The organism is Thalassospira sp., from assembly GCF_040218635.1.
Lineage (GTDB): Bacteria > Pseudomonadota > Alphaproteobacteria > Rhodospirillales > Thalassospiraceae > Thalassospira.
Genome location: NZ_JAVJRB010000009.1, coordinates 1 through 55,882 on the forward strand (window position 1 = coordinate 1; position 55,882 = coordinate 55,882).

Below are 55,882 nucleotides of genomic sequence, written 5' to 3' on the forward strand. Positions count from 1 at the left end.
CCTGTCCTACGGATCACCCGGATTTGTACGGGCTACTTTGTCGCAAAACCTTGAAAGATGCATATCTTCCTGCGGTCTTGCTTCGCGTATCCGCACAAATCCGGGTGACCATTCAAACCAAATTAATAGGTCCTGACCCTAGGATATGTTAGCGCTAACATCGTGACGAACGATCTTGCAAATCCGTGACATCCCAAGATTTTTTGCCATGAACGGTTTCATCCTGCTTCTCGCAGGATATATTCACCCCATTGTGAAAAGTCGCATTCCGCCCGGATCATAAGGACGGCGGGATGCAAAAGGGGATTGATAGATGGAATACCGTCGATTGGGACGAACTGACATCGATGTCAGTGTTATTTGTCTGGGCACCATGACCTGGGGCCAGCAGAACACCCAGGAAGAAGCTTTCGAACAGCTTGATTACGCCACCGCCAATGAAGTCAATTTCATTGATACCGCCGAAATGTATCCGGTTCCGGCAATGCAGGAAACCTTTACGGCAACCGAAACCATCATCGGCAACTGGCTGGAAAAACGCGGGCGTCGCGATGATCTCGTGATCGCGACCAAAATCGTTGGTCCGGCAGATCGTTTTGATTATGTCCGCGGTGGCCCGCGTTTGACCCGTGGCCAAATTCACGAGGCGATTGATGGATCGCTTACACGTCTGAAAACCGACTATGTCGATCTGTATCAGCTCCATTGGCCGGACCGTAATTCCAACTTCTTTGGCAAGCTTGGCTATGTCCATGATGCCGACGAAGAAACCACCCCGATCGAAGAAAGCCTCGAAGCACTTGATGAACTGGTCAAGGCTGGCAAGGTCCGTCATATCGGTCTGTCGAACGAAAACCCGTGGGGACTGATGAAGTTTCTTGAACTGGCCGAGAAAAAAGGCTGGCCGCGTGTGGTATCGGTCCAAAACCCCTATAGCCTGCTGACCCGTCAGTATGAAGTCGGCATGGCGGAATGTTCCATCCGTGAAGATGCCGGTCTTTTGGCCTATTCCCCGCTGGGTGGTGGCGCACTGTCGGGCAAATATCTTGGCGGTGCCCGCCCGGATGGCACCCGCGTTGCCAAATGGCCGCAATATTTCGCCCGTTACCTGACCGAAAATGGCATCAAATCGACCGAAGCTTATGTCAAGCTGGCAAAGGATAACGGTCTTGATCCATCCCAGATGGCGCTGGCCTATGTCAATTCGCGCCCGTTCCTGACGTCAAACATCATTGGCGCGACCAGCATGGAACAGCTTAAACTGAATGTCGGTTCGGCCAAAATCACCTTGTCTGATGATGTGCTTTCGGAAATCGAAAACATCCATCAGACTTGGCCATATCCTTGCCCATAATCGGGCATAGGATTGCAGAACTTTGAAACAAAGATCGACCTGTCGGAGCAGCCGCACGCGGACTGTTTTCCCCGATAGGTCCGGATCCTGAAGGAGGCGGCGCATGGTAAAGCAGATTTTTGGTAAGGAAACCGATCTTGGTGCCTTTTCCGTGCGCCGCGTTCTGCCCCATCGCGATGTGCGATCGGTCGGGCCGTTTGTCTTTTTCGATCACATGGGGCCTGCCAAGTTCCAACCGGGCGAGGGCATCGATGTTGCCCCGCACCCCCATATCTGTCTTGCGACCGTGACCTATCTGTTTAAGGGCGCGGTCTTGCATCGCGACAGTCTGGGCAGCAATCTTGAAATCACGCCGGGTGATCTCAACTGGATGAATGCCGGGCACGGCATCACCCATTCCGAACGTGAAACCCCAGCAGTTCATAATTCGGTTCATGAATTGGATGGCTTGCAGCTGTGGGTCGCGCTTCCTGAAGAAGAAGAAGAATCCGAACCGGCCTTTTATCATGTCTCGCAAAAAGACCTGCCGGTGATTGACGATGCCGGGCTTCATATGCGCCTGATTGCGGGCGAGGCCTTCGGCAAAACCGCCCCGGTGCCGGTCAAGTCCAAGCTTTATTACCTTGATGTTCACATGGATGCGGGCGCACAGCTTTTGCTTCCCGGTGAAAATCAGGAAGGGGCTGTTTACGTTGTTTCGGGCAGCTTGGCGATTGATGGCGAAACCTACGATCCGCAAAGCTTTGTCTATATCGCCCCCGAAGAAATCCCCGATATCGTTGCCAAAACCGATTGTCGGGTGATGTTGCTGGGTGGCATGCCGCTGGGCCATCGGCATTTATGGTGGAACTTCGTCGCCAGTTCAAAAGACCGCATTGAAAAAGCCAAAGCCGACTGGGCATCGGGCAATTTCCCGCAGATTGACGGCGAAGACGATGTCTTGCCATTGCCGGGCCGCTCGACTTCATAATACGCCACCACCAGAATTGAATTGGATACCTCTACAATGCGTTTGTTTGTCGGCGTGGAAATCCCCGGCGATGTCGCAGCCGAACTTTACCCGCTTGCGCGCGGGATCAAGGGGCTTGATGCACAAACCCCGGACAATATGCACATCACCCTTAAATTCATCGGCAATGTCGATCCGGGACTGGCCGCCGAAATCGATCAGGCCTTGGCGGCAATTGCGTTTGAACCCTTTGATCTTCAGGTCCAGGGCCTGAACGTTTTTGCATCAAGCCGCAAAATCCGCATTTTCTGGGCCGGGGTCAAAGACCAACCTGTCATGCGCCAATTGGCATCACGGGTTGAAAATGCCCTTCTGGCCCTTGAAGAATGCCCGGATATGGATATGCGCAAATTCACCCCGCACATCACACTCGGCCGGAACCGGAATGCCGCACGCGCGACCATCGAACAGGCGGTTGCCGATCATGTCAGTCTGTCATCACGGGTATTCACCATTGACCGGTTCTGTCTGTATCAAAGCCACGCGACAACCGATGGACCGGAATTTCGTGTGATTGCCGCCTATGATGGTAAGGATAGCGAACGTCAGGCACTTGATCTGGCAGACGAACTTGTCACAGGGGACTTTGAATGAAACTTGGCTTTATTGGCACCGGGTCGATCAGCGATGCGGTGATCCGTGGTTTGCTGACATCCGATTACCCCGTTGATCAGGTGATTGTATCGCGCCGGGGCGAACGGTTTTCAACAAAGCTGGCAGCGGATTTTGATAAAGTCCGGATCGAAGATGACAATCAGGCGATCCTTGATCAGGCCGATATGATCTTCCTTGCCGTCTTGCCCCAAATCACCAAGGACGTGTTATCAGGCCTCACCGTGCCCACGGGCAAAAAGATCGTCAGTCTGATCGCGACCATCCCGATTGACGATATGAAGGCATGGCTTAAAACCGATGCGCAATTTGATCGCGCCATTCCATTGCCCCCGGTCGAACATCATAGCTGTGTGACCGCCGTTTACCCCGGATCCCCCGATGTCATGGCCCTGTTTGACAAACTGGGCGGCGCGGTCGCAGCCGACACCATCGATGCCTTTGATGGTTACGGGACCGGAAGTGCCCTGATGGCGACCTATTTCACATTGCTTGAAAGTGCTGCGCAGTGGATGGTGGCACACGGATCGGATTATGGCGATGCACGGCGCTATCTTGCCGCCTTGTTTTCCGGCCTTGCCGAAAACACCAATAAATCGCCCGATCAAAGTTTTTCGGAACTTTATGACGGGCACATCACGGCCGGTGGTCTGAACGAACAGGTCGCGCAGACCTTCCTGCGCGAAAAGGGTGGGGCAGCGATCCATACCGCCCTTGATGAAGTCTTCGCCCGGATCAAAAGGGCAAGTTTGAAGTGATAGCAAGCTTGAGTTAGAGAAAAGTAGTAGGTGAGTCAGTAATTTGCTCGATAACATCTCCGATACATTCGGTGACATTTTGGAATCCTTCACTTACTTTCTCATGAGCTACCTCGGTTCCAGCTCGCTTTACAAGGCTACTCATCCAGTTGAAAAGTCCTCGAAGGCGACTGCGTTCTATATATGGGCCTTCCAGTTCAACAATCGCTGCCTTCAGTACGCAAATAAGCTGCTCTTTTAAAATTGGCGATAACAGTTCTTCATCATGATTGAGGCTGTTACTGTACTGAAGAACCTCAACAAAATCGGACATTCTTTGAATTGTAACTGCGATGCTTTTACGAAGCTTCTCATCTTTAACTAAGACCCAAGACAGTTGGCCTTCTTTAAATTTTTCATCAATTTGTTCAATAGCTTCTTCGCGCAATTCATCTGCATATTCATCCAGTATTGCGTCTTTAATCTCTTCATAGTCAGGTGAAACCCCAGCTTTGATCTCCTCAACCATTTCTTCAATAATCTTCGGCTTGCTGTTTTCAAGAAATTCCGCTCGATAGTCTTTTATTATGCGCTCGCGCTCGTATTCACTCGCAGCCTTCTGGATCCTGTAAGCCAATCCGCGGAAGTCATCTAATGACATTGCAGCACCTTCACCGGTTGAAATTTTAATAAAACAGTAAATCGAAGATTGTTTTATTTGTGAAGCTATAATCGGTGAAATCAACGTGAAGCGGTTCTTAATTTGAGATGGCAAATTCGTCCTTTCAAGAAATCAAAACGGGCGGCCAATATGTGCCGCCCGTTTTGCTGTCTTATATAGATGTGCAGATATGATTGGCTCAGGCCGCTGCCTCTGTCTGATACCCAACCGTCAAACGCCGTTGGTCAATATCAACATCTTCCACCAGATCGACCATCGCAACGCCGAAATCGGCATAGGAAATCCGCGCCATGCCATCATGGTCCGGGATCAGCGTGTCGGTCCCGCGGACATACTGGCGGGTTTTCTCACCGGCAATCAGCATCGCGGGTGGGCGGAGGCAGCTCCATTGCACATCATCATAATGATCCAACAATGCATCTTGCTTGGCACAGGCTTCGGCAATCGGGCGGACCGCATCGGGCAGGAAATCCGGCGCGGTTAAAACACTATGCCCGCTGCCATCGGCAAGCTTTAAGGTCGCTGCCCCGCCGGTAATATAAAGCCGGGTGTTGGTTACCCGTGCCGCATCCAGAAGGTTTTTGCTCATCTCAACAAGCAATTCTTCCGATCCTCTTGCCGGGCGAAGGGCGCTGATCGCGACGTCATGGGCGGCCATCACATGGCCGACCTGATCCAGATTAACCAAAACGTCGACACTTTCGCACGTCACCGCATCGGGCAAATCGGCCAGCCTGTCGGCATCGCGCGCAATTGCTGTGACCTGATGGCCGCGCGCAACCGCCTCGATCACGGTTTCGCGGCCAACATCGCCAGTCGCGCCAAACACAACGATCTTAAGGGGCTGTTTTGGGGGCGTATTCTTGATCATGGAACGATCCTTTCAATTCGGTTTGATGGCGTTATGAGGCGGGGCGGGGGTTTCGCTGTTGATGTCGGTATCGGTGTAGGTGTCGTGTGTTGGTGCTTTTGGCCGCGATGCCCGTTGCCCGACCCAGATGCTGATCAACACAACACCAACCCCGGTGATTTGAAGGGCGGATAAGTGTTGATCCAAGAACACCCAGCCGAGCAAAACCGCACTGGTCGGGCTGAGAAAACCAAAGCCCGTCACCGTTGTCGGGCCCAGCCGCGCAATCCCGCGAAACCACAGATAATAAGTCAGCGCCGCCCCGATCAGGCCCAGCCAGACAAGGCCTGCAAGATTGGTGGCGGTTGGCATCGGAAAGCCCGGCTCAAGGATCAGGGCAACCGGGATCAAAAGGATCCCGCCCGCGGTTAATTGCCAGGCGGTAAAAGTCAGCGGTGATACGGGTGGCTGCCATTTGCGGGTTAAAACCACACCAAATGCCATCGAAAGCGCACCAATCAGGGCGGCAATAATACCAATCGGATCAAGAACCGCACCGGGATCAAGCACAAGCATCCCGACCCCGATCAGACCGGAAATCGCCGCACCTACGCCCAGCATATTCAAGCTGTTGCCCAACGCAAAGCGCGCAAGTAACAAAACAAAAAGCGGCTGTACAGCACTCAAGGTTGCCGCAACTCCGCCCGGCAGGCGATAGGCGGCCAGAAACATCATTGACCAGAAAACCGCAAAATTAAGCGCGCCAAGAATGAAAACCCGGCCGCGCCATCCGGCTTGCGGTAATTGACGAACAATCAGCAACAGGATCAATCCGGCCGGCAGGGCGCGCAACAGCGACACTGTCAACGGATAGCCATGCGGTAAAAGTTCTGTCGCAACGATATAGCTGCTACCCCAGATGATTGGGGCAAGAGCGGTAAGCATTAAATCGGTCGTTCTGTTCATGGGGCTTCTCCATTTATCTTGACGTCAAGATATATTCTGAAATCTTGACGTCAAGATAAATTTTTGGCATCCCTTCATTCATGGACCAGGTAGATCGTATTTTAGCGCAATGGCATCAGGAACGCCCCGACCTTGATGTCGCGCCCATGGGCATGTTCGGCCGCTTTGGCCGATTGCGCTCCATTCTCTCGGCAGAACTCGACAAAGTCTTTGCCGCCCATGGCCTCAATGGGGCCAGCTTTGATGTATTGGCAACCCTGCGCCGCTCCGGCCCGCCCTATGCGCTCAGCCCGTCAAGCCTGATCGAATGGACCATGGTGACTTCGGGCACAATGACCAACCGGCTTGATAAACTTGAACAGGCAGGCCTGATTTCGCGTGAAAAGAACCCGGAAGACGGCCGCGGCTTTGTCATTGCCCTGACGGATAAGGGACACGCCCTGATTGACGCCGCCGTCACCGACCACGTCGCCAACCAACACCGCCTGACCGACGCACTAAACGCAGACGAGCAGGCCCAGCTTGATGCTTTGCTGCGCAAATGGTTGGCGGGAATGGAGGCAGACGGCAGTTAGGCCGGTTTAATCATACACTTTGCCGGGGGATAATAGCTCAAACCCGGAAATTTCAAACTCATACAAGCCAGACCTGTCCGGCTTTTCTGCACGGGCAATCAACTGGCCATCTGAATTGCGAAAAACGGCGTGTGCCGTATGCAACGTGCGATAGCAATGAGAGCCGTCTGGATAGATGTATTTGATCATCACTGCCTCATATTCAAAGGTGCTTTGATGACCTGACGCTACTGACAGCATGGTGTCAGTAAAGTGCCAAAACGCCTGCGGTGTCGGATTGGTAATTTAAATGTACATACAATAAAATTGACAGTCGATTTTATTGTATGTACATTTACTTGTCGGAACGAGGGGCGACAATGTATGAATGGGACAACAACAAGAACAAGTTAAACGCCGAAAAACATGGCGTCTGGTTTGACGAGATGGATGGCTTTGATTGGGATAGTGCTGTTGTAAACTCGGACAATCGCCACGATGAAAAACGGTGGACCGCCATTGGATATATTGGGGATCGGCTTTATGTGGTGGTTTTCGCCCTGCGCGGCGAAAAGGTCCGGGTTATCAGCCTTCGCAAAGCAAACGAACGAGAGCAAATGAGGTACTCAAATGTCTGATCGCGAAACCGAAACTGACCGCGACGAAGCCCCGGAACTTGACGAAGAATGGTTTAAGAATGCCGGCAAGGCGTCTGAAGTTCTGCCTGATTTGGTGGCGCGGGCGAGGGGGCAGCGCGGGCCGCAAAAGGCTGCCACGAAAGAGCGTGTGACGATCCGCCTTGATGTTGACGTTCTTGAAATCTACCGGGCCGGGGGCAGGGGCTGGCAAACCAGGCTGAACGACGATCTGAGGGCGCTAAAGGAAAAGGAAATGGCGCCCTAAACAAAACTTGCCCATGCACCGGAGTTTAGGAGTGCAGTCAGTGGCTAAGAAGAGGGGAGGCTCTGCTAAAAGGGGACAGGTCCCTTTTCAGATCCAGCTTGATACTTTGCAGCGCAAAGACCAAAAAGGGGACAGCCCCTTTTTCCGAAGACATTCGGCTACATCCTTTGCAATGATAACCGCGAATGTTGTGCCGGTTGTTATGGCCTTTGGTTGAGTGGGTTACCTGAAAGAATAAGAAACTAATCTAAAAGGGAGGGTTCACATTAAGAGGAAAGTCGATCAGAAAACATCTGAGGTATAATTCGGGGGAGCTTACGTGTTCAAATATTTGAAATATACTGGGGTTGGAGTTGTGTTAATTGCTCTTGTAGGGTGCATGACGGCATCTGAGTATGAGGGCATCCTTAACTCTTGGGTTGGACAGTCAGAGCAGAGCTTAATTGCTTCTTGGGGGCCACCTAATAGCTTCTATGAGTCAGGTAATTCAAAGTACATTACATATTCAAGCCAGGGCAGCATGACATTGCCGGGGACTCAGCCAACGTACCAATCAACTGTTATCGGAAACCAAATATACACAAGCTCTTACGGGGGCAGTTCACCAACAACAATTGCTTTGTCGTGTCAGCAAACGTTTACCGTTGTGAATGGTCTCATCACCAACTGGCGGTACAACGGTAACAATTGTTACTAGTTTGGTTTGACAAAAACAGTGTGACAGGGGGCTGCGTCTTTAGATGCTCAAATCCTTACGGCCCGCTTCAGGTAATTATTGTTTTCGATGCTGGCTTTTATCGCGTCGCCTTTTGGCCTTCATAGATAACACGTGCTAAAAGTGCTAAAAGAGGACTGCTAAAAGGGGACGGACCCCTTTTTCCAGATCCAGCTTGATACTTTGCTGCGCAAATGGCTGGTAGTGGTTGCGTCTGGCGGGAATGACGAAAATAGATCAGCAGAATAGCCCGCGCAGGAAATACTGCGTGGTGGTTGATCGATTAATTTCGGGATTTTTTGCTCAGTGGCAGAGAGGAGGGGATTCGAACCCCTGAGGGGCTTACACCCCAACACGCTTTCCAGGCGTGCGCCTTAAACCACTCGGCCACCTCTCCACATGCGATCTATCTATATATCGCGAAAGCGGGCGGACATTAGCCGACAGGCCCGCACTTGACAAGGGCCAATCACCCTCTTTTTGCACTTTCGTGAAATTGCCGCAAAATCCGTCGGAAAACGGGTGGAAGGTGCACGGTATCACCCGCTGTAACCGTTGGGAATGCGGGCTTTGGCGTGATCTTTACTTCTTATTGATCTCTGCGCCGTAAGGTTTCACGTAAGAGTTTAGGGGTTATACGGTATTACGCGGCGGTGTTTCACAGCACTTTACGCAAATGAGACAGACCGTTAGGGTGCTTTCAGGATTTGCTAATAAACCACCCTTACAGGTAGTGCGGAGACGATGATGTGGGTTTTAAGGGCGTTGGGATGGATCTTGTTGTTTGCCAGCATTGCGGTGCTGGTGGACGATTCCATTACGGCGCTTCAGGCAGGTAATTTTCGTCTGGCCGCCGCCGGAGAACTTTGGTATCGCCTTGATGCCGGAAGCCTGAACCTGTTGCAATCTGCCGTTCAACGCTACATTTCGGTCTGGGCATGGGACACGTTGTTTGTGCCCATCCTGTTGGCACCAGCCGTCGTGGTTTTGTTTGTGCCCTCTGTTATCTTGTTGTTGCTGACCCGCAAACGCAAACGTCAGCGCATTTTCTGATCCTTCGGTTTTCCCCCATCCATGGCTCCATCTGATTGGGCATTAAATACAACATGCTTTAGCCCAATGTCGGCTTGTCTGGCCCATGATCACGCGGCACACTCGCGCCTATAGATGACGCCTATTGATCAAGATCCCAAGCAGGAAACCGGCATGAAATCATGGATTTGCCCGTCATTTGGCGAAACACCCACCTTGACCGAATGGCCCGATCCTGTGGCAGGTCCGGGCGAGGTCGTGATTGATGTTGCGGCCTGCGGGGTTAATTTCGCCGATACCCTGATCCTTCAGGGGAAATATCAAAAACGGCCCAAAACGGCCTTTGCCCCGGGCTTTGAAGTCAGCGGCACTGTGCAGTCGGTGGGCGACGGGGTTGATAATATTGCGGTTGGTGATCGGGTGATGGCGATGCCCGATTGGGGCGGATATGCCACCCGGGTTGTCGCCAATGCGTCACTTGTCATCCCGCTTCCGGGTGCAGTTGATTTTGACTCTGCGGCGGCGTTTCAGATTGCCTATGGCACAAGCTGGTTTGGCTTGAAATATCGCGCCAATGTAATGCCGGGCGATGTGGTTTTAATCCATGGGGCGGCGGGCGGTGTTGGCTTAACCGCGGTGGAATGTGCCAAACTTTTGGGCGCAACCGTGATCGCCACGGCGGGCGGGGCGGAAAAATGTCAGATCGCCCGTGATCACGGTGCCGATCACGTTATCGATTACAAATCGGAAAACATCCGCGATGGCGTGCGCGAGATTACCGCAACGCTTGGAAAGCCTGCGGGGGTGGATGTGGTGTATGATCCGGTCGGCGGGGATATCTTTGATCAAAGCCTGCGCTGTGTTGCACCAGGGGCACGGATGTTGTTGATCGGATTTGCCAGTGGCACGGTGCCGCAAATCCCGGCCAACATCTTGCTGGTCAAGAATGTCACGGCAATCGGGTTCTATTTCGGGGCCTATCTTGAACAAAACCCGACCATCGCACAGCAAGGCATGGCCGAGGTTCTTGGCCTGCTGCGGGAGGGTAAAATTCGCCCGATGATATCGGCAAAATACCCGTTGGCAGATGCCATGGATGCGCTCGGCGCGATCCGGGATCGGAGTGCGACGGGGAAACTTATAATTGATTGTCGTGATATATCGTGAACTGGCGGATTTTATTAATTAATTGCTTGGTATAGACTGCTGACGTCCCAACCAAAAATCTGCTGGAATCCGCGCGAATGTCCGATGACAAAAATCAGCCTGATACTGTGCAATCGTCAAACAAGACGCGCGATCAGTATGAAACATATCCCTATCCGGCGCGAAATCCCGAGGATGAGGATAAAAGACTGGTCAGCGGATCCCCCGGCAACTGGGAAGAAGTCGTTCATTATGTCTTTGGCGGGCGCGACCCATCGGCCAAAGGCAAAATCAAAATTCTTATCGCTGGCGGCGGGACCGGCGATGCGCTGGTGATGCTGGCCCAGCAGGCCCGGGACCGCAAAGCCAGGGCCGAAATCGTCTATATCGATCTGTCCGAAAACGCCCGCGCTATTGCCGAAGCCCGGATCAAGCGCCGCAATCTTGAAAAGAACGTCACATTTGTCACCGGATCATTTGTCGATCTGGCCAAGGAATATGGCCCGTTTGACTATATTGATTGCTGTGGGGTGCTTCACCATTTGCCCGACCCGAACGAAGGTCTGCGGACACTGGCCGACTCCCTGAAGCCCAGTGGCGGTATGGGGCTTATGGTGTATGGCGAGCTTGGCCGCCAGGGTGTCTATCATATGCAGGAAATGATGGACCGGCTTAATGCCGAGGCCGGTGGCGCAAGGCGCCTGAATTTCGGCAAGGCGCTGTTTAATTCGCTGCCCGGAACCAACTGGCTGAAACGCAACCCGTTTGTTGGCGATCATATCCACGGCGGCGATGCCGGGTTTTATGATTTGTTGCTGCATCAGCAAGACCGCGCATACCGCGTTGATGAAGTCTTTGATTTTGTGCATCAGGCGGGCTTGCGCCTGCAAAGCTTTATCGAACCGATGCGCTATGATCCGACAACCTATTGTTCGCGCCATGATGTTCTGGAAAAGGCCGTCCATGTGCCGTTCCGCGAACGGGCTGCCCTTGCCGAACTGATGGCGGGCAACATCACCAAGCACACATTTTATGTCGTGAAGGCCAAGAACAAGACCAAGCCACCAGTCCCGGCCGAAGACGCAATTCCGTTCTTCACCCGGGTGGATGGCGCGGCCTTGGCCCGATCCGTTGCCAAAACCGGCAATATCAAAATCACCTTTACCGGCCTGTCGGTGACCCGGACCATGCCATCGGCATCACCTGCGATCCTGTCACGGATCGATGGCAAACGATCCATCCGCCAGATTTACGAACTGTTTCAACCAATGCCGGAAAAGTTCGAGTTCAATGCGCAATTTGCCGTGATGTATTCGGTTTTGAATGCCGCGAACCTGATGTATCTGCGGTTCCCCGACAAAAAGTAATCTGGCGCGACTGGCCTGCTTTGCCGATCCGCGCTGTTGTGGAATGGGTTTGGGGAAGTTGGGCAGGTTCGGGCAGATTCATAAGATGCCCGATAAAAGAAATGCCGGTCACCAGGGGAGTGACCAGCATTTATATACGCATCTTCCAACGGGGGGATGTTGGATCTGCGTTCAGGGAGGATTGAACGTTCCCGAGCCTTACTTAAGGCGGAGGCCTTTCCAGGCGTCCATCAGGGCTTCAATCAAAACCTGTAGCGGGAAGGTGATTGCGCCCTGCAGCGGGGAGACATTGTTCTGCATGAATTTTACTCGGTTATGCGCAAATGCGCGGTTTTAGGCGTTGTTTCGTTTCGGTCTCAGGCTTTCCAGAATGGCTTGGCCGCTTCGCGTTTGGCGTCGTAAACGTTCCAGCCAATATCGCGCAGCATGCGGCTGTCCATCTGGGCCAGTTTCTGGCGCAGGCCGTGGCGTTTGAGCCATGCACGTGGCAAATCCATCAGATTGATGGTGTTGTCATTGCGTGCAGGGGTAACAAATACGCCGGCTTCTTTGGTGATCGCGACCATGATTTTATTCCTTTAATCGTAGGCCTGCTCTCAAAAGTCAGCGGCCCGGCATCCTTGATGCATGTGTGTCTAATTTTGCTAAACCCTGAGTTACGCTTAAAAACACTTGCACTCAAACCATCTTTTGTCATCATTACATGAGTTTTTATCATGCAAAGCAAATCCGATGAAACGCCGTCCATTGCCCTTAAACGCGCTTCGTGCCTTTGAAGTTGCCGGTCGACTTGAAAGTTTCACCAAAGCGTCACATGAGCTTAACGTGACCCAAGGCGCGGTAAGTCGACAGGTGCAGCACCTTGAAGACGTTCTGGGGCGAAAGCTTTTTGAACGGCGGCACAGAAGCCTTGTTCTGACCCGTGCCGGGCGCAACCTTCTGGTGTCGCTGACCCCGGCTTTTGATGCGATTGAAAATGCGGTGGCCAAGGTCGAAGACCGCGCAGATGACACGCAATTGTCCGTATCGGCACCATTGACCTTTTCCATGCGCTGGATCGTGCCGCGTCTGGGCCGGTTTCAGATGGAATATCCCGATCTTCAGGTGCAGCTTGGCACATATAATGATGATTCGGCTGCGGTTGATTTCAACGAAATCGACATTGCCATTCGCTTTGCTGACACCCAGGAAGAACAACTGGTCCATGAATTCCTGACCGGCGAACGGCTTTTGCCGGTCTGTCATCCGGATCTGGCGAAAAAGCTTAAAACCCCCGAAGATTTGGCCGGTGTGACGCTTTTGCATTGTTCGGCCCAACGTGAAGACTGGCGCATCTGGCTTGACGGTACCGGGATCAAGGGCGTCGATGGGAAGCGCGGACCGGTCTTTGCCACCCTTGATATGGCGATGGAGGCTGCGGCAAGCGGATTTGGCGTGGTGATTTCCGATCCGGCGATGATTGGCGAATATGTCGTCAGCAACCGTTTGACCGTGCCGTTCGATTTGCCCGTCGACAGCCCCTATGCCTATTCGCTGTGCTATCCAAAAGGCCGGTTGGAACGCCGCAAAGTGCGCGCTTTTCGCAACTGGCTGATGGGGGAAATCAAAATTGAAACCGAACGTCGTAAACTAACCGGGCCTGCACCTACGTAAAAAGATCAAATCACAAGATGATGCCTTGAAATTGAACCATTTAACTCGCCATTATGGTCGCGTTGCTTAACGTGCTGCTTAACGTTACGTCTGGAATGACGCACGATGATGGTGATGATGCAAACAATGTCCGGGTTGGATATGGCATATCCGCGACCAAACGGACATGCCGACGCATATCAGGGGAAAGACAATTAGTCAGATGATCGCGAACGCAGTTTCGAAACTGCCGTCCGGGCAGGGTTCAATGATCGCAAAGCCTTTTGGTAAGCGAGACGTGAAACGGTTTTGGGCAACCAGATGTTTGGCCTCGGCCATGCTGATCATGGCAGGGGTCGGGATGATTGCCCCGATGCCAACGGCCCATGCGCAAGGGGCCGATAAACCAACCATCACCCCGGCCCCGACCGTGTCGGTGGACGAGCTGGAACTGGACCCGATCACGACCAAATCGCACGGCATTTCGCTGTATGGCGACCTGAAATATGGCCCGAATTTCCATCATTTTGACTATGTGAATCCCGATGCGCCCAAGGGTGGGACATTGGTGCAATCGTCTATCGTTGCGTTTGATACGCTTAATCCCTTCACCCTTAAGGGAACAGCAGCGGCAGGCCTTGGCCTGATCTATGACAGCCTGATGGTGCCCAGTGCCGATGAACCCTATGCGATGTATGGTTTGATCGCGCACAGCATCGAAGTTCCCAATGACCGGTCCTTTGCCATCTTCCATCTGGATCCACGCGCACGTTTTCAGGACGGATCAGAAATCACTGCCGATGATGTGGTGTTTTCCTATGAAGTGCTTGTCGAAAAAGGAAGCCCGGTCTACCGGCAATATTTCTCCCAGATCGAAGGGGCCGAGGCGCTTGATGATCTCACCGTGAAATTCACCTTCAAGCCCGGCAATAACCGCGAAACCCCCATGACCGCCGCAGGCATTTCGGTCATGCCGCGCAAGTTCTGGGAAGGAAAAGACTTCTCGAAAACCACCTTTGAAATTCCGGTCGGCAGCGGCGCCTATAAAGTCGCCAGCATCGAAGCAGGCCGCCGGATTTCCTATGAACGGGTCAAGGATTACTGGGCGGCCGATTTTCCGGTTAATCGTGGTCAGAACAATTTCAATATGATCCGCTATGACACCTATCTTGATCCCGAAGTACAACGTCAGGCATTTCTGGGTGGCGAATATATGATCCGCTCGGAACATTCATCGCGGGACTGGAATACTGCCTACAATACGCCTGCGGTTGAACGCGGTGACATTCAAAAGGAATTCATGCCCGATAATCTGCCAACCGGCATGCAGGCCTATGTCTTGAATGCGCGTAATCCACTGTTTGCGGATCGTCGGGTGCGCCGTGCGCTGCAATATGGTCTGGATTTCCAATGGCTGAACCGTGCGATGTTCTATGGCGCCTATAAACGCACCGACAGTTTCTTTGCCAATTCGGAATTGGCTTCATCTGGCATCCCGACGGGCGATGAATTGGCGTTGCTTGAACCATACCGTGATCAATTGCCGCCGGAACTGTTTACCCAACCTTATAAATTGCCGAACTTTGACGCGCCCAACGGGCGGCGCGAAGCCTTGCGTGAATCCATGACGCTTCTGAACGAAGCAGGATGGGAAGTGCGCGACAAGGTTCTGGTCAATAAGGAAACCGGCCAACCCTTCCGGTTTGAACTGATCATTCGCCAGCCCGGTCTGGAAAAAATCGCCCTTGTGGTCAAATCGCGGCTCAAACAGTTGGGTGTCGAAATGGATATCCGCCTGATTGATACCGGCCAATGGGTTAACCGTATTCAGGCCTTTGATTTCGAAGTCACCACCCATTGGTGGACCCAGGCCCTGACACCGGGGAATGAACAACGCATTTTCTGGAGTTCAGAAGCCGCCGATCAGCCAGGCAGCCGTAACTTTGCCGGGATCAAGGATCCGGTGGTTGATGCCATGATCGAAAATGTCGCGAGTGCGGATAGCTGGGGCGAACTGGTAAGTGCCACCCGTGCGATGGACCGTGTGTTGTTGTGGGGCGATTATGTCATCCCGCAATGGTATCTGGGCGGGGATCGCATGGTGTGGTGGAATATTTTTGGCCGACCGGACACTGTTCCGCTTAAGGGGATGTCGATCATGCGTTGGTGGATTGATCCGGACAAATCGGCAAAACTGAAGATGGGGGGGAACTAGGCCATGCTGAATTATATTCTTCGGCGCTTGCTTCTGATCCCGGTCACCCTGTTTGGCATCATGGTGTTGAATTTCGTGATCATCCAGTTTGCCCCGGGTGGTCCGGTTGAACAGGTCATTGCGCAATTGCAGGGAACGGATGTTTCATCAACTGCCCGAATCACCAATCAGGGCCCTGACAGTGGCGGCGGTGGCGGTTCTGGTGGGGCATCGGGCAATAACTTCTCATCGACTTCAACCTATCGCGGCGCACAGGGCCTTGATCCTGAAATCATCAGCCAGCTCGAAAAGCAGTTCGGGTTTGATAAACCTGCCCATGAACGGTTCTGGATGATGATGAAAAACTATCTGACCTTTGATTTCGGGCAGAGTTATTTTCAAGACCGCGATGTCGTCGAAATTGTCCTTGATAAGATGCCGGTTTCGATCTCGCTCGGGCTTTGGTCAACTTTGATCATTTATATCATCTCGGTCCCGCTTGGGGTCGCCAAGGCGGTGCGCGACGGATCGAACTTCGATATCTGGACCTCGGCGGCCATCATTGTCGGCTATGCCATTCCGGGCTTTTTGTTTGCTGTGATGCTGATTGTCGTCTTTGCCGGGGGGACCTATTTTGACTTGTTCCCGCTACGCGGTTTAACCTCGTCAAACTATGATGAATTATCGCTTCTGGGTAAAATCGGCGATTACTTCTGGCACCTGACCTTGCCGATTATTGCCCTGACCATCGGTGGTTTTACCACCCTGACGATGTTGACGAAAAACTCGTTCCTGGATGAAATCAACAAACAGTATGTTGTCACCGCACGGGCCAAGGGTCTGACCGAAAAGCGCGTTTTATACGGACATGTGTTTCGCAATGCCATGTTGCTGGTGATTGCCGGTTTCCCGAGTGCCTTGGTCGGTTTGCTGTTTACCGGATCGGTTCTGATCGAAGTGATTTTCTCACTCGACGGGCTTGGCCTGCTTGGCTTTAACGCGGTGATGACGCGCGATTATCCGGTGATGTTTGCCACCCTTTATTTCTTTACGCTGTTCGGACTGGTCTTAAATCTGATCAGTGACCTGAGTTATCATTTCGTTGATCCCCGAATCAACTTTGACGCGCGGGAGAGTTGATCATGGCAATAATGACCCTTTCCCCGCTCAACAAACGGCGGTTTGCCAACTTTAAGGCCAACAAACGCGGTTCATGGTCACTTGTGATCTTTACCGTTCTGTTTGTCATTTGCCTGTTTGCCGAACTGGTCGCCAATGACAAACCGATTTTTGTTAAATATGCCGACAATTGGTACATGCCGATCTTCTCTGATCATCCGGAAACCACCTATGGCGGGGATTTCGACGTCGAGACGGATTTCTATGATCCCTATATTCAGGGCAAGATCGACGAAAACGGATTTGCCATCTGGCCGATCATTCCGTTCTCCTATGAAACGATTGATTTCGAAATGCGCGCGCCCCAGCCATCGCCCCCCTCGATGGGCCATTTGCTGGGCACGGATGAATTGGGCCGCGATGTGATGGCGCGCCTGATCTATGGTTTCCGCATATCGATCCTGTTTGGCTTGGCTCTAACCGCGCTGAGTTCCGTGATCGGGATTGCTGCCGGTGCGGTGCAGGGCTATTTCGGGGGCTGGGTCGATCTAAGCTTCCAGCGCGTGATTGAAATCTGGGGCGGGTTGCCACAGCTTTTCATTCTGATCATTCTCGCCAGCCTGTTTGCGCCGGGCTTCTGGACGCTTTTATTCATTCTGGTGCTGTTTAGCTGGATGAGTTTGACCGGGCTGGTGCGTGCCGAATTCCTGCGCGCACGTAATTTCGAATATGTCCGGGCGGCCCGCGCCCTTGGCATGACCGATTACCGCATCATGTATCGCCATGTTTTGCCCAATGCGATGGTTGCGACCATCACCTTCCTGCCATTCGTTCTGAACGGATCAATCGTTGCTTTGACCTCGCTTGATTTTCTCTCCTTGGGCATGCCACCGGGATCACCATCCTTGGGTGAATTGCTTTCTCAGGGGAAAAACAACCTGCAGGCACCCTGGCTTGGCCTGACCGCGTTCTTTGCGATTGCCGTCATGCTCAGCCTTCTGATCTTTATTGGCGAGGCGGTGCGCGATGCGTTTGATCCGCGTAAGACATTTTAGGAAACGGTCATGACACAACACACTGAAAAACAGCCGCTTCTGAATGTCAGCAACCTTGCTGTGTCCTTTGCCGGTGTGCCCGCGGTCAAGGGGGTATCCTTTGCCATGGCGCGCGGGGAAACCATGGCGCTGGTCGGTGAAAGTGGATCGGGTAAATCGGTAACCGCTCTTTCGCTTTTGCAATTGCTACCCTATCCGCGGGCAACCCATCCGACCGGCTCCATCATTTTTGATGGTCAGGAAATGGTCGGGGCGGATGAACGCACATTGCGCAAAATTCGCGGCAACCGCATTTCCATGATTTTTCAGGAACCGATGACATCGCTTAATCCGCTGCATAATATTGAAAAGCAGATTGGCGAAGTATTGTTGCTGCACAAAGGGTTGCGGGCGGGTAAGGCCCGCGAACGCATTCTGGAATTGCTTGATCTGGTCGGCATTCCCGATCCGGCATCGCGGCTTAAAGCCTTGCCGCATGAACTATCCGGTGGGCAGCGTCAGCGCGTGATGATTGCCATGGCGCTTGCCAACGAACCGGAATTGCTGATTGCCGATGAACCGACCACGGCCCTTGATGTCACCATTCAGGCGCAGATTCTTGAATTGCTGCAAGATTTGCAAAACAAGCTTGGCATGGCGCTTTTGCTGATTACCCATGATCTGCAGATTGTGCAGAAAATGGCCAAAAGTGTGTGCGTGATGAAGGATGGTGAGATTGTCGAACGCGGGGTCGGGCATGGCCTGTTTGAAAATCCCAAACACGCCTATACCAAAAAACTGCTTTCGGCTGTGCCAACCGGCAATGCGCCGGACTTGCCCGAAAACGCTGCCGAGCTTCTTGAAACCAGCAACATTCAGGTGCGTTTCCCGATTGGCCGCAAAGGTCTTCTTGGTCGCCCGGAACGCTACATTGATGCGGTTGATCGTATTTCGCTATCCTTGAAACAGGGCGAAACCCTTGGCATTGTCGGGGAAAGCGGATCGGGCAAGACAACCCTTGCCATGGCGATCCTGCGCCTGTTGAAATCAGACGGCGACATCACATTTGATGGGCAGGATATCCGTAAATATGCCGGGGCCGATTTGCGCAAATTGCGCCGGGACATGCAGGTGGTGTTTCAGGACCCGTTTGGATCGCTCAGCCCGCGCATGTCGATTGCCCAGATCGTCGGCGAAGGACTTGAAATTCACGAACCGGATTTAACGGTGGAACAACGCGAAGCCCGCATTGCCGAGGCGCTTCACGAAGTCGATTTGCCGCAAAATGCCATGGACCGCTATCCCCATGAATTTTCCGGTGGCCAGCGTCAGCGTATTTCAATTGCCCGCGCATTGGTCCTAAAGCCACGTTTCATCGTACTGGATGAACCAACATCAGCACTTGATATGTCGGTTCAGGCCCAGATTGTCGAATTGCTCCGGGATTTACAGGCCCGTCATAAGATGGCCTATCTGTTTATCAGTCACGATTTGCGTGTTGTTCGTGCGGTATCGCACCGGGTGATGGTGATGCAGGGCGGGAAACTGGTCGAAAGCGGTGCGGCTGCGGATATCTTTGATAACCCGCAGCAACCCTATACCAAGGCCCTTTTGGCTGCGGCCCTTGATCTGAAGGCGGCAGGGACAGATTTTGTCAGCAACTAATGGGGGAACTTGGCTGGAACTTCTGCTACAACAAGATAAGAAGTATTGGAATAACAAGGTAGTAAGGTGAGTATGCTGTCGCGCGTCGCCAAAATATCAACCGATAACCGATCAGTGTCCATGCGGATGTTCGTTGCCATGGCACTTGCATTCTTTATGGTCGCGACACTGCCTGTTTCTGCTAATGCCAATACCAAATCCGAAGAAACGGAAAAGCCTAAAAAGGCCGATGCAACCGCTGTCCCGGAAATTCCCGACACGGTGATTGTGCCTGATTCGGTATCCTTGACGGTCGTTCTGCCCAAATCGGGAACCATCCGCCAAATCGTGGTCAATATCTGGCTGGAAGCCGAAAACAAGCAGTCGGTTGCTACGATCGAGCAAGTCTTGCCAAAAATTATCAATGCCTTTCTGGTTGATCTGCAACGGCTGATGTATCGCGATACCCAGCAGCGGTTTGAAAACCGCGAACCGGGCAAACGGTCCTTCCGCTATGATGGCCCGCCCTTATTGCCGCCGCCCCCTGCCAAAACCGAAGAAGAACTGGCCGCCGAGGCCGAGGCAGCAGAAAAAGCCGAAGAAAGCGGCGAGGTGCTTGTCAAGGAACCGCCCTTCACACCATTTGCCCCGGTTTCCAATCGCTATTTCGCAGCCCTTCAGAACAAGCTTTTAAACACGGCCGAAACCTTCTTGCCACCCGATACCATCCGCTCGGTACAGGTGCGTAAATTCTATGATCGCTGGCCGGGCGACGCCGAAAACCGCTGATCTGAAAAATCCCTTTCCCGTGAACTGAGATGCATGCATAGCGCCTTGCACAAGACGCACTTGTGCAATTGCGGGCGTGTGATATCCCGGTCAGATCAACGTACCGGAGAAGCCCCATGTCGTTCGAAATCTGGCTGAGTTTTAGTTTCCTCGTCTTCCTGTTGGTGCTTACCCCGGGCCCCAGCGTTTTGATCGGCATGTCGCATGCGCTGCGCTATGGTGCGCGTCCGACATTGATGACCGCCTTGGGCGATGTCACCGCAAACATGATCCAGATGGTGATCGCCGCGGTCGGTCTGGGCGCTCTTTTGGCAACCTCGGCCGAAGCCTTTGCAGTGGTCAAATGGTGCGGCGTTGCCTTTCTGCTGGTCATCGGTTTGATGTCGTTTTTCCGAAAATCAAAGGCGATCAAGGATAAAACCGGAATCGAAACGAAAAAATCGACCGGCTATGAAATCGCCAGCCGCCGCAAACTGTTCCGCGAAGGTTTCCTGGTTGCGGCCGGTAACCCGAAAGCAATCGCCTTCTTTGGGGCGCTGTTCCCGCAATTCGTCGATCCGACTGCACCGCTGGCACCCCAGTTGCTGATACTTGGTGCGACCTTTGTGGTGCTTGATTACACATTCGTAATGATTTACGCGATGGGGGCCGCCCGGATCATGCCCTGGCTGGTCAGGCGCGGCGGCGATAACATGATTGCACGGGTATCTGGCGGGGTTTTGATCGTCGCTGCGGGGCTTTTATCGCTGATTGAGATGCCCGAAAGCGTTGCGGGCACCCGCTACTAGCCCAAAGCCTGTTTTTCGCGCAGAGCACCGATTTAGACGGTCAAAGGAGATATCCCTTTGGCCGTTTTCGTTTAATCACTTGAAAATAAACAAAAATACCCGGGTTGGTAGGGCGGTTAATTGGGGTCGCTTACATACCAACTGGTCTGTATATAGCGATATTTTGCCATATAAGATCTTTGAAATTTAAGAAAGGAAAGCTTTGCTGCCCTAAATCGCTCCTTTTCACAGCTTTTCTGAAAAAAGGGCGTTTCATTCGGGCGGATGAGTAGAAAACCCCGGGCTGCATCCGGCGCATTTCAGCTCGAACTACGCGGTCTTCAGACCGGCGGCAACGATAATATCGCCAAATTCACGCAAGAACACCGACCCTTTGACGGTCCTTTGAATCAGGACCGAACGACGGTCGTCTTCATCCACCTTGCGTTTGACCATGCCAAGCGAACTCAGGCGATCCAGCGCACGGGTAATTGCCGGTTTGGAGATGTTAAGCGCCTCTGACAGGCCGCGCACCGTATGCGGGGCCGGGGTCAGGTAAACGTTTAGCAACAAGGCCATTTGCCGGGCCGAAAGATCGGGAGAATCCCGACGCACACTTTCAACAATCGCGATACGCCAAAGGTCGAGCGCCTGAGACGGTTTGATCTCGATCGACATGCTTGTGCCCAACAATTAATTTGTTACGAATACGTAATCTGTCTACCTGACCCCTGCGCATATGTCAAAGGTCTTATTGGATAATATTCACGTTACGGTTTCGTTCACTTACCGAAACGATCCTCGATCAGCTTGAAGGCCGCCCGGATTCCCTGTGCTTCCCCGCCGGTCGGACGACCGGGGCGATCGGTCGGGTTCCAGGCCATCAAATCAATATGGGCCCAGCTTTTTGCACCTTCTGCGAAACGATCCAGGAACAAGGCGGCAATAATCGCACCGCCATACGGGCTACCGGAAATGTTGTTCATGTCCGCAGCCTTGCTCTCAAGCATCGGGCGATACTCATCCCAAAGCGGCAAACGCCACATCGGGTCATTGAGCGCCAATCCATTTTCCATCAGGCCATTGGCAAGATCATCATCATTGGAAAACAGGGCTGGCAATCCAAGGCCAAGCGCAACGCGTGCCGCCCCGGTCAGGGTGGCAAAATCCAGAATCATTTCCGGGTCTTCCGATGCGGCCTCGGTCAGGGCATCAGACAGAACAAGCCGTCCTTCGGCATCGGTATTGCCAACTTCAACCGTGATCCCCTTGCGGGTCTGAAGAATATCGCTCGGGCGATAGGCCCGACCCGATACCATGTTTTCCACAGCCGGGATCAGAACGCGCAACCGCACCGGAAGGTTGGCGGCCATAATCATCCGCGCAAGGCCAAGAACCTGAGCTGATCCACCCATATCCTTTTTCATCAAAAGCATGTTGCTTGACGGTTTAAGGTCATAGCCGCCGGTATCAAAACAAACACCCTTGCCGACCAGCGTGATTTTCGGGGCGTCGTCCTTGCCCCAAACCATATCAATCAGGCGCGGCTCACGATCGCTTCCGTGACCCACCGTGTAAATCGCCGGGAAGTTCTGTTTCAAAAGATCATCGCCAATGATCGAGGATACTTTGGCGCCAAATTCGGTGCCAAGCTTGCGCGCGGCGTCTTCAAGTTCGGCCGGCCCCATATCATTGGCCGGAATATTGACCAGATCACGGGCAAGCCCGATTCCCTTCGCAACATTCTCTGCCCGCCGGACCGCATCAATATCCTGCAGGGCAAACTTGGCCCGCGTGGCTTTTTTGCCATCATCCTTGCGATAGCGATCAAACCGATAGCCGCCAAGATACAAACCAAGGGCGACCTTTTCATAAAGGACTGCATCATCGGCAATGTCCCCGACAAAACCATATGTCCCTTCCGGAAGGCTCGCCGGTAAACCGGCAAAATCCCAAAGTGCTTTGGCGTCATCGACATAACCGATCAAAACCGATCCAAGCGCACCATCCGTTCCCGGAAGGATAAGCTGCGTTCCGCGCTTTGCCTCATACCCGTTTGCCGCAATCCATGCCTTGGTCGGGCCGGACTGATCGGCAAGCCAGCTTTCAAACCCGCTTTCGGCAATCGGGGTGATGGTGATCGGGTTGGTGGCATGATCGCGTTTGATAATGTGGTCGAACAATTTCGCATTCCCTGCTGGTGACGTGGGGATTTTAACGGTGGGCGGCTGCCTGTCAGGCCAGAATGCGCTGGTGCGATCATGGCCGGGCAGATGATCTTGTCGCTGATCTTACGGCGGCCCATTGCCAAGAGCAATTGCCGAAAAGAAAACCCCGATCAAGACAAGATTTCAAAGCCCGAACGATAAAGCAATTTTGATGTTGCCGCCCTTGAACCTATAGTGGGCATGAACGCAACTGCTTATCAAAGGTCCCCCCATGGAAACGCGCCCCGTTCTTTATATCGGCAATAAAAACTATTCGTCCTGGTCGCTCCGCGCCTGGCTGGGGTTGAAAGTCACCGGTGTTGATTTCGATGAAAAGCTCATTGCGTTGCGCAGTGACGCGTTTGCGGCCAAGGCCCCGGTCTTTTCCCCGACGGCCAAGGTCCCGGCCTTTTTCGATGGCAAGAAAACCATCTGGGAAGCCTTGGCAATCCTTGAATATATCGCCGATAGCCAACCCGATACCCTGCTGTGGCCGCTTGATATCGATGTGCGCGCAATTGCGCGCGCCGTCTCGCTTGAAATGCATGGCGGCTTTGGACCCTTGCGCAATCATATGCCGATGAATTGCCGCAAATCTTTGCCCGGACTTGGCCGTGGCCCGGGGGTCGATAAAGACATCGCCCGCATTGGCGAGATTTTTAAAACCTGCCGCACTCAATACGGGCAGGGGGGTGACTTCCTGTTTGGGCATTTTTCGATTGCCGATGCGATGTATGCCCCCGTCGTCACCCGGTTCAAAACATATGGCGTCACCCTTGATCCGGTCGGCAATGCCTATATGGAAACCATCCTTGATCTTCCCGATATGAAGGCATGGTATGCTGACGCCGCAGCTGAAGAATGGGTGATTGAAGATTCCGAGGTGAAATAACCCATGCCCGGCCTTACCCCCGGCCCGGCCGGAAATCTTCCTGAAATTGACCCGCCCGGTGGCGATCCGGACCTTGATGCCCTTTTAACCAAGGTCCGGTCCTGCACGATTTGTGAAAAGAGCCTGCCGCTGGGTCCGCGCCCTGTTGTCCGCATGGCGAAATCTGCCCGTATTCTGGTCATCGGACAAGCACCGGGAACGCGGGTCCATGAAACCGGCCTTCCGTGGAATGACGCATCGGGGGATCGGCTGCGCGACTGGCTTGATCTGTCGGTGGATGATTTTTACGATCCGGCCAAACTGGCAATCATGCCGATGGGCTTTTGTTATCCCGGCCGGATGGAAGGTGGCGGTGATTTACCACCCCGCCCGGAATGCGCTGACGCATGGCATGATGCCTTGCTTGGTCATTTGCCCGATATCGGGCTGACCCTTTTGATCGGGCAATACGCGCAACACCGCTATCTTGGTGCGCGCCGGGCCAAAACCATGACCCAAACCGTCCATCAATTTGCCGATTTCCTGCCCGATAACCTGTTGCCCATGCCCCATCCAAGCTGGCGCAGCACCGGCTGGCTGAAAAAGAACCCGTGGTTTGAAACCGACCTTTTGCCGGTCCTGCGCGACCGGGTGCATCGCCTGTTGGGTTAGGGGGCGTTTTGTGGTCCAATATGGACGACCCCTAAGCTAAAAAAACAGGAGGCAAACATGAGCAAACTTGAAAAAACCGCAATCCTAAACGCGCTTAAAAACCTTCCCAATTGGGAACTTGCCGAAGATGGTAAATCGATCGGGCAGGTCTATATGTTTGGCGATTTCAATTCCGCATTCGGGTTTATGACCCGCATCGCCATGAAGGCGGAAAAAATGGATCACCATCCCGAATGGTTCAATGTTTACAACAAGGTCGGCGTGACGCTTACCACCCATGATGCCGGTGGCGTGACGCAAAAGGATATCGACCTTGCAACCTATTGCGAAACGGTCGTTGCCAATTAAGCGGTCCTGAGCCTCATAAAAACGCCCTGCCAATGTGGGATTGGCAGGGCGTCATTCGTGGCAGCGGTTATTATGCTGGTCGAAAGGTGGGACTATTTCGGTTCCAGCCGAACCGCGCCATCGATCCGGATGGTCTCGCCATTGATCATTTCATTTTCACAGATATGCATCGCCAACCGGCCATATTCCGCCGGATCACCCAGACGTTTGGGGAACGGGATGTTTGCTGCCAAGGCTTCCTGCATGTCATCGGGAAGGGCGGTGACCATCGGGGTGCCAAACATGCCCGGCGCAATGGATGCAACCCGAATGCCGTGGCGGGCCAGTTCGCGTGCAGCCGGAAGCGTCATCGACGCCACCCCGCCCTTGGATGCGGCATAGGCCGCCTGTCCGATCTGCCCTTCAAAGGCAGCAATCGATGCGGTGTTGATAATTACCCCGCGTTCGCCACTGGCATTCGGGTCATTCTTGCTCATGGCGGTGGCGGCGACCCGCATCATGTTGAATGTGCCGATCAGATTGACATTGATCACGCGGGCAAAGGCCTCAAGATCGGCCGGGCCTTCGCGCCCGACAATGCGTTCGCCCTGCAAGATACCGGCACAATTGACCAGGATTGTCGGACTGCCGACGGTTTTAACAACCTCGGCAATCGCGCCTTCAACACTGGCAGCATTTGAAACATCAACACCAAACCCGACACCGCCGAGTTTTTCCGCCGTTGCTTTCGCCCCGTCTTCATTCAGATCAAAGGCCGCAATTTTCGCACCCGCATGGGCCAAAACTTCTGCCGTGGCGGCTCCAAGACCGGATGCGGCCCCGGTAACAATGGCAATCGAACCCTTGATCTGCATGGCGTGAAGCCTCCCTTTTCGGCGAAAACGTGATTAATTGGTATTTATATACCAAATTATATCTTTATCGGGCAACCCCAATCCTTCCCGCATCGAACCACGACATTTTCAGGGGACCGCAGGGGAGCTATCGCGCAAAATCAGGAAGACTTTTTATCATCCGCAACCATGGCGGCTTGCGGGTCTTGTGCCGGGATATCGGCAATGGCGGATGCAAGCTTCCGCTCGCGCAGCGCGACATAGATCGCAGCGCCAATGATCATCGCCCCGCCCGGCAATATCCAGATGTCGGGCACTTCGCCAAATGCGATCAGGGCCAAAATGGCAATGATCGGCAGGCGCAAATAGGAAAACCCGACAAAGAAACTGTAATCGGCCAGTTGCAGAGCTTTGATGTTACAGATCTGCATGACATTCATCATAAGTGCGGCAACCGCCATCAGACCAAGCGCGCCCAAGCTTGGCGTTTGCCAGACAAACAGGGCCGGGATCAACGATACCGGGGTGGTAATGATCATCAGGTAAAACAAAAGCGACGTGGTGTTTTCAGAACGGACAAGTTGCTTCGTGATCATACCGGCACAGGCCATGCACATGGCGGCGGCAATCGGCAACAGGCTGGCGGGCTGCATCGCCGCTGTTCCGGGCTGAATGATCAGACCAACACCAATAAACCCGATCAGAACTGCAAGCCATCGGTGAATACGCACTGTTTCGCGCAAAATAACGGCGGCCAGAATGGTGCCAAATAACGGCACGGTGAAGTTAAGCGTCGTTGCCTCGGCCAGCGGCAAATACAGCACTGCCATAAACCACAAACACATCTCTGCCGCCGATAAAACACCGCGCAGGCCAAGCAATGGCAGGCGGGTGGTTCTAAGCGTCCCGATCCCGCGCCCTACCACAAACGGTGCGATAAGGATCAAGCCAAAGGCAAACCGTAAAAACACCGCCTGATAGGGATGAATTTCGGCTGTGGCATATCGAATGGTGAGCGTAAAACACGCGGCCAGAATGGCTGCGGACAGGGCATAAAAGCTGGCTTTTACCGTATTGGGTTGGCGATCAAACCATGCCTTCATGGTTTTGACGGCGGTTCAATATCGGTGGTCGCCGCCGACGGACCGCGTTTGATGCGGTTGGCTTCCTTGGCAAGTTTGGCTTCTCGCCGCGCAATGAAAAGGGCGGATCCAATAATCAATCCCGCCCCGGGCAGAAGCCAGATTTCGGGCACTTCGCCAAACATCACCAAGGCAATGATCAAAACGAATGGCAGGCGTAAATAGTTGAACCCGATGACAAAACCATAATCGTAAACCCGGAATGCATTGGTGTTACAAAGCTGGGTGATATTGGCCATGAACGCCCCCGCCGCCATTAAAAGCAACGCATCGACACTCGGCGTTTCCCAGACAAAAAGGGCCGGGATCAGCGTCAGCGGCGTGGTCAACGCCATCATATACAAAATGATGGTTGTCGGATTTTCGGTGCGCGACAGTGACTTGATGGTAAGCCCCGCACTGGCCATGCACACGGCTGCTGCAATCGGAAGCAAGCTTGCCATTTGCATGGTTTCCGCCCCCGGACGGATAATGATTAACACCCCGCCAAACCCGACAAGCAATGCGGCAACCCGATATTGGCGCACCTTTTCACCGAGAAAAATGGCCGCCAGAACGGTCCCGAACAACGGGACGGTAAAGTTCAGCGTGGTGGCTTCGGCAAGCGGCAAATAGGCAAGGGCTGAAAACCAGAAACTCATCGCCCCCATCGACAGAACCGCGCGCAATAAAAACATCGGCAGGCGTTTGGTTTTAAGCGGTGCAATCCCGCTGCGAAACGCCAGTGGCGCAATCAGGATAAGCCCGAATAAATTACGGAAAAACACCGCCTGCAACGGATCAATATGCTCGGTCGCCAAGCGCACGAACACCGAAAAGATCGCCGCACTGATCGACGCCATCAGGCCGAAAACAGTTGCCTGCAAATAAGGCGGCAGCGCATTGAACTTCTCACGCATCGGGTTTCCTTTCCGGTGCGTGGGTCGCAGTTGTGTCGGTTGTATCGGTTCTATCGGCGGTGTCGGGCGTATCGGGGGTTTTGGTTAAAACCGGGCGGTCAATCTTTGTGACCGGGATGGCCTGTGCATCGGCGGGGGCAGATGTCGGCAGGCGGGGCTCAATCCGGGCCTGCTTGGCCAGAACCGCCTCGCGCCGTGCGATGTAAAGTGCCGATCCAATGATCAATGCCGCCCCGGCCCATGTCCAGATATCGACCACTTCGCCAAACATCACAAAGGCCATTGCCGCCACAAACGGCAGGCGCAGAAAATCGAAAATCATCACATAGGACTGATCCGCCGCACGGTATGCCCGCACCAAAAGTTGCTGTCCGGCGGTGGCGAAGGCACCAAGCAAAAGCAAGACGGCAAATTGCCACAGGGTCGGCATTTGCCAATACATAAGGGCCGGGATCAAGGAAAGTGGTGCCATGATAAGCCCCATCCATGTGACAATGGCATTGGCACTTTCGGTCCGCGACAGCATTTTAACCGTCGTCATGGCCGCCGCCATAAACAGGGTCGCCACCAGCGCAAGAACCATCCCGGTTTCAAGCGACTGCCCAAACGGGCGGATAATGATCATCGCCCCGACAAAACCGATGGCAATCGCACTCCAGCGACGCGCCCGTACGGTTTCGCGCACAATAAGGGCGGCCAGTACCGTGGTCAGGATCGGCAGGGTAAAGTTGATCGCAATCACCTGTGCCGCCGGGCTGATGGAAAGGGCGGTAAACAGGCACAGCATCGCGCCAAGACCAAGGGCTGCACGCATGAAATGAAGCTTGAACCGATCAGTTTTTAATCCGGTACGCCCATGGGTCAATATCCATGGCAGCATCGGGATCAAACCGAACAGGTTTCTAAAAAAGGCGACTTCAAACGGATGAACGTCATGGGTGATATAGCGGATCAGCACCGCCATGGCGGCCATGCAAAAGGCCGACCCAATCATCAGAAGCGTACCACGCAGGGCATTATGTTCAGTCGGGGGCGAAGGCTGCATCAGGGGCAGAACCCTAAAAGGGGTAAAACGCGAGAATAATCGGCTGGCAATCAGCTGGCAGGGATAATCTTGATATTGAAACTATATATCTTTCAATACCGTATGACAAATTGACGCGACTGTCTTGTCGCAATCAGTGACCCCCGGGTCTCCGAATCGGCAAGGCTTCCCGGGCGATGGAGTGGTCTGGGGCATGCGATTTTGTGGTTTTACAGCGGCGGAAAGCCAAAAAACACACAGCAACCGGGATAACCGTCAGATGAATTTCGCCGTCTGAAAGAACGCTTTCGGGTGAAATGTTCTCTGACGGCGGTTTTTCGTGTAAGATCAAGGCTATCGACGGGAATCCATCAGGGGGAAATTAAATGGATGCTATTGATCGTAAATTGATCGACATCCTGCAGGAAGACGCATCGCTATCCTACTCGGTTTTGGGAACCAAAGTCGGATTGTCGGTTTCTGCGGTAAATGATCGTGTCCGAAAATTACGGGATCAGGGAATTATCCAGTCTTATCGCATCGCGGTTGATCCAAAGGCGATTGGACGGGCACTAACCGCCATGGTGTGGTTGCGCACCGATCCGGCCAAGGGCAACAAAAAGATGGTCAAATCACTGATCAAGGCGGACGAGGTTCTTGAATGCCATCACATGACCGGCCGGTTTGATTTTCTGATCAAATTGCGTTTGCGTGATACCGCCCATCTCGAAAGCTTCGTTTCCGACACGATCAAGGAAATGCCCGGCGTTGTCGAAGTTTTACCGGAAATTGCCTTGTCAACAGCAAAGGAAACCTCCTTTGTTCCGGCGCAACTGGAAACGGACTAGGTCTTTCTCAGAACGCCGGGGAAAAATTTCCGGCTTTTTTTACCCAAAGGGATTTCGCAGTCATCATTTCATAATTATCTGCTGACATAGTTACGGGGTGGTGTGTGTTTCCCGCACCATCTGCACCCAACCACCATCCAGAAGGAAGAGCCGAACTATGATTGAATCGATGAATCTGGTCATCCTGATTGCATCGATTCTGGTTGTGGTCGCGGTTTTCACAAGCCTCGTCAGTTTCCGTGTCGGGGCGCCTTTGCTGTTGGTGTTTCTGTTTGTCGGCCTGGCTGCCGGTGAAGATGGCATTGGCGGCATCATGTTTGATAACGCACCGCTGGCCTATTTTATCGGCTCCATCGCGCTTGCCCTAATCCTGTTTGACAGTGGTTTTGAAACCCAGCTTCGAACGTTAAAAATTGCCGCCGGACCATCGCTTGTCCTTGCGACCTTCGGGGTTCTGATCACCACGGGGGTGATCGGGGCTGTGACCTGGCTTGTGTTGGATGTGCCCTGGCTGATCGCGCTTTTGTTTGGCGCGATTGTCAGTTCGACCGATGCGGCGGCGGTATTTTTCCTGTTGCGGGTCGGCGGGATCAATCTGCGTGATCGCACGCGCAGCACGCTGGAAGTCGAATCGGGTTCGAACGACCCGATGGCGGTGTTCCTGACCATTTCACTGGTTGAATTGATCGTGCTGGGTGGCGGGGAAAATATCGCGTTCGAGTTGCTCCAACGCTTTGTCCTGCAAATCGGTCTGGGGGCGATTTTCGGTCTGGCCGGGGGCTATGCGCTGGTCTGGATGATCAATCGGGTCAAACTGGAACCGGGTTTGGTGCCGATCATTACCATGGCGCTGGCACTTTCTCTGTTTGGTGCGACCAGTATTCTGGGTGGCAGCGGATTTTTGGCGGTCTATGTCGCAGGCCTTTATGCCGGCAACAGCAAAATGCAGATGAGCGTCGGTGTCCGACGTTTTCAGCATGTCACAACATGGCTGGCGCAGATCGCGATGTTTGTCACCCTTGGCCTGTTGGCAACCCCGTCCGAATTTGGCGCGGTGCTGATCCCCGGTGTGATTCTGGCACTGGTTCTGGTGTTTATCGCCCGTCCGGTTGCGGTCTGGCTGTGCCTGATGTTCTTTAATTTCTCGCGTAATGATACCGCCTTTATTTCATGGGTCGGCTTGCGCGGGGCGGTCTCGATCCTGCTGGCCATCGTGCCAATGGTCGAAGGCGTGCCCGAAGGCCAGTTACTGTTTAACACTGCCTTTATCGTCGTGATCACGTCTCTTTTGCTACAGGGCTGGACCATCAGGCGCGTGGCAAACTGGCTCGGTATCATCGTGCCGCCGCGTCATGGGCCGGTGGACCGTATTGATCTTGAATTGCCCGGCAATGCCAATCAGGAAATCGTTGTTTACCGCGTGCACGAAGCCAGTGCCGTTGCCACCGGTCATCGCATTCCGCGTTGGGCGCGGCCCAGCCTGATCCTGCGTGAAGGCAAATCGCTCCGCCCGCACAGTGCCGGTCCTATTCAGGGGGCTGATCAGGTCTATATCATCACCCCGCCGCGCCATGTCGAACTGCTTGATCAGTTATTTGCCGGACCGGCCGAAGGCGCCAATGACGTCGATCTGTTCGGGGATTTCAGCTTCCCGCCAGATACGCGGGTTGTGGATATCGCGCGGCTGTACGGCTTTTCGGTTCATGACGGGGACGAAGATTTAACCGTTGCCGATATCCTTGAACGTGACCTTCCCGGCGATGTCGAACTTGGCGATCGCATGGCCTATGGCACGGTAGAACTGATTGTCCGGCGCACCGATGATGAACATGGCGTGATCGAAGTCGGGCTTGCGGTTGAACAACAAAAAGCCAAACCCAAACGCCGTCTTCCGATCTTCCAGTCCCGCTCCGAATTGCTCGAAATCTGGCGTGACTGGCAAAAGCGCAAACGTGACGAGAAAAATGCCGCCTTGCGCATCGAACGTTCCGCACCGGCTGAACAGCTGACCGATGAAACGGCCAATGATTCGGGTTCCGATATCGAAGCAGAACCGTCTGACGAAAGCCTGCCGGATGTGGAAAACGCCCCGGAAAAAACAAGGTAATCCGCAGTCCGTGCACAAGGACGCGACCAAGGACGGGTTTCATACATTAAATTGACGTCCCTTGGATTAGCCCAGCTAATGCCGGGATCAAAAATGCTGGTTTGGTAACGCTCCCGATTTGCCTTAGATTGCCGCTTCGGTTTTCGGTGGAGTGCCATGGGCATGTTGGGTTTATATGCAGCAGTTGTCGTAATCTGGGGATCGACCTGGATTGCCATTCAGTATCAGCTTTCGGTCGCCCCCGAAGTCGCTGTTGCCTACCGTTTCGCCCTTGCCACGGTCATTTTGCTGGCATGGTGCTTGGCGCGGCGGTTGCCGATGCGGTTCTCCCTGCGCGATCATTTGTTTATGGCAGTCCTTGGGATCTGCCTGTTCTCGCTGAACTATGTTCTGATTTATGTCGCCAGCACCCATCTGACATCCGGCCTGTTGGCGGTGGTGTTTTCAACCATCGTCATCATGAACATGATTAATGGCGCGATCTTTTTCCATCGTCGGCCCGAAACACGGACTTTGATCGGTGCGACAATCGGTTTGTCGGGCATTGCCATGGTCTTTGCCAATGATCTTGCCGCCTTTGATCTGACCACCGGGGGCAGCATCGGGCTTCTGGTATCCCTGGCGGGCAGTTACATCGCATCCCTTGGCAATATGGCATCGGCCCGCAATCAGGGGCGGGGCATTCCGGTCATGCAGGCCAATGCTTATGGCATGCTTTATGGATCGGTTTTGCTGTTTGCCTATATCGGTCTGGCCGGTATTCCCCTGACCTTTGATACAAGCCCGTCTTTCCTGATGGCGTTGGTCTATCTGTCGCTGTTTGGCTCGGTACTGGCGTTTGGCTTTTACCTGACCTTGCTTGGTAAAATCGGTCCGGACCGTGCGGCCTATAGTTCGGTGATGTTTCCGGTTGTCGCCTTGTTGCTCTCGACATGGTTTGAAGATTTCCATTGGACCAGCAACATCATCTGGGGTGTGGGCCTGACATTGATCGGCAATGTGGTTATTCTGACCAAGCGCGTGCCAAAACCTGCTGCCAAGGTATTGGAACAGGTTGCCACGACACCGCCAGCTATCAAACCCTAGCTCCAGTTAACGTCATAAGGGAGATCGCAGATGAACAGCGTTGCCTATTTCGAACGCTTGGCCCGCTATAACCGTTGGGCGAACGGGCATGTCTATGATGCCTGTGCGACACTTTCCCAACGCGATCTTGATGCGCCGCGCACGGCCTTTTTCCCGTCCATCAGTGCAACCTTGAACCATCTTCTGGTCGCAGACAGCATTTGGATGTCGCGTTTGCTCGGCGCACCGATCTCGATGCCGCTTGATACGGTTCTGTTTGCGAAATTTGATGACTTGCGCGCCGCCCGGATGACGCAGGATCAGGCCATCATTGATTTCACATCTACCTTAACCCCGGATGTCATCGCATCGGATTTGACCTATCAGTCGGTCACGGCGGGGGCCTATACCATGCCGCGTGATCTGGTGCTGGGGCATATGTTCAACCATCAAACCCATCATCGCGGGCAACTGTCCAACATGATCCTCGAAGCCGGGGCCAAACCGCTTGAAATCGATCTGATCTATTACGGGCGCGATCATCTGTGATGGTTGATCTTCTGGTGCATTATACGCCGTTTTTGATTGCGGCCTTTTTGCTCAATATCTCGCCGGGACCCGATATGGCCTATATTGTCGGGCAAACCGCCGTTCATGGCCGCAAAATCGGGTTGTTTTCAACCATTGGTGTGGTGTCGGGCGCGTTTGTCCATGTGGTGGCGGCCGCCCTTGGTCTGTCGGCAATTTTGGCAACTTCGGCACTGGCCTTTGCCATTGTCAAATGGGTCGGGGTTGGCTATCTGGTCTGGCTGGGCATTGGTGCAATCCGCGCCAGCTTTGCCAAAAAGCACACAGGTTCCGACACCAGAGATCTACCGCATAACGCCGCACTTTCACCCAGAAACGCCACGGCCTTTCAGGCATGGCGACAAGGGGTGATGATTGATGTCCTTAATCCCAAGGTCGCGATCTTTTTCATGGCCTTTCTGCCGCAATTCGTTGATCCCGCACAAGGGCACGGGGCGGTGCAATTCCTGATTTTGGGATCAATGGTCAATCTGATCGGGTTGGTGGTGGAAAGCACCATTGTCCTTCTGGTCGCCGCCGCCGCCGTGCGGATCAAAGGCCACAACAAGCTTGGCGTATGGCTGCAACGTGCCTTGGGGGCGATGTTTGTTGCCCTTGGTGCCCGTCTGGCGATAAGCCAGCAATAGGCACCCTATTTCGCGGCTTTTGATTTCCGTGCCAGATGTGCAACAAGTGCTTGGGATAGCGGTGCGGCACTTAATCCGTGCGCGACAACACTGATACAGACAATCATGACAACCGCGGCATAGATCGCTTCATGCCCGGTCGGATCGATCATGGTGGCCATGATCAGAAGATAAATGATCGATGCGATCCCGCGCGGCCCGAACCAGCCGATATAAAGCTTTTCGGCCAGGGAATAAGGACTACCAATCATGCAGATCCAGACGCAAACCGGGCGCAAAACCACAAGGCTGGCAATCGAGAAAACAAGCATCTCGGTTGTCCAAAGGCCGTAGGCTGCGGGCACGACAAGCAAGCCAAACATAAAGAAGGTCAGCATGGTTAAAAGCTCGGCCTCGGCTTCGCCAAAACTTTCAATCGCATCCCGGACCTTCGTACTTGAAATGTTAAGGGCCATGCCCCCGGCAAAGGCCGCGACAAAACCATTACCGCCCAGCTTTTCAGACAGGAAGAAAATCAAAAGGGCGGCAAAAATGCCCAAAAGCCGTTCGAACCGGTCCAGAATGGTCTTGCGCGTCACCGCATGATTGACCAGCAAGCCAATGCCCAACCCGGCGGCAATACCCACCCCGGCCCCGACGGAAATTTCAAGAAGGGCTTCGGTGACCCAGTTATTGGGCCCTTCACCGACCAGTTCGGCTTCAAGCAAGATGGCGGTGGTAAAGACCGGCAGGACCAACCCGTCATTCAGGCCGCTTTCAATATTAATGCCCTGACGTACCGGGGCAGGGACCTGTTTGTTTTCAAGAACCGGTCGGCCAAGGGCGGCATCGGTCGGGCTGACAATCAGGGCCAATATAAGCGCGGGCAGCATCCCGATTGTTGCATCAAGCCCCATGATAAAGGCCCATGTCACCCCGATGGTCAGCGGCAAACCAACCAAAAGAAGCCGATTGGCAAGGCGCCGCGCCGGGCCTTCTTTGCGATAATCCAGAACCGCCGCATCTAAAAACAGAATGATCGCCAGGGTCATTTCGGCAAAGCCGGCGGCGAATTCAAGCCGCCCTGAAAGGGGCGCCATCGGCGCTTCATGCCAGATGCCAAGTGGCACGGCAATTACCGCACCTGCCATAACCATGATCATGGGGGATGAAATGCTGCGCCGTTGCAACCGCTGGGACTGCAACCCGTAAACAAGCCCGGACCCCAGAAACAGAATGATCACCCACTCGAACATGGCACTGCCTGACTTAGCTGTCTAACGTATTGGTCCATCTGGTAATCTTGCCTGACTTTGCGCAAAACACCAAAACCTGTTTGTTAGGCTGGCATGATCCGGTGGCATGTTCAGGCGGTCGCACGTTGAAGGACATCAAGCCCTTCCTGATGGCACCGCTGATCACCACTGGCAATCACCAGATCGCCGCTGTTGATCGTAAGGTCCTGGCCATCCCAATCGGTAATCACACCCCCGGCCCCTTCAATCACCGGCACGGCGGCACAGAAATCATAGGGCTGTAAGTTCGATTCGATCAAAACATCGCCAAACCCCAGCGCGATCAGGCCATAGCCATAAGAATCAATGCCGTAAACCGGCTGACGTGCGGCCTGAAACGCTGCCTCATATCCGGCGATTGCCTTTTGTCTGACGAAAAGATCCGGCCCGGTTGTAAAAATGGTGGCATCTTTCAGGTGCGGGCACTCACGTGCTGAAATCGGTTTGTCGTTTAACGTCGTTGCCTGCCCGCTGACCCCGATCCAGCGTTCATCCAAAATTGCCTGATCAATCACGCCCAAAACCGGCTTGCCGTTCTGACACAGCGCAATCAGGGTGTTAAAGCTGGGCTTGCCGGTAATGAACGATTTGGTGCCATCAATCGGGTCCAGCACCCAGACATATTCCGCCTCAAGGTTTTCCGGCCCGTATTCTTCACCCAGAATGCCATGACCGGGCAGTTCGGCATGGATCAGATCGCGCATGGTGCGTTCAATCGCCCGGTCGGCATCGGTCACAAGGCTTGAATCCCCCTTAACGTCAATTTCCACCGGCTTGCGGTAATAGCTTTGCAAAACAGGGCGGGCCGCATCGGCAAGCTTGTGGGCCATGGCAAGAAACGGGTGGCTGTTGCGCATTGGGTAAGGGCTCCGGTTTAGGGCAGGGGGAATGTCAGCTCGCCGATATCAGGCCATCGCGGCTTTGATGGTGACCAGAACATCCTGATGGCACCGTGCATCCCCGCTGGCGATCACGTCCCCGGCACTTTCAATGCTTAAGGCTGTGCCCGACCAGTCGGTCATCACACCTCCGGCCCCTTCAACCACCGGGACAAGTGCGCAGAAATCATAGGCCTGAAGCCCGATTTCAACCACCGTATCAGCAAGTCCAAGCGCGGTCAGGCCGTATGCATAGGCATCCACCCCATACATCGGCACCCGGCAGTTTTTCGAAATCGCCTGATAGGCCTTGGCCGAATCGCCGCGGAACAGTTCCGGCGCGGTGGTAAAGAAGGTCGCACTTTTAAGGTCTTCGCACTCACGTGCGCTGATCTCATTGCCGTTCATCGTGCTGGCCTGCCCCATCATGCCGACCCAGCGTTCATCGGTAATCGCCTGATCGATAATGCCAATGATCGGTTTGCCGTTATGGCAAAGCGCAATCAGGGTGGCAAAGCTTGGCTTGCCGGAAATGAACGATTTGGTGCCATCAATCGGATCAAGCACCCAGACAAATTCGGCATCGGTATTTTCGCGGCCGTATTCTTCGCCCAGAATCCCGTGATCGGGCAATTCGGTATTCAGGATTTCGCGCATGGTGCGTTCAACTTCCCGGTCCGCAATCGTCACCGGGCTGTCATCTGCTTTCACGTCAACCGCGACCGGGGTGCGGTAATATTTACGGACCACCGGGCGGGCGGCATCGGCCAGTTTGTGGGCGATTTCCAAAAAGTGGTCGAGATTTTCCATGAAAGCGCATCCCTGCAAGAATCTGATGGTGGGGCGCGGTGCATACCGCTTTGACAATTACTTTTGGCCGCAAAAACGACCATCAAAAGCAAACAGGGGACAGTTACCTGTCCCCTGTTAAAAATCAATGTCTGATCAGAAAAATCTGCTCAGTTATCTTTGGCTTACTGTGCGACAGCTTCGCCTTCAGCCGGTGCGGCTTCTGCGCCTTCAGCCGGAGCAGCTACGTCGCCTTCAACCGGTGCAGCCGCATCTTCAGCAGGTGCTGCTGCTTCAATTGCTGCCGGATCCGGCAATGGAACCGGGTTATCGGATTTGCTGTTAAGCCATGCAATGACAGCTGCACGATCCGAGGCCTTTTTCAGGCCGCCGAAGCTCATTTTCGTGCCATCGATATAGTCACGCGGTTTGTAAAGGAACTCGTTGAGTTCCTCAAAGCCCCACGCACTGCCATGGTTGGCCATGCCATCAGAATAGGCGAAGTCGCTCTTATGGGCGAAATTCGCCCCGACGATGCCATACAGGTTCGGGCCGGTTTTATTCGGACCACCTTTTTCCACATCGTGGCAGGATGCGCATTTTTTAAAGACTTTCTCGCCATCGCCAAGGTCGGCAGATGCCAACATGGCCAGAATCGGTTCTGGACCGGCCGGCTCGCTTGGTGCCGCAGCATCAGCATTTGCACCCGCCATCAGTTCCTCGGAGAAAGGATAAACCGGTGCTTCAAGTTCATCAGGATGAACCAGTGCGCTGCCGATCTTGCCGACAACCACTACCAGAAGCACGGCGCAAATCACTCCGGCTACGATCTTGTTGATTTCCATCGTGTTCATGACGGGACCCCGTTACAGCCTAATCACTCTCAGGTTTCTCATTTTTAGGGCCTGAACCCTAAATTTTCACTCAGTTTACCCATAGGCCCCCCTGGCAATCCTCGTAAATGAGAAACACACTTGTAACCGCAGGCAAAACTGTTCGGTCGGAAACTATACGTTTCAGCGATTTGCATCAACCTTTCTTAAACACCAAGGCGAAAGCGGATGCTCTTGAACTTTAGTCTAGGTATATAAATCCTGCCCTTTGTCGTGTTCTAGGGTTCAAACTCATTCACATAATCGCCCCGGTCTCCCGGATTTGTGCGGATACGCGAAGCAAAACCGCAGGAAGATATACATCTTTCAAGGTTTTGCGCCAAAGTAGCCCGTGCAAATCCGGGTGATCCGAAGGACAACTGATATAAGAGAAAACTCTGCGTCAAATTCCTTGACCGGGGATCACCCCGCTCTGCGGACTTTTCCTAGTGTTTTCTCTTATATCAGTTGCCGGGGCGGTCATGTGAATGAGTTTGGACCCTAAAACCGATTCCGCCTTTCGCCATTCGCCAAAAACCGGCTAATGTCGCGCAAAATCATGCCTGTTGTTTTGCCATTGGCCGTTTGGGTCATGCTTTGCGCAAGATCAAATACAGGTAATTTGAGCCTGACCGGAGTTTTAAAATGTCGACGCCGCGCAATCCTGTTGTTGTAATTCCCGCTCGTATGGCCTCAACCCGCCTGCCGAACAAGCCATTGGCCGATATTTGCGGCGTGCCAATGATCGTTCAGGTCTGGCGTCGTGCGCTTGAAGCAAAAATCGGCCCGGTTCTGGTGGCCTGCGCCGAACAGGAAATCGCCGATGTCGTGACCGCGGCGGGGGGCATTGCGGTTCTGACCGATCCTGATTTGCCCAGCGGATCGGATCGGGTGCATCAGGCCCTGCAAACCTTTGACCCCGAAGGCAAATACGATGCGGTGGTCAATGTGCAGGGGGATTTGCCGACCATTGATGCCGCCGACATCCGTGCGGTGTTTGAACCGCTCAGCGACCCGTTGGTCGATATCGCAACACTGGCGGCCGAAATCACGCGCGCCGAAGAACGCGACAATCCCAATGTGGTCAAGGCCGTTGCCGCCTTTGGCAATGGCCGTGTGGCACGCGCGCTTTATTTCACCCGCGCAACAGCCCCGCATGGCGACGGGCCGCTATATCATCACATCGGTCTTTATACCTACCGGCGCGCTGCCCTTGATCGCTTTGTGGCCCTGCCACCGGCCGAACTGGAACAACGTGAAAAGCTTGAACAGTTGCGCGCCCTTGAAAACGGCATGGTGATTGCGGTGGCATTGGTCGATGGTGTGCCACTGGGTGTTGATACCGCCGAAGACCTTGAACGCGCCCGGCTTGTCTTGGGCGCGTAATTAGGGTTTTCTATGCCAAATCCTAAAAAACTGTCGCTAAAACACTTTTGACTTATCAGGAAACAGCCATATGACTGCCCAACAAAGGATCGCTTTTCAGGGAATGCACGGTGCCTATTCGGATCAGGCCGCCCGTCGTGCGTTTCCCGGTGCCATAACAGTACCGTGTCGGACCTTTGAAGGCGCCTTTAGTGCATTGGAAGAAGGCGATGTTGATCTGGCCGTGATCCCGATTGACAACACCCTTGCCGGACGTGTGGCCGATGTTCACCATATTCTGCCCGAATCGGGTGTGCATATCATTGGTGAAACCTTCCTTCGGATTAACCACGCACTGGTCGCTGTGCCCGGTACCAAGATCGAAGACATCAAGGAAATCCACAGCCACGTTCACGCCCTTGGCCAATGCCGCAAACTGCGCAAGGAACTGGGTGTCCATACGGTTGTCGGTCCCGATACGGCTGGCTGCGCCAAAGAAGTCGCTGATCGCGGTGATAAATCAATTGCCGCCATCGCACCGGTCCTGGCCGCCGAGATTTATGGTCTTGATATCTTGCGCACCGAAGTCGAAGACGCCGCGCACAACACCACCCGCTTTATCATTCTGGCCCGCGATCCGCTGAATATTGCCAATGACGGAACGCCGGTCGTGACAAGCTTTGTCTTCCGTGTGCGCAACGTCGCAGCCGCCCTGTATAAGGCGCTGGGCGGTTTTGCCACCAATGGCATCAACATGACCAAGCTTGAAAGCTATATGGTCGAAGGCCATTTCACCGCGACCCAGTTCTTTGCCGAGGTCGAAGCACACCCCGAACAGCTCGGCCTGCGCCACGCGCTCGAAGAATTGCAATTCTTCTCCCACGAAGTCCGCATTCTCGGGGTTTACCCGGCACATTCCTTCCGCCGCGAAAATGATCTTCCGGCGGAATAACCTTTGGCCGATATCCAAACGCAACAAGGGTCGGACATTTTGATGTCCGGCCCTTGTTTGTTACAAAGCGGTTCCATCCCTTTCGACCCTGATCGTCATTCCCGCGAAGGCCGGAATACATCTTTATTTCAATGAGTTATCGGTTCCAGACCTACGCTTGTCTCTGACCAAAAGGGTGATTTGTCCAACCGGTGCTGAAGCCGGACAACACCATTATGCAGGTAAATACCTGCTCTTGACATGCAGTATTTTACCTGCATAATGTGCTCTTATACAGACTGAGCGAGAACGATGGATACTGACAAGGTTTTCAAAGCACTGAGCGACCCGACACGCAGGAAGCTGCTTGATCGTCTTTATGAGAAGAACGGGCAAACGCTCGGCCAGCTTTGCGAAAATCTCGATATGGCCCGGCAATCCGCCACCCAACATCTCGGGATACTGGAAGAGGCCAGTCTGGTGAGCACAGTCAGGCGGGGGCGGGAAAAGCTGCATTTCATTAACCCTGTGCCGCTGCACGAGGTCTACGAGCGGTGGGTGCGGAAGTATGAAGTGCAGCGGCTCAGCCTGCTGCACGATTTGAAAAAGGAACTCGAGGGAGAATGACCATGACCAAAGAGGCGACCAGCTTTGTTTACGTGACCTATATTGCCTCGACACCCGAGAAAGTGTTCGAAGCCATCAGCAATCCGGAGATCACACGGCGCTACTGGGGCCATGAGAATGTATCCGACTGGAAACCCGGATCGACATGGGAGCATATCCGCGCCAATGACGAGCGGACCGTTAATATTGTCGGCAAGGTTATCGAGTTCTCGCCGCCGAACCGTCTGGTCATATCCTGGGCGAGTCCCGCACGGGCCGATAATCCGGAAAGCCACAGTCGGGTGACCTTCGAAATCGAGGAATACGAAGATATGGTTCGGCTGACCGTTGCGCATGACGAACTCGAGGCGGACGGCGATATGGCGAAGGGCATCAGCAAAGGCTGGCCGGTCGTCCTCTCCAGCTTGAAATCCTATCTGGAAACCGGCTCTGGGCTCGACGTCTTCGCCAAGCCGAAAGCCGCGTGACCCGCCGGGCGTCGTCCTGAACGGCGCAATCGGAGGCTGCACTCACATCCACAGTCAACGGAGCGAATGTAATGAGCAAGGCGAAAGATTACACCGGCGGATGCGCGTGTGGCGCCATCCGTTTTGAAACGAGCAGCGAACCCGTCTTCGAGAACCACTGCCAGTGCGTGCATTGCCAGAAACGAAGCGGTACAGGGCACGGGTCCTATCTGACCTTCCCGCAGCGCGCCGATGTGACAGTTATCGGCGAAGCGAAAACCTGGCGGGTAACGGCCGATAGTGGGAACGAAAAGATTCACGCCTTCTGTCCGACCTGCGGAACGCCGGTCTACCTGACATTCGCGGCAATGCCGGATTTGATCGTGATCCACGCGGCAAGCCTTGACGACCCTGGTCAGTTTAATCCGCAGGTGGTCACCTACGGCATCTGCGGTCATGTCTGGGATACGATTGATTCCTCGTTGCAGAAATTCGAGCGAATGCCCGGATAAACCGGCCAGTGAAACAACATCGCTGCAACTTCCGGCTTCGTCTGAGAGCCGTTGGTATAAGGGCCGGTCCTGATGGGGGCCGGCCCTTATTTATTGATATGCTGTCGAAATGATCAGCTTTCCGACTGTTTGATCAGATCACCGGAGAATCGCGCAATGATCTGGGTAAGTTCGCTCGAACGGCTTGAAAGCTCTTCGGATGCCGATTTCAGTTCGGCGGCATCTTTGGTCGTGCCTTGCGCGTTCTTCATGGTTTCATCGATGCTATAGGAAATCTGTTTCACGCCATCCGCACTGCGGTTTGCGTTGCCTGAAATTTCCTGTGTCGCGGCACCCTGTTCCTCAATCGCGGCGGCAATCGCGGTCGAAGCCCCCCTAACCTGTTCGATGGTTTCCGAAACCCGCGAAATCCCGGTAACAGCCCGTTCAGTACCATCAACGATGTCGTTGATCTGGGCTGCGATCTCGTCCGTTGCCTTTGCGGTCTGGGTCGCAAGGTTTTTGACCTCGTTTGCGACCACGGCAAAACCTTTACCGGCTTCACCGGCCCGCGCCGCCTCGATGGTCGCGTTCAGGGCCAAAAGGTTGGTCTGACCGGCAATGTCATTGATCAGGCCAATGATTTCTTTGATCTTTTCGACCGTGTTGGACAAACCGGCAACGTCGTTTGACGCACTCTGGCTTTCATCGGTTGCGCGTTCAACCGTGTTCGACATCTGGGAAATCTGCATGTTGATTTCCGTGATCGAAGATGAAAGTTCCTCGGTCGCGGCTGCAACCGCATCGACATTCTGCGACACTTCACCTGCGGCTGATGCGACCTGTTGGCTTTGTCCCAAAATGCCGTCGGCGTTGTGCGCCATGCTGTTGGCAAGGTCGCCACTGCGTTGAACCGAACGATCAACCGCACCGGCAATGCCGCCAACCTCGCTTTTGAGTTTTTCGGCAATGGACCGGATATTCGCGCGGCGTTCCTGTTCGCTTTTCTGTTTCTGGCTGGCCGCATCGGATTCAAGCTGCTGGGCTTGTGCCGACTTGTCGCGCAGGGCAAGAACGCCCGCCCCCATATCGCCGATTTCAATGAAACGCGACTCGGTTTCGACCGGGGCCTTGTAATCGCCATCGGCAATGGTGCGAATGCTGCTGTTCAGGCCAACGATGCTTTGCGTGATCCGGGTGCCGACGATCCATGACAAAATACCGGCAATCGCGATGGCAATGATCGAAATGATCGCGATGTTTTGCATGACACTGACAAATTCGGACTCGACGTCATCCATATAAACGCCCGCACCAAGCGCCCAGTTCCATTCCTTGATCGGGCGCACATAGGCGGCCTTTTCAATCAGCCGGTCGCCTTCACCGGGTTTCTTGGTTTCATAGGTAATGATCCCGCCACCGGCCTTGGCCGTATCGACGATCATGTTTCGAACCTTGCTGTCCGGATTACATTTGCCGACATCTTCCGGGCTTAACGGGTCCAGCACCATGCAATGGCTGTAATCGGACGCATAGATATAGTTTTCGCCATCAAAGCGATATGCATTCAGAATGCCAAGGGCGGCGGCCTTGGCATCAGACTCGCTCATCTCGCCGGATTTCGCTTTGGCAACATAGGTGTCAACGATGGTGACAGCACCCTCGGTCAGATGCGAAATCTGCTCGAACTTTCCGTTTCGCAGGCTGGTTTGATAATTGAGTGCGACGGTGAAAATAATCGCAAGCAGCGTAAGTAGGCAAATCGCCGGGATCGAAAAAATCCCCGTCACAACACGAAATCGCATGTCCATTCCCTTGCTAAACAACTGTCGTACATGGATTATTAGCCATCAAATGTGTACGGAATAGTTAAAGATTAAACATATATTGGGCTTCAAATGCGTTTTTGCATGGCTGACCGGCGCGGGCTTTGATTGACATTGTTTCGAAGGCCCTGTATCACCCGGCTCATTCCTTCGCTTGCAAAGACAGAATCAGCTGTCAGGAACTGTATCAAAGGCGAGGAGGGTGGTTGCAGCGTGATGACGTTGTGACCTCACATCATTTGCCTCTCTTGCAGGGTCCGACGCAGTGGCTTCTTTGCCGCGTTACCGGTCATGACTGCGTATGAGCAGGCACAACAGGCGTTAACATGTCGCCGACCGGATAACGAAGGACTTTCCTTTATGACGAATTTTGAAGGGCTCAACCTCATCGAGCCCCTGCTGCGCAATGTTGAAGCTTCTGGTTTCTCGGCGCCGACTGAAATCCAGGCCGCCACGATTCCAGCACTTCTCGAAGGGCGTGACCTTATGGGTATCTCCCATACGGGTGGCGGTAAAACCGCTGCATTCTGCCTGCCATTGCTGCAGCGTCTTGCTGAAAATCCGCAGCGTCCAAAACCGGGTCAGCCGCGCGCAGTCATTCTTGCGCCGACCCGCGAACTGGCAACCCAGATTGGCCAGTGCCTGCGTGATTTCAAAAAAGGCATCCGCCTTTTCTCATCTGTTGTTTTTGGTGGCTCCCCGATGGGCCCGCAGATTCAGGAACTTCGCCGTGGCGTTGATATCCTGGTTGCGACCCCGGGTCGTCTGCTTGACCATATGTCGCGTAATACGATTCGTTTCGACGATGTCGAAGTCTTCATCCTTGATGAAGCCGACCGTATGCTTGACATGGGCTTCTCCGAAGACGTTCTGACCGTTGCAGAACAGCTGCCGCACAAACATCAGACCGTGATGTTCTCGGCAACCATGCCTGCAGAAGTCAAACATCTGACCGACCGCCTTCTGCGCGATCCGGTTAAAGTTGAAACCGCACCGCAGTCCAGCGTGACCGAGCGTGTGACCCAGATCGGTATGTTCGTGAAACGTCACGACAAAACCAAACTTCTGGTTCAGATCCTCAAACGTGATGACACCGAACGCGTTCTGGTCTTCACCAAAACCAAAGCAGATGCTGATGAACTTTCGTTCCAGCTCCGCGATGAAGGCATTGATAGCGATGCGATCCATGGTGACAAGCAGCAGCGCATTCGTCAGAAAATCCTGCGGAACTTCCGTAATGGCCAGTTCCCGGTTCTGATTGCAACCGATGTTGCCGCCCGTGGTATCGACGTTCCGGGTATTACCCACGTTGTGAACTACGATCTTCCGCAAGATTCCGAAAGCTATGTTCACCGTATCGGTCGTACCGGTCGTGGTTCTGCCGAAGGTACAGCGATTTCGTTCTGTGAGCCGCGCGACATTCGCCTGCTTCGCAACATTGAACGCCTGATCAAACAGGACGTTGCAATCGACGAAAACCATGAATTCCATGCAACTCCTCCGGCACGTTCAAGTGGCGGCGGCGGCGGTGGTCGTGATGGCGGTCGTGGCCGTGGTGGCTTCGGCGGTGGTCGTGGCTTCGGCGGCGGTGGCGGTCGTGACGGTGGTCGCGGTGGCTTTGGCGGCGGTCGCGATGGCGGTCGTGGTCGTGGCGGCTTCGGCGGCGGTCGTGATGGTGGCCGCGATGGTGCCCGTGACGGCGCTCGTGGTGGCTTTGCCGGCGGTCGTGATGCCGGTCGTGGCGAAGGCGAACGCGCAGCTCGTGGTTTCGGCGGCCGTGATGGCGGTCGTGACGGTGCGCCTCGCGAAGGTGCCCGTGATGGTGCACGTCGTGATTTTGGTGATCGTCCGCGTCGTGATGGCGGTGATTTCCGCGCTGATCGCAAACCGCGTTTCGACAATGATGACCGCGCTCCGCGTGGGGATCGTGAAGATCGCAATGGCGGTCGCGGTGGTAACTTCCGCCCGCGTGGCGAAGGTGGCCAGCGTGATGGCGCACAGCGTGATGCCGGTGCCGGTCGTGATGGTGGTGCAGGTCGCTTTGCTGACAAGCCACGTGGCGAACGTGCTGGTGCAGGTGGTCGTGGCGGTAACTTCCGCGGCCGTGATGGCGCGGGTGCCGGTGCACGTGAAGGCGGCGCACGTCGTGACTTTGGCGACCGTCCAAACCGTTCTTCCGAAGGACGTGGCGGTGCCCAGGGCATGAAACGTCGCTCTGCATAATCGCTTTCGCGATCAAAGATTTTCAAAGGATCGGCTGGAAACAGCCGGTCTTTTTTTTGTTTAGGGTTTGAAACGGTTATACACAGACTCAAAAAGTAGGTTGTTCCTATTCTTTGGGGTGAATTTCTCGTAGGATGACCCCACATATAGCTAGCAACATTTAGTGTGCGATATCGACCATAGGCTATAGACGGAAAGCGAGTATTCCGAATGAAGTCAGGGATCGTGCCCCTTGGGATGACCTTGGGGATCATGGCCAGTTTTGCGTTTGGCGCGAATATGGCATCCGCCACAGACGGCGTGGAAGACTTTGTCATGGCTGCTGATGGCAGCCGCGACTGCACCCATCTTGTTGCCTCGGGCAATCCCGATTATCCGCCGTATTTATGGATATCAAAAGACGGCCAAACCCTTGAAGGGGCGGCGACGCAATTCATCAAACGTGTTGGCGAACTTTCAGGTGTCGATATCAGGGTGGTTCATTCGGGCAGTTGGGGCCGTGTGCAACAGCATATGCGCGACGGCACGATTGATCTGATTGCCGGTGCGTTTCTGACCGTGCCGCGTCTCGACTATATGGATTATTTCTATCCGGCGTTTCAGGGCACGCGCACCGTGATCTGGACGCGCGACAATCTTGATCTTAACTATCGGCAATGGTCGGATCTGGTCGGGGTTGAAGGCCTGACCGTGATCAATAACAGTTTCGGGCAAAACTTTGATACCTATGCCCGTGAAAACCTGACCATCCGCGAAGTGCCCAGCCTTGAACAGGGGCTGAGAATGCTGGCCCTTAATCGTGGTGAATACCTGATTTACGAAGAATTCCCCGGCAAGGCCTTTGCTGCCCGCGAAAACATCCAGAACATCCGAAGCTACCCCATCCCGGTCAGCACGGAAAATCTGTATCTGACCATGTCGCACCAATCAGCCTGTAATACGGGTGCGCTGCGCGGGCGCATTGCAAAAGCCGTGTTTAAGCTGGTTTCTGAGGGTGTCATGAGCGAATTGCTTGAAGCAGGCATCCGCGACTGGGGCGAAACCACCAATTAGGGGGCTGAGTCAGCAACGCGTGGGAGGAAGCCACCAACGGGCAGACTGATCCCTTAAATCAGGTGCCGACCGATCAACCAGCGGACCGCGGCGGGCACTCTCAGGCAGCCAACCGGCCTGCGGACTAAGACGGGCAACGCATGGACCGATCCAAGCAGCCCGCGGACTGAGGCGCGCGACTCTCAGACGGTCCAGTCAATCGGCGGGCTGAAACCCTGAAAACAGTCACTTGGTCGTGTATCTTTCCGATGGCCAAGGCCGCTGATACGCCGCCAATTTCATCCTGTTTTGGAAATCTGCGCGCATGTTCTGGCCGGGGTGTTTCGGTGGCGTATATAAAGTGGTAGAGCTCTGCTGATTTAATTTGACGTTAACGTTAACGTCAACTACAAGGGAGTCGCGTCATATCCCGGTATGTCCCGCAACGGGCATGCCGCTTTAATGTCAGGACCGCGACATGGCTCAATTTGAACCCGAAAACCCCGATTTTGATGCCGAAGTGCGACGTCGCTTCACGCAGCAGCCCTATAATCTGTCAATCGGGGCCAGCATTGCCGATGTCAAACCGGGCCGGGTCGAAGTTGTTGTGCCAACCCGTTCTGATCTGGTTCAGCATAATGGTTACTTCCATGGCGGCCTGATCGCGGGTCTTGCCGATATCGCCGGTGGATTTGCCGGCTGGAGTCTGGTCGCACCTGATCAGGGGATGCTGACGATTGAATATAAACTCAACATCGTCGCCCCCGGACAAGGGGATCAATTGCGCGGTGTTGGCGAGGTCATTTCACGCGGGCGTTCAATCATTGTCACCCGCATCGATGTTATTAGTATGAGGAATGAAAATCCGGTTTTATGCGCAACCGCTCTTCAGACGCTTAAAGTGATGAAGCTGCCACCGGAATTATTAAACAAAACCGCATAATCCGACTTATTTGTCACTTTTCTTGAATAATAAAATTCGCCCGAAACACGCAACGCAGGCAGGAAAAACACCATGGCATTTTTCGAATTTCCCGGATTGAAATTTGATCTCGGCGAGACCGCAAACGCGATCCGCGAAACCGTTTCTTCCTTTGCCGAGGCGGAAATTGCCCCGCGTGCTGCCGAGATCGATGAAAAGAACGAATTCCCCAACGATCTATGGCGCAAATTCGGCGATCTTGGCCTTCTGGGCATGACCGTTTCCGAAGAAGATGGCGGGACCGGACTTGGCTATCTTGAACATGTCATTGCCATGGAAGAAATCAGCCGTGCATCAGCATCTGTTGCCCTGTCTTATGGTGCGCATTCCAACCTGTGTGTCAATCAGCTCAAACGCAACGCCACAGCCGAACAGAAGGCAAAATACCTGCCCAAACTGATCAGCGGCGAACATATCGGCGCCCTTGCCATGAGCGAACCGGGGGCAGGATCGGACGTGGTTTCGATGAAGCTTCGTGCCGAGAAAAAAGGTGATCGTTACATCCTCAATGGCAATAAAATGTGGATCACCAACGGCCCGGATGCCGACACATTGGTGGTCTATGCCAAAACCGATCTGAATGCCGGGGCCAAGGGGATTACGGCCTTTATCATTGAAAAGACGTTCAAGGGATTCTCGACCGCGCAGAAGCTGGATAAGCTTGGCATGCGCGGCTCAAACACCTGTGAGCTGGTGTTTGTCGATTGCGAAGTTCCCGAAGAAAACATTCTGGGTCAGTTGCATGGCGGGGTCCGCGTTCTCATGAGCGGCCTTGACTATGAGCGTGCCGTTCTCGCCGCTGGTCCAACCGGCATCATGCGGGCCTGCATGGATGTGGTTGTGCCCTATATTCATGAACGAAAACAGTTCGGTAAGGCAATTGGCGAGTTCCAGCTGATGCAGGGCAAAATCGCTGATATGTACACCACGATGAATGCGTGTCGCGCCTATGTCTATGAAGTTGCCAAGGCCTGTGATCGCGGCGAAACATCGCGCAAAGATGCGGCCGGTGTGATCCTCTATGCCGCGGAAAAGGCCACATGGATGGCGCTTGAAGCCATTCAGACGCTGGGTGGAAACGGCTATATCAACGAATACCCGACCGGGCGTTTGCTGCGCGATGCCAAGCTTTATGAAATTGGTGCGGGCACCAGCGAAATCCGCCGCATGCTGATTGGCCGCGAGCTGTTTGGCGAAACCGCCTGATCGCGAAACCGCCCTTAAAGAATGCCCTTAAAGACTGACAGGACAAATACCATGAACACGTCTGATCCCATCGTTATCGTTTCCTGTGCCCGGACCGCCATGGGCGGCCTGCAGGGTGATTTCGCCACCGTTACCGCCGCTGAACTTGGCGGTGTCGCGATCAAGGCAGCGCTCGCGCGCGGCGGTGTTTCACCCGATGACATTGATGAAGTCATCATGGGCAATGTCTTGCCGGCCGGTCAGGGTCAGGCACCTGCGCGTCAGGCGGCATGGAATGCCGGTATCCCGCGGTCTGCCGGGGCAACCACGATCAATAAAATGTGTGGTTCCGGTATGAAGGCCGTCATGTTTGCCCATGATATTCTCGCCGCCGGATCGGCTGATGTCATGGTGGTTGGCGGTATGGAAAGCATGACCAATGCGCCGTTTTTGCTGCCGAAAATGCGCAGCGGCCACAAATATGGTCATGACGTGATTTATGATCATATGGCGCTTGATGGTCTCGAAGATGCCTATGAAAAAGGCCGCTCCATGGGCACCTTTGCCGAGGCAACAGCAGAAAAATACGGCTTTACCCGCCAGGCACAGGATGACTATGCGATTACTTCGCTGACCCGCGCACAGGATGCCGCGAATGCTGGTCATTTTGCCGATGAAATTACCCCGGTGACTTATGCGACGCGTAACGGCGATGTCACCATCAATGCCGATGAACAGCCACCAAAAGCCAAACCTGAAAAAATCCCAACCCTGCGTCCGGCCTTTGCCAAGGACGGCACGGTCACGGCCGCCCATTCTGCATCCATTTCCGACGGGGCTGCGGCATTGGTGATGATGCGTGCATCCGAGGCAAAAAAACGTGGTCTTAAGCCATTGGCTAAAATCGTTGGTCAGGCAACCCATGCGCAGGAACCGTGCTGGTTTACCACAGCGCCGATTGATGCCAGCAAAAAGGTTCTCGCCAAGGCCGGATGGTCGGTTGGCGATGTTGATCTTTGGGAAATTAACGAGGCCTTTGCCGTTGTTGCCATGGCCGCCATCCGTGATCTTGAACTGGATCACGGCAAGGTCAATGTCCATGGCGGTGCCTGTGCGCTGGGCCATCCGATTGGCGCAACCGGCGCGCGTTTGCTGGTGACCCTGATCCATGCGCTTAAAACCCGTGGCGGGACCAAAGGTGTCGCATCACTTTGCATTGGCGGGGGCGAAGCAACCGCTGTTGCGATTGAACTTGTGTGAACCAGTTTAAATCAGTTCCAAAAAAGCCTGTAATCAGGGCTACCAACTTATGTGAATTCGCCCTATTTTGTCGCCAGAGATAACGACCGAATAGGGGATTTCGCGCAATGTCAAAGCCAACCGTCGACCGGATGCTTGCCGGGTTCAAAAGTTTCAAGGCGATGTATTATGAACAGCGCCCTGAACGCGTCGAGGATCTGGTCAATACGGGCCAGAAGCCGGAAGTTCTTCTGATTGCCTGTTCCGATTCACGCGTTGATCCGGCCATCCTGACCAATGCCGAACCGGGCGAGATGTTTGTTGTGCGTAACGTCGCAAACCTTGTCCCGCCTTATGAGCCGGACGAAAATTATCACGGTACATCGGCGGCGATTGAATTTGCGGTGCGTGATCTTAAGGTCAAGGATATCGTGATTTTGGGGCACTCGGCCTGTGGCGGCATTTCCGCACTGGTAGAGCACGGAGAAGCGGGCAAGGTGCCGGAACGTGACTTTATTGGTGAATGGGTCAGCATGGCGAAATGCTGCTTGCACCATGGTCCGGATGTAGACAAGGTTTCGCGCCATTCGATCCGTAACTCACTTGATAATCTTATGACCTTTCCTTTCATCAAGGAACGGGTCGATGCCGGCAACCTTCACCTGCATGGGTGGTGGTACGGCATGAAAGAAGGCATTCTTTGGCAATATGACAGTGCCAAAGATGAGTTTGTTCAGGGCCTGTAAGCCCGGCTTGATGCTTGTTCTCTGATCGCATGGCCGGTGCTTCGCCCAAATTGGGAGAGGTGCCGCCATGCGGTTGGAAGAACATCAGATTATGGTGCGCGATACCGCGCGTGAGTTCGCCGAAAATGAACTCAAACCCAATGCCGCCAAATGGGACATTCACCATACCTTCCCGGCCGAAGCCATTGCCGGACTGGGCGAGCTTGGCTTTCTGGGCATGCTGGTCCCCGATAGTTATGGCGGGGCGGGCATGGATCATGTGGCTTATGCGCTGGCCCTCGAAGAAATTGCGGCCGGTGACGGGGCAACATCGACCATCATGTCGGTGCATAATTCGGTCGGTTGCATGCCGATCCTTAAATTTGGCACAGAAGACCAGAAACAAAAATTCCTTGTCCCCATGGCGCAGGGCGAAAAGATCGGTGCGTTCTGCCTGACTGAACCACAGGCCGGATCAGATGCCAGTGCGCTACGCACCCGTGCGGTGCGCGATGGTGATCACTGGATCCTGAACGGGTCCAAGCAATTCATCACATCGGGCAGTGAGGGCGATATTGCCATCGTCTTTGCCGTCACCGACCCGGATGCGGGCAAGCGCGGCATATCGGCCTTTATCGTACCAACCGACACGCCGGGCTATGTCGTGTCACGGGTTGAGGAAAAGCTTGGTCAAAACGCATCCGATACCTGCCAGATCACCTTTGTTGAATGCCGGGTGCCAGATGAAAATATGCTGGGTGAAGAAGGCCAGGGCTATAAAATCGCGCTGGCCAATCTTGAAGGTGGCCGGATCGGCATTGCCGCGCAATCGGTCGGCATGGCCCGCGCGGCGTTCGAAGCCGCCAAGGATTACGCCAATGAGCGCGAAACGTTTGGGAAAAAGATCATAGAACATCAGGCGGTGGCATTCCGCCTTGCCGATATGGCAACCAAGATCGATGCTGCGCGGCTTTTGGTGCATCGCGCGGCAGAACTGCGCGATGATCAGAAGCCGTGTCTGACCGAGGCCTGCATGGCCAAGATGTTCGCATCTGAAATCGCCGAAGAAGTCTGTTCTGCTGCCATTCAAATCCATGGCGGATACGGCTACCTCAAAGACTTCCCGGTCGAGCGCATTTACCGCGATGTGCGCGTGTGCCAGATTTACGAAGGCACATCGGACATTCAGCGGATGGTGATTGCACGGGCGCTTACCGATTGACGGCAAACGAAGAATAAAGGGGGCACGCAAAACGTGCCCCTTGTCAGAATCAAGCCGTGTCGCAATCAAAACTGATATTGCAGGCCGACCATGAACTCATGTGCCCTTAGGTCAAATCGGGCAGCCTCCAGGCTGGTCACAGTCCCCACCGAATTAATAAATTTGTCACCACCACGAGCTTCGCCCATGTCAAGGAAGCGGTAGGACATGTCGAGCGTCCAATTGTCGGAAATCGCGTACCCGAGACCAGCACCAATCTGCCAGGCCAAATCGTTATGCGTGTCGCCGGTAGTGTAGCTACCATTGTCGTTTACAAAGAACATTTTTTCCGTCTTGTTCCGCGCCAAGCCAACGCCACCTTGGACGTAGGGCGAAAAGGCACCGAGATCGACGCCAGCAAAGCTAAGTGGATCGACGTAAACGTTCATCATCGTCGTCCAGTTGCTCGTCTCTAAGGCGCCACTATTGAGTTTATTGCCTGTTTTGTTCGGGATGCCATCCGCGTCACGATAGTCATCTGCCGCGGACAGTCGGCTACCATAAGATACCGTGATGTCGGTTCGCAGATAGTCCGTGAGCTTGAGCCCGGCACCGATCTGGTAGCGCGACCCTTTATGGCTTGTCATTTCGATCGAATCGCGTTCAGTCGGGTCCAAAAATTCGGCTTTATCGTTAACCGCACTGGAATAGCCCAGATCGGCCCGCAAATAAGGCGCGAACAGCCAGTCATCTTCCGCATGTGCCGTGCTCGGCAACAAGGGGGAGAACAGAAAAGCCGGGACAAGTAAAACGCAGATCGTGCAGCAGAGACGGACCGTCGGAGATTTCATCATCGCGGGGCTCATTGATTTTGACCTGCATTATTGTGAGGTAATATTAGAAATTTAATCCACATTTTCATGGTGTTGTGGGAATAGCAACTGAAATCAATCATGGGTTGCTGTGCGGCGCAGGGCAGGACATCTGATCGGGCACGTGGTCCGGTAAGTATTCTGTTCGGGAAACAACGCTTGGCAATGCTCGCGACATGAAAACGGCGGGCAGTCGGCTTGGGCGGAGGTCACTAAGAAGGGCTCTGGCTGGGGCGTCTTGGGGGCGACGGAAACCGATCCAGAAAACGTCGTGCACGCGGCAGCGCATCGTGCAGGAATTGCTGCGGTTCACGGAGCTATAGTCCGTCAAATTCGCGGGATTTGGGTTCCGATATCAGAACATCGCGTGGGAGCGGTATTATGTCGGCATCCCACCCCGGCCAGCGTTGTCGGGCGCGTCGGAAACAATTATCCATGAAGCGTTTGTGATTGCTGTATCCGTGATAATCAAAGATCCAATCTCCGCCTGAGACAACAATGTGATTACCGGGAAGGCCATTTTTGGGATGGAACCAGATCGGGGTGAGGCTTCCAATGGCATCAAAGCGTTCGATGAACGCGTGGGCAAGGATATGACAGGCGCCACTGGCAAAGAATACGCGGTCAGGCAGGTTCCAGCGCATTACCGGGTCGCTCTTGCGATAGTTAGGGGTGCGGGGCTGATACATGCTTATGGTCCCTATCGCCCCGGTAGCAGGTCGTGTTTTTCCAAAAGTCGTCTGAATTGATGGTAGTTCAGATCAAGCGTCTTGGCGGCTTCGGTCTGGTTGTTGGCGTTTTGATGCAGGGCGTTTTCAAGCAGTTTGATTTCAAATTCCGCAACCTGTGATTTGAAATCTGTTGTGCCGGTGGGGGCAGGTTCCTCGGGTGTGCCCGATGTGATCGGCACGATGTTACGGTCGGTTTCGGTCCAGATGCCTTCGAACGGGTCGAGTACGATATGGGCAAGCGGGGCTTCGTCGTCTTCAGACAGATAAAGGCTGCGTTCAACTGCATTGCGCAACTCGCGGACATTGCCGGGCCAGGAATGGCTGAGAAGCTGGCGGGCCGCTGTTGGCGTGAATCCGGCAAAGACCTGCCGCGACAGGCGTTTGGTCATTTCGAGCGCGAACTGTTCGGCAAGCGGTAAGATATCATCAGATCTTTGGCGCAGTGGCGGCACGGCGATTACGTCAAAGGCAAGCCGGTCGAGAAGATCGGCGCGGAACTTCCCGGTTTTGGCCAGTTCGCGCAGGTTTTCATTTGTCACACCAATGACGCGGGCATCAACTTCGATCACTTCGGACCCGCCAACACGTTCAATTTCGCCATATTCGACAACGCGCAGCAGTTTTTCCTGCACCACCGGGCTGGCGGTGGCGATTTCATCGAGAATGATGGTGCCGCCATGGGCCCGTTCGAACCGGCCGATATGGCGTTTGGACGCCCCGGTAAAGGCGCCGGCTTCATGGCCGAACAGTTCGGTATCGAGCAAGGTTTCCGATAAGGCCGCGCAATTGACCTTGACCAGCGGCCCGCCCCAGCGGCGTGAGAGGTAATGCAGGCGCGATGAGATCAGCTCCTTACCCGATCCGCGTTCCCCGATCACCAGACACGGGCGTTCAATCGGTGCCAGGCGTGAAACATGCTCAAGAGCGGCCAGAAAAACGGGGTCTTCGCCCAAAATGGGTTGCAAGCTGTCCATATCGCGAAAAACGATATCGAAAATCGCGAATATTGTCGCGATAAAAGTTAATCCGTGAGGGTGTAAATTCTCAAGACATTGATTTTATTGGTTTTCAAAACTGGCACGGTCTTTGAAATAGAGAGATCAGAATTTGTGCGTCCCCCGATTAATTAAGGAGATCAGACAATGGGCGTGTTTTCGCGTTTGTCAGATATCGTAAATGCCAACATCAACGTGCTTTTGGATCGTGCCGAAGATCCGGAAAAAATGGTGCGTTTGATGATCCAGGAAATGGAAGACACTCTGGTTGAAGTGCGTTCCGCCGCCGTCAAGGCGATTGCCGATAAAAAGGAAGTCGAACGGAAGCTTAAAAAGCTGCATGACGGTCAGGTCGAATGGGACACCAAGGCAGAGTTTGCTGTGTCCAAGGGCCGTGATGATCTTGCCAAGGGTGCGTTGATGGCGCGTCGTCGTCTGGCCGATCAAAGTGTTGTGCTTGAGCGCGAGCTTGAAGTCATAGAAGAAACACTTGGCAAGTTTGACGAGGACCTTAATAAGCTTCAGAACAAGCTGAATGAAGCCAAGGGCAAGCAACGTGCGGTCGAAATCCGCATGCAGACGGCTGAAAAGCGTGTCAAAATGCGTGAGAAGATTCATTCCGGTCAGATTGACGATGCGTTGCTGCGCTATGAAACCATGGAACGTCGCGTTGACGAACTTGAAGCCAGTGCGGATTCCTGGGACCTTGGCCGCGGGCAGAGCCTTGAAGATCAGTTTGAAGACCTTGAGGCGGAACTTGGGATCGAAGATGATCTTAAGGAGCTTAAAGCCCGCGTGAAGAAAGACGTGAAGAAAGATAAGTAATCAACCGGTTTGTGTGTTTTAGCGCGTGAGCCTGCAG

The 55,882-nt window shown here is 54.0% G+C and carries 57 protein-coding genes and 1 tRNA gene; 38 read left to right on the plus strand and 20 right to left on the minus strand.

The genetic code is table 11. The annotated features are described in order from the left end of the window. The first annotated feature begins 313 nt into the window (after window positions 1-313). The 4 genes from RIC05_RS07875 to RIC05_RS07890 all read left to right on the plus strand — a co-directional run bounded on the left by RIC05_RS07875 (window position 314) and on the right by RIC05_RS07890 (window position 3,733). Entirely contained in the window at window positions 314-1,354 is a 1,041-nt protein-coding gene (locus RIC05_RS07875; RefSeq protein WP_350046627.1) for an NADP(H)-dependent aldo-keto reductase, read from the plus strand. A gap of 103 nt (window positions 1,355-1,457) precedes the next feature. After that, window positions 1,458-2,324, plus strand: coding sequence for a pirin family protein (locus RIC05_RS07880; RefSeq protein ID WP_350046628.1), 867 nt, complete (start codon window positions 1,458-1,460; stop codon window positions 2,322-2,324). Between the two features lie 36 nt (window positions 2,325-2,360). Next, window positions 2,361-2,957, plus strand: coding sequence for an RNA 2',3'-cyclic phosphodiesterase (gene thpR / locus RIC05_RS07885; protein ID WP_350046629.1), 597 nt, complete (start codon window positions 2,361-2,363; stop codon window positions 2,955-2,957). After that, a complete protein-coding gene (locus RIC05_RS07890; protein WP_350046630.1) occupies window positions 2,954-3,733 on the plus strand; it encodes a pyrroline-5-carboxylate reductase in 780 nt (259 codons plus the stop codon). The genes thpR and RIC05_RS07890 overlap by 4 nt, the downstream gene beginning before the upstream one ends. A gap of 13 nt (window positions 3,734-3,746) precedes the next feature. Here RIC05_RS07890 and RIC05_RS07895 read toward each other — a convergent pair whose 3' ends face one another. From RIC05_RS07895 to RIC05_RS07905, 3 genes are all read right to left on the minus strand, one after another. Continuing rightward, entirely contained in the window at window positions 3,747-4,457 is a 711-nt protein-coding gene (locus tag RIC05_RS07895; RefSeq protein ID WP_350046631.1) for a hypothetical protein, read from the minus strand. Between the two features lie 115 nt (window positions 4,458-4,572). Continuing rightward, entirely contained in the window at window positions 4,573-5,265 is a 693-nt protein-coding gene (locus RIC05_RS07900) for an NAD(P)-dependent oxidoreductase (protein WP_350046632.1), read from the minus strand. A 12-nt stretch (window positions 5,266-5,277) separates the two neighbouring features. Next, complete coding sequence (locus RIC05_RS07905) at window positions 5,278-6,210, minus strand: DMT family transporter (RefSeq protein WP_350046633.1); 933 nt, start codon at window positions 6,208-6,210, stop codon at window positions 5,278-5,280. Between the two features lie 80 nt (window positions 6,211-6,290). Between RIC05_RS07905 and RIC05_RS07910 the strand changes: the two genes are divergently transcribed. Beyond that, window positions 6,291-6,785 carry a MarR family winged helix-turn-helix transcriptional regulator gene (locus RIC05_RS07910; protein WP_350046634.1) on the plus strand — a complete coding sequence of 165 codons (495 nt, stop codon included), beginning with the start codon at window positions 6,291-6,293 and terminating at the stop codon, window positions 6,783-6,785. 6 nt (window positions 6,786-6,791) lie between these two features. Here the strand turns inward: RIC05_RS07910 and RIC05_RS07915 are convergent, their stop codons facing one another. Continuing rightward, a complete protein-coding gene (locus tag RIC05_RS07915) occupies window positions 6,792-6,974 on the minus strand; it encodes a hypothetical protein (RefSeq protein ID WP_350046635.1) in 183 nt (60 codons plus the stop codon). A gap of 170 nt (window positions 6,975-7,144) precedes the next feature. On the opposite strand from RIC05_RS07915, the gene RIC05_RS07920 reads away from it, so the two are divergent. Next, window positions 7,145-7,402, plus strand: a complete 258-nt coding sequence (locus RIC05_RS07920) for a BrnT family toxin (protein WP_350046636.1) — start codon at window positions 7,145-7,147, stop codon at window positions 7,400-7,402. After that, window positions 7,395-7,667, plus strand: a complete 273-nt coding sequence (locus RIC05_RS07925; protein WP_350046637.1) for a BrnA antitoxin family protein — start codon at window positions 7,395-7,397, stop codon at window positions 7,665-7,667. The genes RIC05_RS07920 and RIC05_RS07925 overlap by 8 nt, the downstream gene beginning before the upstream one ends. Before the next feature lie 1,022 nt (window positions 7,668-8,689). Here RIC05_RS07925 and RIC05_RS07930 read toward each other — a convergent pair. Further along, window positions 8,690-8,779 (minus strand) — tRNA-Ser (locus RIC05_RS07930). Window positions 8,780-9,162: 383 nt separating this feature from the next. On the opposite strand from RIC05_RS07930, the gene RIC05_RS07935 reads away from it, so the two are divergent. The 3 genes from RIC05_RS07935 to RIC05_RS07945 all read left to right on the plus strand — a co-directional run bounded on the left by RIC05_RS07935 (window position 9,163) and on the right by RIC05_RS07945 (window position 11,927). Next, window positions 9,163-9,435 (plus strand): hypothetical protein, encoded by a 273-nt coding sequence (locus tag RIC05_RS07935; protein ID WP_350040880.1) that lies wholly within the window; start codon window positions 9,163-9,165, stop codon window positions 9,433-9,435. A gap of 153 nt (window positions 9,436-9,588) precedes the next feature. Next, window positions 9,589-10,581: an NADPH:quinone oxidoreductase family protein gene (locus RIC05_RS07940; protein ID WP_350046638.1), complete on the plus strand. Its 993-nt coding sequence runs from the start codon at window positions 9,589-9,591 to the stop codon at window positions 10,579-10,581. 77 nt (window positions 10,582-10,658) lie between these two features. Continuing rightward, the gene (locus tag RIC05_RS07945; protein ID WP_350046639.1) at window positions 10,659-11,927 is read left to right on the plus strand and encodes a class I SAM-dependent methyltransferase; all 1,269 of its coding nucleotides are present in this window, start codon (window positions 10,659-10,661) and stop codon (window positions 11,925-11,927) included. Between the two features lie 356 nt (window positions 11,928-12,283). Here the strand turns inward: RIC05_RS07945 and RIC05_RS07950 are convergent, their stop codons facing one another. Further along, window positions 12,284-12,493 (minus strand): DUF1127 domain-containing protein, encoded by a 210-nt coding sequence (locus RIC05_RS07950; protein WP_350040877.1) that lies wholly within the window; start codon window positions 12,491-12,493, stop codon window positions 12,284-12,286. A 166-nt stretch (window positions 12,494-12,659) separates the two neighbouring features. Between RIC05_RS07950 and RIC05_RS07955 the strand changes: the two genes are divergently transcribed. The 7 genes from RIC05_RS07955 (at window position 12,660) to RIC05_RS07985 (ending at window position 21,127) form a co-directional block, all read left to right on the plus strand. Beyond that, on the plus strand, window positions 12,660-13,580 hold the full coding sequence (locus tag RIC05_RS07955) for a LysR substrate-binding domain-containing protein (protein WP_350046640.1): 921 nt from the start codon (window positions 12,660-12,662) through the stop codon (window positions 13,578-13,580). A 247-nt stretch (window positions 13,581-13,827) separates the two neighbouring features. Continuing rightward, window positions 13,828-15,774 (plus strand): extracellular solute-binding protein, encoded by a 1,947-nt coding sequence (locus RIC05_RS07960; protein WP_350046641.1) that lies wholly within the window; start codon window positions 13,828-13,830, stop codon window positions 15,772-15,774. 3 nt (window positions 15,775-15,777) lie between these two features. Further along, complete coding sequence (locus tag RIC05_RS07965; protein ID WP_350046642.1) at window positions 15,778-16,893, plus strand: microcin C ABC transporter permease YejB; 1,116 nt, start codon at window positions 15,778-15,780, stop codon at window positions 16,891-16,893. 2 nt (window positions 16,894-16,895) lie between these two features. Continuing rightward, window positions 16,896-17,927, plus strand: coding sequence for an ABC transporter permease (locus RIC05_RS07970; RefSeq protein ID WP_350046643.1), 1,032 nt, complete (start codon window positions 16,896-16,898; stop codon window positions 17,925-17,927). A 9-nt stretch (window positions 17,928-17,936) separates the two neighbouring features. Beyond that, entirely contained in the window at window positions 17,937-19,571 is a 1,635-nt protein-coding gene (locus RIC05_RS07975; protein ID WP_350046644.1) for an ABC transporter ATP-binding protein, read from the plus strand. 72 nt (window positions 19,572-19,643) lie between these two features. Beyond that, complete coding sequence (locus RIC05_RS07980) at window positions 19,644-20,339, plus strand: hypothetical protein (protein ID WP_350047030.1); 696 nt, start codon at window positions 19,644-19,646, stop codon at window positions 20,337-20,339. 116 nt (window positions 20,340-20,455) lie between these two features. After that, the gene (locus RIC05_RS07985) at window positions 20,456-21,127 is read left to right on the plus strand and encodes a LysE family translocator (RefSeq protein WP_350040870.1); all 672 of its coding nucleotides are present in this window, start codon (window positions 20,456-20,458) and stop codon (window positions 21,125-21,127) included. 309 nt (window positions 21,128-21,436) lie between these two features. Here RIC05_RS07985 and RIC05_RS07990 read toward each other — a convergent pair whose 3' ends face one another. Continuing rightward, complete coding sequence (locus RIC05_RS07990; protein ID WP_350040869.1) at window positions 21,437-21,784, minus strand: MarR family transcriptional regulator; 348 nt, start codon at window positions 21,782-21,784, stop codon at window positions 21,437-21,439. 104 nt (window positions 21,785-21,888) lie between these two features. After that, entirely contained in the window at window positions 21,889-23,289 is a 1,401-nt protein-coding gene (locus RIC05_RS07995) for a leucyl aminopeptidase family protein (RefSeq protein WP_350046645.1), read from the minus strand. Between the two features lie 256 nt (window positions 23,290-23,545). On the opposite strand from RIC05_RS07995, the gene RIC05_RS08000 reads away from it, so the two are divergent. Genes RIC05_RS08000 through RIC05_RS08010 form a run of 3 tightly spaced genes read left to right on the plus strand, consistent with a single transcriptional unit; the run spans window position 23,546 to window position 25,204 of the window. Continuing rightward, a complete protein-coding gene (locus RIC05_RS08000; RefSeq protein ID WP_350046646.1) occupies window positions 23,546-24,205 on the plus strand; it encodes a glutathione S-transferase family protein in 660 nt (219 codons plus the stop codon). A 3-nt stretch (window positions 24,206-24,208) separates the two neighbouring features. Further along, window positions 24,209-24,856, plus strand: a complete 648-nt coding sequence (locus tag RIC05_RS08005) for a uracil-DNA glycosylase family protein (protein WP_350046647.1) — start codon at window positions 24,209-24,211, stop codon at window positions 24,854-24,856. 57 nt (window positions 24,857-24,913) lie between these two features. Next, a complete protein-coding gene (locus RIC05_RS08010; RefSeq protein ID WP_350046648.1) occupies window positions 24,914-25,204 on the plus strand; it encodes a 4a-hydroxytetrahydrobiopterin dehydratase in 291 nt (96 codons plus the stop codon). Between the two features lie 92 nt (window positions 25,205-25,296). Here the strand turns inward: RIC05_RS08010 and RIC05_RS08015 are convergent, their stop codons facing one another. From RIC05_RS08015 to RIC05_RS08030, 4 genes are all read right to left on the minus strand, one after another. After that, window positions 25,297-26,058: an SDR family NAD(P)-dependent oxidoreductase gene (locus RIC05_RS08015; RefSeq protein WP_350046649.1), complete on the minus strand. Its 762-nt coding sequence runs from the start codon at window positions 26,056-26,058 to the stop codon at window positions 25,297-25,299. Between the two features lie 140 nt (window positions 26,059-26,198). Next, window positions 26,199-27,140 carry a DMT family transporter gene (locus RIC05_RS08020; protein ID WP_350046650.1) on the minus strand — a complete coding sequence of 314 codons (942 nt, stop codon included), beginning with the start codon at window positions 27,138-27,140 and terminating at the stop codon, window positions 26,199-26,201. Next, window positions 27,137-28,078, minus strand: a complete 942-nt coding sequence (locus RIC05_RS08025) for a DMT family transporter (RefSeq protein WP_350046651.1) — start codon at window positions 28,076-28,078, stop codon at window positions 27,137-27,139. Before RIC05_RS08025 ends, RIC05_RS08020 begins: the two co-directional genes overlap by 4 nt. After that, window positions 28,071-29,123, minus strand: a complete 1,053-nt coding sequence (locus tag RIC05_RS08030) for a DMT family transporter (RefSeq protein WP_350046652.1) — start codon at window positions 29,121-29,123, stop codon at window positions 28,071-28,073. The genes RIC05_RS08025 and RIC05_RS08030 overlap by 8 nt, the downstream gene beginning before the upstream one ends. 365 nt (window positions 29,124-29,488) lie before the next feature. On the opposite strand from RIC05_RS08030, the gene RIC05_RS08035 reads away from it, so the two are divergent. The 5 genes from RIC05_RS08035 (at window position 29,489) to RIC05_RS08055 (ending at window position 34,336) form a co-directional block, all read left to right on the plus strand. Continuing rightward, window positions 29,489-29,950 (plus strand): Lrp/AsnC family transcriptional regulator, encoded by a 462-nt coding sequence (locus RIC05_RS08035; protein WP_350040858.1) that lies wholly within the window; start codon window positions 29,489-29,491, stop codon window positions 29,948-29,950. Between the two features lie 157 nt (window positions 29,951-30,107). Next, window positions 30,108-32,057, plus strand: coding sequence for a potassium/proton antiporter (locus RIC05_RS08040; protein ID WP_350046653.1), 1,950 nt, complete (start codon window positions 30,108-30,110; stop codon window positions 32,055-32,057). 162 nt (window positions 32,058-32,219) lie between these two features. Continuing rightward, complete coding sequence (locus RIC05_RS08045; RefSeq protein WP_350046654.1) at window positions 32,220-33,143, plus strand: DMT family transporter; 924 nt, start codon at window positions 32,220-32,222, stop codon at window positions 33,141-33,143. Window positions 33,144-33,173: 30 nt separating this feature from the next. Further along, entirely contained in the window at window positions 33,174-33,671 is a 498-nt protein-coding gene (locus RIC05_RS08050; protein WP_350046655.1) for a DinB family protein, read from the plus strand. Continuing rightward, the gene (locus RIC05_RS08055; protein ID WP_350046656.1) at window positions 33,671-34,336 is read left to right on the plus strand and encodes a LysE family translocator; all 666 of its coding nucleotides are present in this window, start codon (window positions 33,671-33,673) and stop codon (window positions 34,334-34,336) included. Before RIC05_RS08050 ends, RIC05_RS08055 begins: the two co-directional genes overlap by 1 nt. A 5-nt stretch (window positions 34,337-34,341) precedes the next feature. Here the strand turns inward: RIC05_RS08055 and RIC05_RS08060 are convergent, their stop codons facing one another. From RIC05_RS08060 to RIC05_RS08075, 4 genes are all read right to left on the minus strand, one after another. Further along, window positions 34,342-35,571 (minus strand): cation:proton antiporter, encoded by a 1,230-nt coding sequence (locus tag RIC05_RS08060; protein WP_350046657.1) that lies wholly within the window; start codon window positions 35,569-35,571, stop codon window positions 34,342-34,344. A 110-nt stretch (window positions 35,572-35,681) separates the two neighbouring features. Beyond that, complete coding sequence (locus RIC05_RS08065) at window positions 35,682-36,467, minus strand: inositol monophosphatase family protein (protein WP_350046658.1); 786 nt, start codon at window positions 36,465-36,467, stop codon at window positions 35,682-35,684. 48 nt (window positions 36,468-36,515) lie between these two features. After that, window positions 36,516-37,298: a histidinol-phosphatase gene (gene hisN, locus RIC05_RS08070; protein ID WP_350046659.1), complete on the minus strand. Its 783-nt coding sequence runs from the start codon at window positions 37,296-37,298 to the stop codon at window positions 36,516-36,518. A gap of 164 nt (window positions 37,299-37,462) precedes the next feature. After that, window positions 37,463-38,131, minus strand: coding sequence for a c-type cytochrome (locus tag RIC05_RS08075; protein WP_350046660.1), 669 nt, complete (start codon window positions 38,129-38,131; stop codon window positions 37,463-37,465). Between the two features lie 663 nt (window positions 38,132-38,794). Between RIC05_RS08075 and RIC05_RS08080 the strand changes: the two genes are divergently transcribed. The 5 genes from RIC05_RS08080 (at window position 38,795) to RIC05_RS08100 (ending at window position 42,030) form a co-directional block, all read left to right on the plus strand. Next, on the plus strand, window positions 38,795-39,535 hold the full coding sequence (locus tag RIC05_RS08080; protein WP_350046661.1) for a 3-deoxy-manno-octulosonate cytidylyltransferase: 741 nt from the start codon (window positions 38,795-38,797) through the stop codon (window positions 39,533-39,535). Window positions 39,536-39,605: 70 nt separating this feature from the next. Further along, complete coding sequence (locus RIC05_RS08085) at window positions 39,606-40,466, plus strand: prephenate dehydratase (protein ID WP_350046662.1); 861 nt, start codon at window positions 39,606-39,608, stop codon at window positions 40,464-40,466. A gap of 291 nt (window positions 40,467-40,757) precedes the next feature. Then, complete coding sequence (locus tag RIC05_RS08090) at window positions 40,758-41,072, plus strand: ArsR/SmtB family transcription factor (protein WP_350046663.1); 315 nt, start codon at window positions 40,758-40,760, stop codon at window positions 41,070-41,072. 2 nt (window positions 41,073-41,074) lie between these two features. After that, entirely contained in the window at window positions 41,075-41,539 is a 465-nt protein-coding gene (locus tag RIC05_RS08095) for an SRPBCC family protein (protein ID WP_350046664.1), read from the plus strand. Window positions 41,540-41,610: 71 nt separating this feature from the next. Continuing rightward, on the plus strand, window positions 41,611-42,030 hold the full coding sequence (locus tag RIC05_RS08100; protein ID WP_350046665.1) for a GFA family protein: 420 nt from the start codon (window positions 41,611-41,613) through the stop codon (window positions 42,028-42,030). Window positions 42,031-42,143: 113 nt separating this feature from the next. Here RIC05_RS08100 and RIC05_RS08105 read toward each other — a convergent pair whose 3' ends face one another. Next, window positions 42,144-43,814 carry a methyl-accepting chemotaxis protein gene (locus RIC05_RS08105; RefSeq protein ID WP_350046666.1) on the minus strand — a complete coding sequence of 557 codons (1,671 nt, stop codon included), beginning with the start codon at window positions 43,812-43,814 and terminating at the stop codon, window positions 42,144-42,146. A gap of 381 nt (window positions 43,815-44,195) precedes the next feature. On the opposite strand from RIC05_RS08105, the gene RIC05_RS08110 reads away from it, so the two are divergent. From RIC05_RS08110 to RIC05_RS08140, 7 genes are all read left to right on the plus strand, one after another. Further along, a complete protein-coding gene (locus tag RIC05_RS08110) occupies window positions 44,196-46,058 on the plus strand; it encodes a DEAD/DEAH box helicase (RefSeq protein ID WP_350046667.1) in 1,863 nt (620 codons plus the stop codon). Between the two features lie 210 nt (window positions 46,059-46,268). After that, the gene (locus tag RIC05_RS08115; RefSeq protein WP_350046668.1) at window positions 46,269-47,111 is read left to right on the plus strand and encodes a substrate-binding periplasmic protein; all 843 of its coding nucleotides are present in this window, start codon (window positions 46,269-46,271) and stop codon (window positions 47,109-47,111) included. A gap of 457 nt (window positions 47,112-47,568) precedes the next feature. Beyond that, a complete protein-coding gene (locus RIC05_RS08120; protein ID WP_350046669.1) occupies window positions 47,569-48,033 on the plus strand; it encodes a PaaI family thioesterase in 465 nt (154 codons plus the stop codon). Between the two features lie 72 nt (window positions 48,034-48,105). Next, a complete protein-coding gene (locus RIC05_RS08125; protein ID WP_350046670.1) occupies window positions 48,106-49,278 on the plus strand; it encodes an isovaleryl-CoA dehydrogenase in 1,173 nt (390 codons plus the stop codon). A gap of 51 nt (window positions 49,279-49,329) precedes the next feature. Next, window positions 49,330-50,517 (plus strand): acetyl-CoA C-acyltransferase, encoded by a 1,188-nt coding sequence (locus RIC05_RS08130; RefSeq protein ID WP_350046671.1) that lies wholly within the window; start codon window positions 49,330-49,332, stop codon window positions 50,515-50,517. Window positions 50,518-50,624: 107 nt separating this feature from the next. Then, the gene (locus RIC05_RS08135) at window positions 50,625-51,242 is read left to right on the plus strand and encodes a carbonic anhydrase (RefSeq protein ID WP_350046672.1); all 618 of its coding nucleotides are present in this window, start codon (window positions 50,625-50,627) and stop codon (window positions 51,240-51,242) included. Between the two features lie 67 nt (window positions 51,243-51,309). Beyond that, window positions 51,310-52,443 carry an acyl-CoA dehydrogenase gene (locus RIC05_RS08140; RefSeq protein ID WP_350046673.1) on the plus strand — a complete coding sequence of 378 codons (1,134 nt, stop codon included), beginning with the start codon at window positions 51,310-51,312 and terminating at the stop codon, window positions 52,441-52,443. A 65-nt stretch (window positions 52,444-52,508) separates the two neighbouring features. On the opposite strand, the gene RIC05_RS08145 is transcribed toward RIC05_RS08140, so the two are convergent. The 3 genes from RIC05_RS08145 to pspF form a co-directional block, all read right to left on the minus strand. After that, the gene (locus RIC05_RS08145) at window positions 52,509-53,288 is read right to left on the minus strand and encodes an outer membrane protein (protein WP_350046674.1); all 780 of its coding nucleotides are present in this window, start codon (window positions 53,286-53,288) and stop codon (window positions 52,509-52,511) included. A 323-nt stretch (window positions 53,289-53,611) separates the two neighbouring features. Further along, window positions 53,612-53,983 carry a hypothetical protein gene (locus RIC05_RS08150; protein WP_350046675.1) on the minus strand — a complete coding sequence of 124 codons (372 nt, stop codon included), beginning with the start codon at window positions 53,981-53,983 and terminating at the stop codon, window positions 53,612-53,614. 11 nt (window positions 53,984-53,994) lie between these two features. Further along, the gene (gene pspF, locus RIC05_RS08155) at window positions 53,995-54,999 is read right to left on the minus strand and encodes a phage shock protein operon transcriptional activator (protein WP_350046676.1); all 1,005 of its coding nucleotides are present in this window, start codon (window positions 54,997-54,999) and stop codon (window positions 53,995-53,997) included. Between the two features lie 168 nt (window positions 55,000-55,167). Here pspF and pspA point away from each other — a divergent pair, with 168 nt between their 5' ends. Next, window positions 55,168-55,845 carry a phage shock protein PspA gene (gene pspA / locus RIC05_RS08160; RefSeq protein ID WP_350046677.1) on the plus strand — a complete coding sequence of 226 codons (678 nt, stop codon included), beginning with the start codon at window positions 55,168-55,170 and terminating at the stop codon, window positions 55,843-55,845. Window positions 55,846-55,882: the final 37 nt, after the last annotated feature.

Coding starts and splice junctions, on each gene's coding strand:
- RIC05_RS07875 (WP_350046627.1), top strand. CDS start 314: ATGGAATACCGTCGATTGGGACGAACTGACATCGATGTCAGTGTTATT.
- RIC05_RS07880 (WP_350046628.1), top strand. CDS start 1,458: ATGGTAAAGCAGATTTTTGGTAAGGAAACCGATCTTGGTGCCTTTTCC.
- thpR (WP_350046629.1), top strand. CDS start 2,361: ATGCGTTTGTTTGTCGGCGTGGAAATCCCCGGCGATGTCGCAGCCGAA.
- RIC05_RS07890 (WP_350046630.1), top strand. CDS start 2,954: ATGAAACTTGGCTTTATTGGCACCGGGTCGATCAGCGATGCGGTGATC.
- RIC05_RS07900 (WP_350046632.1), bottom strand. CDS start 5,265: ATGATCAAGAATACGCCCCCAAAACAGCCCCTTAAGATCGTTGTGTTT.
- RIC05_RS07905 (WP_350046633.1), bottom strand. CDS start 6,210: ATGAACAGAACGACCGATTTAATGCTTACCGCTCTTGCCCCAATCATC.
- RIC05_RS07910 (WP_350046634.1), top strand. CDS start 6,291: ATGGACCAGGTAGATCGTATTTTAGCGCAATGGCATCAGGAACGCCCC.
- RIC05_RS07915 (WP_350046635.1), bottom strand. CDS start 6,974: ATGATCAAATACATCTATCCAGACGGCTCTCATTGCTATCGCACGTTG.
- RIC05_RS07920 (WP_350046636.1), top strand. CDS start 7,145: ATGTATGAATGGGACAACAACAAGAACAAGTTAAACGCCGAAAAACAT.
- RIC05_RS07925 (WP_350046637.1), top strand. CDS start 7,395: ATGTCTGATCGCGAAACCGAAACTGACCGCGACGAAGCCCCGGAACTT.
- RIC05_RS07940 (WP_350046638.1), top strand. CDS start 9,589: ATGAAATCATGGATTTGCCCGTCATTTGGCGAAACACCCACCTTGACC.
- RIC05_RS07945 (WP_350046639.1), top strand. CDS start 10,659: ATGTCCGATGACAAAAATCAGCCTGATACTGTGCAATCGTCAAACAAG.
- RIC05_RS07950 (WP_350040877.1), bottom strand. CDS start 12,493: ATGGTCGCGATCACCAAAGAAGCCGGCGTATTTGTTACCCCTGCACGC.
- RIC05_RS07955 (WP_350046640.1), top strand. CDS start 12,660: ATGAAACGCCGTCCATTGCCCTTAAACGCGCTTCGTGCCTTTGAAGTT.
- RIC05_RS07960 (WP_350046641.1), top strand. CDS start 13,828: ATGATCGCAAAGCCTTTTGGTAAGCGAGACGTGAAACGGTTTTGGGCA.
- RIC05_RS07965 (WP_350046642.1), top strand. CDS start 15,778: ATGCTGAATTATATTCTTCGGCGCTTGCTTCTGATCCCGGTCACCCTG.
- RIC05_RS07970 (WP_350046643.1), top strand. CDS start 16,896: ATGGCAATAATGACCCTTTCCCCGCTCAACAAACGGCGGTTTGCCAAC.
- RIC05_RS07975 (WP_350046644.1), top strand. CDS start 17,937: ATGACACAACACACTGAAAAACAGCCGCTTCTGAATGTCAGCAACCTT.
- RIC05_RS07980 (WP_350047030.1), top strand. CDS start 19,644: ATGCTGTCGCGCGTCGCCAAAATATCAACCGATAACCGATCAGTGTCC.
- RIC05_RS07985 (WP_350040870.1), top strand. CDS start 20,456: ATGTCGTTCGAAATCTGGCTGAGTTTTAGTTTCCTCGTCTTCCTGTTG.
- RIC05_RS07990 (WP_350040869.1), bottom strand. CDS start 21,784: ATGTCGATCGAGATCAAACCGTCTCAGGCGCTCGACCTTTGGCGTATC.
- RIC05_RS08000 (WP_350046646.1), top strand. CDS start 23,546: ATGGAAACGCGCCCCGTTCTTTATATCGGCAATAAAAACTATTCGTCC.
- RIC05_RS08005 (WP_350046647.1), top strand. CDS start 24,209: ATGCCCGGCCTTACCCCCGGCCCGGCCGGAAATCTTCCTGAAATTGAC.
- RIC05_RS08010 (WP_350046648.1), top strand. CDS start 24,914: ATGAGCAAACTTGAAAAAACCGCAATCCTAAACGCGCTTAAAAACCTT.
- RIC05_RS08015 (WP_350046649.1), bottom strand. CDS start 26,058: ATGCAGATCAAGGGTTCGATTGCCATTGTTACCGGGGCCGCATCCGGT.
- RIC05_RS08020 (WP_350046650.1), bottom strand. CDS start 27,140: ATGAAGGCATGGTTTGATCGCCAACCCAATACGGTAAAAGCCAGCTTT.
- RIC05_RS08025 (WP_350046651.1), bottom strand. CDS start 28,078: ATGCGTGAGAAGTTCAATGCGCTGCCGCCTTATTTGCAGGCAACTGTT.
- RIC05_RS08030 (WP_350046652.1), bottom strand. CDS start 29,123: ATGCAGCCTTCGCCCCCGACTGAACATAATGCCCTGCGTGGTACGCTT.
- RIC05_RS08035 (WP_350040858.1), top strand. CDS start 29,489: ATGGATGCTATTGATCGTAAATTGATCGACATCCTGCAGGAAGACGCA.
- RIC05_RS08040 (WP_350046653.1), top strand. CDS start 30,108: ATGATTGAATCGATGAATCTGGTCATCCTGATTGCATCGATTCTGGTT.
- RIC05_RS08045 (WP_350046654.1), top strand. CDS start 32,220: ATGTTGGGTTTATATGCAGCAGTTGTCGTAATCTGGGGATCGACCTGG.
- RIC05_RS08050 (WP_350046655.1), top strand. CDS start 33,174: ATGAACAGCGTTGCCTATTTCGAACGCTTGGCCCGCTATAACCGTTGG.
- RIC05_RS08055 (WP_350046656.1), top strand. CDS start 33,671: ATGGTTGATCTTCTGGTGCATTATACGCCGTTTTTGATTGCGGCCTTT.
- RIC05_RS08060 (WP_350046657.1), bottom strand. CDS start 35,571: ATGTTCGAGTGGGTGATCATTCTGTTTCTGGGGTCCGGGCTTGTTTAC.
- RIC05_RS08065 (WP_350046658.1), bottom strand. CDS start 36,467: ATGCGCAACAGCCACCCGTTTCTTGCCATGGCCCACAAGCTTGCCGAT.
- hisN (WP_350046659.1), bottom strand. CDS start 37,298: ATGGAAAATCTCGACCACTTTTTGGAAATCGCCCACAAACTGGCCGAT.
- RIC05_RS08075 (WP_350046660.1), bottom strand. CDS start 38,131: ATGAACACGATGGAAATCAACAAGATCGTAGCCGGAGTGATTTGCGCC.
- RIC05_RS08080 (WP_350046661.1), top strand. CDS start 38,795: ATGTCGACGCCGCGCAATCCTGTTGTTGTAATTCCCGCTCGTATGGCC.
- RIC05_RS08085 (WP_350046662.1), top strand. CDS start 39,606: ATGACTGCCCAACAAAGGATCGCTTTTCAGGGAATGCACGGTGCCTAT.
- RIC05_RS08090 (WP_350046663.1), top strand. CDS start 40,758: ATGGATACTGACAAGGTTTTCAAAGCACTGAGCGACCCGACACGCAGG.
- RIC05_RS08095 (WP_350046664.1), top strand. CDS start 41,075: ATGACCAAAGAGGCGACCAGCTTTGTTTACGTGACCTATATTGCCTCG.
- RIC05_RS08100 (WP_350046665.1), top strand. CDS start 41,611: ATGAGCAAGGCGAAAGATTACACCGGCGGATGCGCGTGTGGCGCCATC.
- RIC05_RS08105 (WP_350046666.1), bottom strand. CDS start 43,814: ATGCGATTTCGTGTTGTGACGGGGATTTTTTCGATCCCGGCGATTTGC.
- RIC05_RS08110 (WP_350046667.1), top strand. CDS start 44,196: ATGACGAATTTTGAAGGGCTCAACCTCATCGAGCCCCTGCTGCGCAAT.
- RIC05_RS08115 (WP_350046668.1), top strand. CDS start 46,269: ATGAAGTCAGGGATCGTGCCCCTTGGGATGACCTTGGGGATCATGGCC.
- RIC05_RS08120 (WP_350046669.1), top strand. CDS start 47,569: ATGGCTCAATTTGAACCCGAAAACCCCGATTTTGATGCCGAAGTGCGA.
- RIC05_RS08125 (WP_350046670.1), top strand. CDS start 48,106: ATGGCATTTTTCGAATTTCCCGGATTGAAATTTGATCTCGGCGAGACC.
- RIC05_RS08130 (WP_350046671.1), top strand. CDS start 49,330: ATGAACACGTCTGATCCCATCGTTATCGTTTCCTGTGCCCGGACCGCC.
- RIC05_RS08135 (WP_350046672.1), top strand. CDS start 50,625: ATGTCAAAGCCAACCGTCGACCGGATGCTTGCCGGGTTCAAAAGTTTC.
- RIC05_RS08140 (WP_350046673.1), top strand. CDS start 51,310: ATGCGGTTGGAAGAACATCAGATTATGGTGCGCGATACCGCGCGTGAG.
- RIC05_RS08145 (WP_350046674.1), bottom strand. CDS start 53,288: ATGAGCCCCGCGATGATGAAATCTCCGACGGTCCGTCTCTGCTGCACG.
- RIC05_RS08150 (WP_350046675.1), bottom strand. CDS start 53,983: ATGTATCAGCCCCGCACCCCTAACTATCGCAAGAGCGACCCGGTAATG.
- pspF (WP_350046676.1), bottom strand. CDS start 54,999: ATGGACAGCTTGCAACCCATTTTGGGCGAAGACCCCGTTTTTCTGGCC.
- pspA (WP_350046677.1), top strand. CDS start 55,168: ATGGGCGTGTTTTCGCGTTTGTCAGATATCGTAAATGCCAACATCAAC.